We start from the raw sequence: 55,967 nt of genomic DNA, 5'->3' as shown, positions 1-55,967 counted from the left end.
GCGCTCGCGCTGTTCTACTTCAGCAAGGGCACGATCAAGCTGCACGGCAGCGAGACTGGCCGCGTGATCGAGCGTTTCACCTATGTGGAGCGTGCGGCCCACTGGACCAATGCCATCGCATTCGTGATCCTCGCCGTCTCGGGCGTGGTCATGGCGTTTGGCAAGTTCTTCCTGCTGCCCGTCATCGGCAGCACGCTGTTCGGATGGCTGACCTACGCGCTCAAGAACATGCACAACTTCGCCGGCCCGCTGTTTGCGGTGTCTTTGGTGGTGGTGTTTTTCACCTTCCTCAAGGACAACTGGCCGAGCAAGGAAGACTTCACCTGGATCATGAAGGCCGGTGGCCTGTTCGGCGGCGCCGAAGTGCCTTCGCACCGCTTCAACGCAGGTGAGAAGGTCGTGTTCTGGGGCGGCGTGTTCTTCCTGGGCCTGGTCGTTGTGGGCTCCGGCGTGTTCCTCGACAAGATCGTGCCGGCGGTGGAATACACCCGTGCCAACATGCAGGTGGCCAGCATGATCCATGGTGTGGCCACCATCCTCATGATGGCCATGTTCCTGGGACACATCTACATGGGCACCATCGGCATGCAAGGCGCGTACAAGGCCATGAAGACCGGCTATGTGGACGAGACCTGGGCCAAGGAACACCACGAACTCTGGTACGACGACATCAAGGCCGGCAAGATCCCCGCGCACCGCACGGCGGCAGCCGCTGCGGCCAGCGATGCGCCACGCGCTGCCTGACCGTCCCACCCTTTTCTGAGACAAGGAAATTTCATGAAACGCAGCCTTCTCTGCCTCTCGATGCTGTTGGCCACGTCCGTGTTCGCCAAGCTGCCTGCACCCGTGCTGACCGACGAAGCCAAAGCCAAGGCCGAGGAAGCCAAGGCGAAGACCGCCTGGGCCGCCAAGGTCGACAGCTACAAGCTGTGCCTGTCCATGGACCGCGCGGCGGGCAACTATTTCAAGACCGCTGCGGCCAGCGGCAAGTCTGCCAAGCCGGCGGCAGCGCTGCCGGCCTGCGCCGATCCGGGGCCCTTCACGTACGTGGCGGCCGCCGCTGCCGCCGTGGCCAAGCCGGTGGAAGCAGCGGGCGCCCATTCGCCCGCCGCCACGGCAGCCAACCCCCCCAGTGGCAAGGCGCCGGCTGCCGCCCCGACCGGCAAGTGACCGGTCAAGCCGCGGCTTGTCTGCGGTCTGTCTGCGTTTGAAAGGGCCGCACCTCCGGGTGCCGGCCCTTTGACATTGTTGTCATCGAATCTGTTGTAGCCTGCTCCATGCCTTTGCCCCACCTCACCCAGGCCCGTGCGCCACTGACCCGAGAAGTCGAGGTCATGAACCAGCATGGCGAGCGCGAGTCGATCTTCATACCGGCCGAGCGCGACCTCACCGTGTATGTGGACAAGCGCGAACTGGTGACCCTGATGACGCTGGGCGCACACCCCGAGTGGCTGGTGCTGGGCTACCTGCTCAACCAGCGCCTGATCGCCTCCAGTGACGAGATCGAGTCCATCACCGTGGATTGGGAGGTGGGCGCGGCCTCGGTCAAGACCCGTCACGGCATCGATCACATCGAAGAGCGCACCTCCAAACGCGTGGTCACCACCGGCTGCGGCCAGGGCAGCGTGTTCGGCAACCTCATGGACGAGATCGACAGCATCCAGCTGCCGGCCAACATGGTGCTGCGCCAGTCGCAGCTGTACGCCATCGTCAATGCGATCCGGTTGAAGGAGAGCACCTACAAGTCGGCCGGGTCGGTACATGCGTGTGCGCTGTTTCTGGGTGAAGAGTTGCAGTTGTTTGTGGAAGACGTGGGCCGCCACAACGCGGTGGACACGATTGCGGGGTGGATGGCATTGACCCCCACGCTCCCCACTGCGTTTGGTTCGCTGCCCCCCGAGGGGGCTGATCCGGCTTGGGGCGGCCCGGCGCCGGATCGCTCCGCTTCGGTCAAGGGCGACAAGATTTTCTACACCACCGGCCGCTTGACGAGCGAGATGGTCATCAAGTCCGCGCAGATGGGTGTGGCGGTGGTGGTGTCTCGCAGCGGCATCACGCAGATGGGCCTGGACGTGGCGCGGCGCGTGGGTTTGTGCGCCATTGGCCGGGCAACCAACAAACACTTCCTCTGTTACTCGCACCCCGAGCGGCTGGTGTTGGATGCCTTGCCGCCGGCCGCGCCCGCTGCGCGAGAGCGCGCCGCCAGCCCGACCTGACCACCCTCAAGCGGCGTGTGCCCGAGGCTTCGGGCATAAACTCGGCTCACCACTTTTGCCGAGAGATCCGCCATGAGCCGAGACGTCCACGTCATTGACCATCCCCTGGTGCAGCACAAGCTCACGCTCATGCGCCGCAAGGACACCAGCACCAAGAGCTTTCGCGAGCTGGTGCACGAACTCAGCGCGCTGCTGGCCTACGAGATCACGCGCGACATGCCGATGCAGGACATCGAGATCGAGACCCCGCTGGAGAAAATGACCTCGCGGGTCATCGACGGCAAGAAGGTCGTGCTGGCGTCCATCCTGCGCGCGGGCAACGGTTTCCTCGACGGCATGTTGCAGGTGATCCCGGGTGCGCGCGTGGGCCACATCGGTCTGTACCGCGACCCGGCCACGCTCAAGGCGGTGGAGTACTACTTCAAGATGCCGCAGGACATGCACGAGCGCGACGTGATCGTGCTCGACCCCATGCTGGCCACTGGCAACTCGGCTGTGGCGGCGGTGGACCGGCTGAAGAAAACCGGTCCACGTTCGATTCGCTTCGTCTGCCTGGTCACTTGCCCCGAAGGCATCAAGACCTTCCATGACGCGCACCCCGATGTGCCGATCTACACCCCGGCGGTGGACCGGGGTTTGAACGAACACGGTTACATCGTCCCGGGTCTCGGCGACGCGGGCGACCGAATTTTTGGTACGAAATAGAGCTCCCCCCGCGCCGAGCCTGCGGCGCGTCACCCCTCAGGGGCAACGCCTGCGGCCTGGCAAAGCCAGTTCCGCGGCGTTCTGAACCAATGCACTTCGCGCCGGTCCGACGTGTGGCTTTTGTTGATGCGATAAGGTGCTTCGAATGAGTACACCCCCCACCTCCCTGCCCATCCGTTTCTGGACCCTGGGCTGGTCTTCCCTGGTCCGCGACTGGCGCGCCGGTGAGTTGCGCCTGCTGATGCTGGCGGTCACGCTCGCGGTGGCGGCCTTGTCGGCGGTGGGGTTTTTTGCCGACCGCCTGCAGGGAGGCCTGTCGCGCGACGCGCGTGCGCTCATCGGGGGCGACGTGGTGATCAGCAGCGACAACACGCCACCGCCCGTGTTTGAACAACAGGCGCGTGAACTGGGGCTGACGGTGGCACAGACGCTGGGCTTTCCCACCATGGGCCGCGCCCGGGACGAGGAGGGCGGTGCCGCCCGGCTGGTCGCGCTCAAGGCCGTGGGTGAAGGCTACCCGTTGCGCGGCAGCCTGCGCGTGGCCGATTCGCCCACCGGGGCCGAGGCCCCCACGCGTGAAATCCCGGCGCCCGGCACGGCCTGGGTCGATGCCGCGTTGCTGGTCTCGCTCAACCTGCAGATGGGCCAGCCACTGCTGCTGGGCGACTCGACGCTCACCATCGCCCGCGTCATCGTGGTCGAGCCCGACCGGGGTGCTGGTTTCATGAGCTTTGCGCCGCGCGTGATGATCAACAACGCGGACTTGCCCGCCACCGGCCTGGTGCAGCCCGCCAGCCGCCTCAACTACCGCCTGGCCGTGGTGGGCGATGACGTGCGCGTGGCGCGCTTCAATCGGTGGGCGCAGGACGAGGTGGCCAAGCCCGGCGTGCGCGGCATCCGGCTGGAGTCGCTCGAACGCGGACGCCCCGAAATGCAGCAGACGCTGGAGCGTGCCGAGAAATTCCTCAACCTCGTGGCCTTGCTGGCCGCGCTGCTGTGCGCCGTGGCCGTGGCCATTGCAGCACGCGGCTTCGCCCAGCGCCACCTGGACGACTGCGCCATGCTGCGCGTGCTGGGGCTGTCGCAAGGCACCATGGCTCGCGCCTACACACTTGAATTTGCACTGGTGGGCCTGTTCGCCAGTGCGCTGGGCGTGGCCATCGGCTACGCGGTGCACCATGTCTTCGTGTTGCTGCTCGCCGGTTTGGTGGAGGCCAGCCTGCCGCCACCCGGCATCACGCCGGTGCTGCTTGGCCTGGGCATGGGCCTCACGCTCATGATGGCCTTTGGCCTGCCGCCCGTGTTGCAACTGGCCAAGGTGCCGCCGTTGCGCGTGATCCGCCGCGACGTGGGCCAGCTCAAGCCCGCCACGCTGGCCGTGCTGGGCGTGGGGCTGGTCGGCTTTGCCGCGCTGCTGCTGGCCGCCAGCCGGGACCTGTTGCTCGGTGGCATCGCGGTGGGGGGTTTTGCCGGTGCCGTGCTGCTGTTCGCCGCCGCCAGTTTTGCTGCCGTGCGCCTGCTGCGCGCCAGCGTCAACGAAGCCACCGCGCCGCGCGCCCTCGTCATGGCCACGCGCCAGCTCTCGGCGCGCCCGGCCTACGCGGTGGTGCAGATCAGTGCGCTCTCGGTCGGCTTGCTGGCGCTGGTGCTGCTGGTGCTGCTGCGCACCGACCTCATTGCGAGCTGGCGCAACGCCACCCCGCCCGACGCGCCCAACCGTTTCGTGATCAATGTGCAGCCCGAGCAGGGCCCGGAATTCCAGCAGGCGCTGCGCACCGCCGGCGTGAACCGCTTCGACTGGTACCCCATGATCCGGGGCCGCCTGGTGAGCATCAACGGCCTGGAGGTCAAGCCCGAGGACTACACCGACGACCGCGCGGCGCGCCTGGTGGACCGCGAGTTCAACCTCTCCAACACCGCCACGCTGCCCGACCACAACCCGGTGGTGCAGGGCCGCTGGACCGACAACGAGGCCGACGCCCTGAGCGTGGAAGAGGGCCTGGCCGAGACCCTGGGCCTCAAGCTGGGCGACCGCCTGGGTTTCGACATCGCGGGCCAGGTGACCGAGGGCCGCATCACCAGCCTGCGCAAGGTGGACTGGGGTTCCATGCGGGTCAACTTCTTTGTGGTGTTCCCGGTGGCCGACGTGCCCAACGTGCCGGTGAGCTTCATCAGCGCCTTTCGCGCGCCGTCGGGTGCGAGCGCGGCCGGCGCCAGTTTCGACAACACGCTGGTGCGCCAGTTTCCCAACATCACCAACGTCGACATGAGCCAGACGATCGCGCAGGTGCAGCGCGTGCTTGGGCAGGTCATCAGCGCGGTGGAATTTTTGTTCGCCTTCACGCTGGCCGCCGGTCTCGTGGTGCTGCTGGCTGCCATCACCGCCACGCGCGGCGAGCGCGAGCGGGAGTTCGCCATCCTGCGCGCGGTGGGCGCCAGCTCCGGCCTGCTGCGCCAGGTGCAGCGCATCGAACTGCTGGGCGTGGGTCTGCTGGCCGGCTTTCTGGCCTCGGCGGTGGCGGTGGTGGTGGGTTGGGCGCTGGCGCGCTACGTGTTCCAGTTCTCCTGGACGGCCTCACCCTGGGTGCCGCTGGGCGGCGCCGTGGCGGGCGCCTTGCTCGCACTGGTGGCGGGCTGGTGGGGACTGCGCAGCGTGCTGCGCACACCGGTGGTGGAAACCTTGCGCAAGGCAGCAACATGAGCACATCCCGTCAAGAACCCGCGCCGTTCGCCACCCCGTTTGAATGGATCGGCGGCGAAGAGAAGGTGCGTGCCCTGGTTGACCGCTTCTACGACCTCATGGACATCGAGCCGGGCTACAAGGAACTGCGCGCCGCCCACGGCAACACCCTGGCCGACGCGCGGCAGAAACTGTTCTGGTTCCTCTGTGGCTGGCTCGGCGGCCCGCAGCACTACACCGAACAGTTCGGCCATCCGCGCCTGCGCATGCGCCACATGCCGTTCGCCATTGGCGTGCAGGAGCGCGACCAGTGGCTGGCCTGCATGGACCAGGCGATGGGCGAGACGGGTGTGGATGCGGTGCTGCGCGAGCGGCTGAAGACGAGCTTTTTCCAGACCGCGGACTGGATGCGCAATTCGCCGGGGTAGGCGCACGCCGGAGCAGTGGCCAGCGGCGCAGAATGGGAACCAGCCCGCACAGCGTCCACACAGGGAGTGACCGCATGCCCATCACCCGACTCGACCCCGCGCAGCTGCGCCTGCGTGTAGACCCCGCCAGCCTGGAGCTGGCGCTGGACACCAGCGAACTGCAGGATCGGCCATTGCCCTGGATCGGCCAGCAGCGCGCTGCCCAGGCCGCCCGTTTCGGCTTGCAGATGGACCAGCCCGATTACCACCTCTTCGTGCTGGGCGAAGTGGGCAGTGGGCGCAGCACGCTGCTGCACCAGATGATGAAAGAGGAAGCGGCCCGGCGACCGGTGCCTCCCGACCTTTGTTATCTGCACAACTTCGAGTCGCCCGAACACCCGCTGGCGCTGCGCCTGCCCGCGGGTGAGGGGCGCCTGTTCCGCCAGCTGATGCTGGACCTGGCTGGTCGGCTGCAGACCGAGATTCCCAAACGCCTGGGTGCCGACGATGTCGAGGCCGAGTGCGAGCGGCTGAGCAGCCGCACCAAGGCGGACGAGGACGCAGCGTATGCGGCCCTGGTCGCGTTTGCCGACGAGCGCAATTTCGGGTTGCTGCGCGAACAAGGGCGGCTGGTGTTCACCCAGCGCGACGAACGAGGCGAGCCCTTGACTGCCACCAAGGCCCTGAACCTGAGCCGCGAGCAGCACGCGGTGATCAATGCGGCCGAGGACGAACTGCGCGTCGAGATCAACCGCTACCTGGAGCGCGCGCGCCAGTGGGAGCAGGAGACCAACGAGCGACTGCATGCGCTGCGCCGCCAGCTGCTCAAACCCCTGCTGGAGCAGCAGCTGCAGACCGTTCGGCAGCCCTTGCGCAAACAGATCAAGGACTGGACCAAGCTCGGCCATTACTTCGACCTGCTGCAGCAGCATGTGCTGGACAAATTGCCGCTGTTCCAGGTGGGTGACGAAATGGAGGAGGCCCGGCGCGAGGCGCTGGATGAGTTGCTGGCCCGGCTGCGCGTCAATGTGGTGGTTGACAACCACGGGCGTGAGAGCGCGCCGGTGATCCAGGACGACAACCCGTTGTTCCGCGAGCTGTTTGGCAGCGTCGAGTACCAGAGCGAGGACGATGTGCTGGTCACCGATTTCTCGCGCGTGCGGGCCGGCAGCCTGCTCAAGGCCCACGGCGGCTTTCTCATGCTGCACCTGAGCGACCTGCTCGCCGACGAGCGGGTGTGGGAAAAACTTCGCCGCTTCCTGCGCAGCGGTCGCTTGCAGATCGAGGAGCCGGGCATGGTCTATCCCTCGATCTCGGCCGTGTCGCTGCAGCCCGAGCCGGTCGATGTGGACGTGAAGATCGTTCTGATCGCCTCGGTCGAGGCCTACTACGAGTTGCAGGCGGCCGACCCCGAGTTCGCCCGGCGCTTTCGCTGCAAGGTCGACTTCGCCGAAAGCTTCGAGGCCGGTCCCGGCACCTACCGCGCCACCGCCATCTTTGTGGGACACGGCTGCGCCCGCCTGGGCCTGCCGCATTTTTCGGCCGAAGCGGTGGCCGCCATGATCGAACAGAGCCACCGCGAAGCCGAGGACCAGCACCGCCAGAGTGCCTTGTTCGGGCGCAGCGAGGCCTTGCTCGTGGAGGCCGCGGCGCTGGCGCGGGCCCGCTCGGCCGGGCGGGTCGATGCCCAGGACGTGGCGGCCGCGTTGCAGGCCCGTGTGGAGCGCCACAACTACCCCGAGCAGCGCATGCAGGAGGCGATCAGTGACGGCGAACGCCTGCTGCTGGTGGACGGCGAGCGGATCGGGCAGGTCAATGGCCTGACCGTGGTCGATCTGGGTGACTACCAGTTTGGTTTCCCGGCCCGTGTCACCGCTTCCACCCACGCTGGCGACGAGGGCCTGCTCAACATCGAGCGCGAGGTCGAGATGTCGGGGCCCATCCACGACAAGGGCGTGCTGATCCTGCACAGCTATCTCTGCGCCCTGTTTGCTCATCTGGCGCCACTGGCCCTGAACGCGGCCGTGGTGTTCGAGCAGGAGTACAGCGGCATCGAAGGCGACTCCGCCTCGTGCGCCGAGTTCTGCGCCTTGCTCTCGGCGCTCTCGGGCCTGCCGGTGCGCCAGGGCATCGCGGTCACCGGAGCACTCAACCAGCACGGCGAGATGTTGCCGGTGGGAGGCATCAACGAGAAGATCGAGGGCTATTTTCTGAGCTGCCAGCGCCTGGGCCTCAACGGGCAGCAGGGCGTGTTGATTCCCGAGCGCAACCGGCGCCACCTGATGCTGGCGCCGGCCGTTGTGGACGCGGTGCGGCAGGGGTTGTTCCAGGTGCACACCGCCAGCCATGCTGCCGACGGCATGCAGTTGCTCAGTGGTCTGCCGTTCGGTGTGCGGAGTGCGGGTGGTGACTACCCGGCAGACACGGTGCTGGGCCGGGCGCAGCGGGTGCTGCGGGACTACCGGCATGCCTGCGACGCGGCGCAGGGTGAGCACGCCAAATCCCACCGGTGGCCTCGCGGTCCACAGAAAACCGGTTCGACCCGGCGCTGACGCCTGGACGTTCAAGCGAACCGGATGTCAGCCCGACCTGAGCAACACCACCAGTGCCCCGGCGCCGCCCTCTGCCGGTCTCGCCTGCACAAACGCCATCACCTCGTTCTTCTGCACCAGCCAGCGCAGCACGCGGTTCTTGAGCACCGGCGTGCGACCGGGTGAGCCCAGGCCCTTGCCGTGCACCACGCGCACACAACGCAGGCCGTGCTGGTGGGACTCGCGGATGAAGCGACCCAGGGCTTCCCGGGCTTCGTCGGTGCGCAGCCCATGCAGGTCGATCTGGCGCTGGATGCTCCAGCTGCCTTCGCGCAGCTTGCGCATCACGTCCGGCCCCAGGCCCGGACTGCGGTAGCTCAGCATCTCGTCGGTGTGCAGCAAGGTCTCGATGTCGAAATCGTCGGACAGCGCCTCGCGCATCACCGAGGCTTCGTCCAGCTGGCGCTGCACGGGCAAAGGCTCCACCGGCACCGGGCGCAGCTCGATGCGGCCCGGATCCACGATGGGCTGCACGGGCCCCACGGCGAGCGCAAACAGTCGGCGCTCGCGCTCGCGCTGCAGTTCGGCCTGGCGCGCGGCTTCGCGCTGGATGGCCTCGGCCGCCGCACGCTCGGCCATGGCGCGTTTGAGCGCTTTCAGGTCGGCCAGCGTGTTGACTTTCATGGCGTCGATTGTGACGGAGCTGTCTCGCCGGCCGCTGGCGACCCGGCATCAACCCTGCGGTGTCAGATGAGGCCCCGTTCGGCCATCGAAGTCGCGCGTTCGCGCGTGACGATGAAGTGGTCGAGCACACGCACGTCGACCAGCGCCAGCGCACCGCGCAGTGCGCCCGTGAGGTCGACGTCTGCGCGCGATGGTTCGGCGACACCGCTGGGGTGGTTGTGCGCCAGCACCACGGCCGAGGCGTGGTGGTGCAGGGCGCGCAGCACGATCTCGCGTGGGTACACGCTGGCTTGCGTGAGGGTGCCGCGAAACAGCTCCTCGAGGGCGATCAGGCGGTTCTGGCTGTCGAGGAACAACACGGCAAACACCTCGTGCGGCCGCGCACCCAGCTGCAGTTGCAGGTATTCGCGCACCGCCTGCGGGCTCTCGAACAGCGTTTTCTGCTGCAGTTCCTGCGCCAGCGCGCGGCGCGCCAGTTCGAGCACGGCCACCACCTCGGCACGTTTGGCCGGCCCCAGGCCCTTGACGGACTTGAGCGCGTCGGCCCCGGTGTGCAGCAGGCCGCCGATGCCGCCGAAGCGGTCGAGCAGCTCCTGCGCGAGCTGCAGCACGTGTTTGCCGGCAATACCGGTGCGCAGCAGCAGGGCAAGCAGTTCGCCATCGCTGAGCGCGCCGGGGCCGCGCGCGAGCAGCTTTTCGCGCGGGCGTGAGTCGCTGGGCAGGCTCTTGAGCCCGGGTGTGGCAAGGCCATCCATGGTTTTTCCTCCCTGTTGGCGCCTGGTTTTTACAATAGCGGCTCTGTCGGCCCGGTGCCGCCGTTTTCGCACACTTCGTTCAGGGATACCCCCCACGCCATGCCCCACGTCCAAGAAGCTTCCTTTCTCACCCTGCACTACCGCATGTCCGGTCCGCAGGGCCAGGTGATCATCGACACCTTTGCCGGCAAGCCGGCCACGCTGAGCCTGGGCATGGGCGAGCTCTCGCCCGCCATCGAGCAGCGGCTGATGGGGCTGGAAGAGGGCGCGCACACCGTGATCGAGCTGGCCGCAGGCGAGGCCTTTGGCGATCGCCAGCCCGAGATGGTGCAGTGGGTGGCGCGCAAGCTGCTGAGCGAGCTGGGCGACCCCCACGAACAGTATGTGGCGGGCGACGTGGTGCAGTTCCCCACACCCGACGGGCTGGGCAGCTACGCGGGTTCGGCCGTGGAGGTGCGCGAAGACGGCGCGGTGTTGTTCGACTTCAACCACCCCCTCGCCGGCCAGCCGGTGCGGTTTGAAGTGCAACTGATCGGGGTGCTGTGATGCCGATGTCGCAAGAAATTGTTCTGGCAGAGCCGCGCGGCTTCTGCGCCGGTGTGGACCGTGCCATCGAAATCGTGGAGCGTGCGCTCACCAAATTTGGCCGACCCATCTATGTGCGCCACGAAATCGTGCACAACACCTATGTGGTCAACGACCTGAAGGCCAAGGGCGCGATCTTCATCGAGGAACTGTCCGATGTGCCCGCCGGTGCCACGCTGGTGTTCTCGGCCCACGGTGTGAGCAAGGCGATTCAGGACGAAGCCAAACAGCGTGGGTTCCACATTTTTGACGCCACCTGCCCGCTGGTGACCAAGGTGCATGTGGAGGTGGCCAAGCTGCACCGCGAGGGCTTCGAGTTCATCATGATCGGCCACAAGGGCCACCCTGAGGTTGAGGGCACCATGGGCCAGCTGGAGAGTGGCATCCACCTGGTGGAAGACGTGGCGGATGTGTCACGCGTGTCGCCCGCGCAGACCGCCAAGCTCGCCGTGGTGACGCAGACCACCCTGTCGGTGGACGACGCGGCCGAGATCCTCAACGCCGTGAAGGCGCGCTTTCCGCAGGTGCGCGAGCCCAAGCAGCAAGACATCTGCTACGCCACGCAGAACCGGCAGGACGCGGTGAAGCTGCTGAGCCCGCAGGTCGACATCGTGATCGTGGTGGGCAGCCCCACCAGCTCCAACAGCAACCGCCTGCGCGAAGTCGCCATCAAGCTTGGCACGGCCAGCTACATGGTGGACAACGCCGACGAGCTGCAGGCCGAGTGGTTCGAAGGCAAGCGACGCGTGGGCCTGACGGCCGGTGCTTCCGCGCCCGAAATCCTGGTGCGCCAGGTGATCGAGCGCATCAAGGCGCTGGGGGCCATCTCGGTGCGCACCATGGACGGCCTGACGGAGACCATCAAGTTCCCGCTGCCCAAGGGCCTGAAGATCGACGGCGAGGACGCCGCGCCGCTGCAGCACCTGCGCTGAGTCGCCGGGGCTTCGCTTGCCCAAACCTACAATCGCCGCATGCTAGACATTGTTCAACTGAGAAAAGACCTCCCCGGGGTCGTGGCGCGGCTTGAAACCCGCAAGAGTCCCCAGCCGTTTCTGGATGTGGCTGCCTACCAGGCCCTGGAGAACGAGCGCAAGACGCTGCAGACCCGCACCGAGGAGTTGCAGAGCCAGCGAAACACACTCTCCAAACAGATCGGTCAGCTCAAGGCCAAGGGCGAGAGTGCCGACGCTGTGATGGCGCAAGTGGGTTCGCTCAAGGCCGAGCTGGAGGCCTCCGCCACCCGCCTGGACGTGATTCAGGCCGAGCTGCACAGCCTGCTGCAGGCCGTGCCCAACCTGCCTCACGAGAGCGTGCCGGTGGGCAGCGACGAACACGGCAATGTGGAACTGCGCCGCTGGGGCACTCCGCGCGTGTTCGACTTCAACGTGCGCGACCACGTGGACGTGGGCGAGAAGCTCGGACTCGATTTCGAGACCGGCACCAAACTGGCCGGCTCGCGCTTCACCTTCATGCGCGGTCCCATCGCACGCCTGCACCGCGCACTCGCGCAGTTCATGCTGGATGTGCAGACCCAGGAGCACGGCTACACCGAGTGCTACACGCCCTACATCGTCAATGCCGACACCCTGCGTGGTACCGGTCAGTTGCCCAAGTTCGAAGCCGATCTGTTCGCCGTGAAGAAGGGTGGCCAGGAAGGCGAGGCGGTGCCCGACACGCAGGCGCTCTACCTCATCCCCACCAGTGAAGTGACGCTGACCAACGTGGTGCGCGACACCGTGGTGGCCGAGGCCGAGCTGCCCATCAAGCTCACCGCGCACACGCCGTGTTTCCGGTCAGAGGCCGGCAGCGCCGGGCGCGACACGCGCGGCATGATCCGCCAGCACCAGTTCGACAAGGTCGAGATGGTGCAGATCGTGCACCCCGACAAGAGCTACGAAGCGCTGGAGGCCATGACCGGCCACGCCGAGGCTGTGCTGCAGAAGCTGGGTCTGCCGTACCGCGTGCTCGCGCTGTGCACCGGCGACATGGGCTTTGGCGCCACCCGCACGCACGACCTGGAGGTGTGGGTGCCCGCGCAAGGCACTTATCGCGAGATCAGCTCGGTCTCCAACTGCGAAGCCTTCCAGGCGCGTCGCCTGCAGGCACGCTTCAAGAATGCGCAAGGCAAGAACGAACTCGTGCACACGCTCAACGGCTCGGGCCTGGCCGTGGGCCGCGCTCTGGTGGCGGTGCTGGAGAACTTCCAGAACGCCGATGGCAGCGTGACTGTGCCCGAAGCGCTGCGTTCGTACATGGGTGGGCTGGAGCGCTTGACACCGGCCTGATGCTCAAGCTGCGCCCAGCAAAAAGCCCCGCAGAGCGGGGCTTTTTCATGTCTGGCGGTGGGGTAGGCGGGACCGAACCACTCCCAGTGAGATGCTGGGGTCGACCAGATTCCGAGCAGGCCATATCAATTGATCCGCGTTCACCGAGCGATCGGCGCATTCTGGATGGACATCGCCTCTCGGGAAAACAGTCCTCTGTCCACCATGGACATGGCGTGTTCCACGGCCTTCTGGTGGACTCGCGCACTCAGGGCGAGTTGACCAATGCAATTGCCGTTCATCACACCGGCCAGGCCATGCAGGGTTGACCAAATGTAGAGAGCGTCCAGGTCAACCGCTTCCCGCTTCGCTCGCACGCCATGCACGCGGTGCAGCACCCGGCGCAGGATATCGAAAGTGTGGGTGGCGTCCCGCGCAAGGTCGGGATGTTCGGCTGCCTGGGGCCAGGGCGTGCTGAACATGAGCCGGTATTCCAAGGGATTGGCCTGGGCAAAGCTCATGTACTGCCGGCCCAAAGCTTCGAGGTCCTGACGCGGTTCTTCGTGCGTCCCGCGCGCATCGAGAAAGGCTGCAAAGCGTTCGAAGCAACGCCGCATCACCTCGGCCAGCAGGTGGTCCCGGCTGGGATAGTGGCGGTAAGGCGCCTGGTGTGACACCCCAAGGCGCCGCGCCACATCACGCAGGCTCAGGTTTTCGACGCCATGGGCTGCGATCACCTCGCGTGCAGCCTCGACACAGGCGTCGCGCAGATCTTGCGGTGGGGTGGGAGCGTCCTTCTTGCGGGGCATTCGGGTGGGTGTGCGCGCATGGATTGATTCCTGCGAAGGCTAACACGCAGCTCAGCGCGGACGACTGGCCGCACGTTCTGGAGATTGGTGTGCCGTCATGCCTTTCATCACCTGTGTGATCACGCGCACCTGACCCCAGCGCGGCAACATCGCCAGCGTCCAGCCCAAGAGCTTGGATAGCCAACCAGGGCGCACCGTGGTCTTGTGGCCCAGGGCCGCCAGTGTTTCCCGGGCGACGATGTCAGGGTCCAACGCTCGGGGCATGTGCAGGTTGGCACGTCGCGCAAAGCCTGTCGCAACCGGTCCTGGCGCACTGGCAATCACGTCGATGCCCAGGGGCGCGAACTCCACGCGCAAGCCCTCGGCCAGTGTTTGCACGTAGGCCTTGGTCGCAGCGTAGTGGGCCGCGCGTGGCACGCCATGGAAAGCCAGCAACGAACTCATCAGGACCACGCCGCCGCCGCCGCGCTGCCGAAAGCGTTGACCAAAATGCCAGCACAGGGCGAGTACGGCAGCGCAGTTGACATCAAGCATGTTCAGCTCCGTATCCAGCGGTGCATCCAGCAGTTCGCCCGAAGTGCCGAACCCCGCCGCAGCCACCAGCATGCTGATGTCCAGGCTTCGAGTCGCCATTTCCAGCGAAGCAATCGATCCAGCGCGTGCCAGGTTGACCTCAAACACCAGACATCTGGTTCCGTGGGTGCACCTCAATTCCTCAGCCAGTTCGAGCAACTGCGGACCCCGGCGCGCCACGAGCACCAGCGAGTGCCCACGCGCTGCCAGCAACCTTGCGAACGCGCGGCCGATACCGTCGGAGGCGCCCGTCACCATCGCCCAGGTGGGCTCCTTCGCCGTCTCGTGATTTGCCGGCCGCGAATATCCGTCGGGTGTGTCTGAAGCAAGGAGTGAGGAAGGCGGGCGCATGAGCACCTCCATGAGCATTGGTTGAAGGAACTGGGAGAAAAGCTGTCGTGTTGACAGTGTCAGCAGTATTGTTGATACTTGTAGACAGTGTCAACAAAACGCGGAAAACATGGGTCATCAATCTGCAGTTCTGCCTTGGAGTTCACTTGAAAAACCAACTCGAACCCATCCGGATCGATCGCCGCAAAGCCTTGTTGGGGCTGAGCACATTGCCTTTGCTGGCTCTGAGCGGATGTGCTGCGTTTGACTACCGGGAGTCGGATGCGCCGCAGGCCATGGCGGCCGTGCCACGGTTGGAGCCACCTCCGCGTCTGGCGCTTGTCCTTGGAAGTGGTGGGCCACGTGGCTATGCGCACATTGGCGTGATGCGGGTTCTGGAGGAGGCGGGCGTTGTACCCGACCTCGTGGTGGGCAGCAGCGTGGGTGCGGTGCTCGGAGCCTTCTGGGCCAGCGGCCTGTCCGCGGCGCGCATCGATGAGCTGTCGTTGCAGGGCGGACCACTGACCCTTTTCGACCCATCGCCTTTCGCTGATCGCGGCTGGGTGCATGGACAGAAGCTGCAGGACTACGTCAACCGTGGCATCGGCCAGCGAGCGATGGAAAACCTGCCTCGCCGCCTCGTGGTGGTGGCAACCGAGCGAGAGACCAAGGCTGCACGGTACTTCATGCGGGGCAACACCGGTGTGGCGGTGCGCGCATCCAGTGCCATGCCCGGGATCATTTCGCCGGTGGGTATCGGTGGCGTGGAGTACGAAGACGGTGACGAGTCGCTGCCTGTAGCGGTGTCGGCAGCGCGCGCAGCCGGCGCCCACTTCGTCATCGCGGTGGATGTCTCGCCCGGCGCCGGGGCCACACCCCCGGACGCCAGCGATGCGTTACGTCAGCGCGATCTGCGCAGGCGTGCCCGGATCGAACCCGAAGTGGCCAAGGCCGACTTCCTCATCCATCCGCCTGTGGGTTACTGGGCACGCCCCGCGCGCAGTTATTTCCTGGAGTCCCGCCAGATCGGGGAGTCAGCCGCCCGGGCGCTCATGCCGGCGCTGGAGCAAAGTCTGAGCGCCCAAGGCCTGCGGTCCTGAACGGTCGCCCGTGCATCCGATGTGCGTTCTTCAGTCCGTCTCTGGTTGAGCGCCGGCATGACGGCTTGCAAGCTACTGCTGGTTGGCGCAGTTGGCGTAGAACGTGGTGGTGGCCGGCCAGTCTGAGAACACGCCGATCACGCCAACGTCCTTTGCGAGCACGTCGAGCACACGAAGCATGTCCCCCTCGGTTTTGATGGCCGAGTCAAACGTCTGGTAGTAGAAGCCGTTGTTGCCGTCCGCCAGCAGGCCGGAACGCTCCAAGGTCCAGGTGATGATGTCCAGGCCGGCCGAGCGGGCGTTGCGCGCGTATTGCGAAGGAACGATCTGGCCCGATGCGTCGGCGCTCAGCAACGCAAAGATCGGAGGTGCCACGATGTTGATGCCCTGGTTTTTGTAGTTCACCAACTCGGCCTGACTCGGCAGGTCTGCCACTGTATTCGCGTCGTCGAGGTAAACCGCTTGACGACCAAATGCCGGCTCGTTGCGCACCCAGTACAGCACGTCTCGCTGATCGAACGATTGCGCCCACACACGGTTGGGCTGAACGCCCGCGCGCTTGTACTCGTCGATCATCTTCTGCGCATAGGCCTCTTGCGTGAACCCCTCGAAAGGCATGGTCACGCTGGCACTCTTGAGTTCGGGCGTCATCTTGACGCCCAGCTGCTTGAACAGCTCAATGCTTTCCTGGTGCGTCATCAGCGTGCCGCTGGTGGGCCCCGAGTACAGGTCGGTACGCCAGTTGGCAGTCCCCCCCATGAACTCATTGACCGTGCGTGCACGCGGGTTGAACGCGTCCATCTTGCCGCGCAGCGTTTTGAACTCGGCCAACGTGATGTCGCTCGTGCGGCATTCAGCCGTGGCTGGTGACACAAGGGTACCGCTTGCATCGAGTTTGGCGGGCACAAACGGTTGCGTGCATTTGCTGGCCAGCGGTGTGGCGAGAATGTTGGTCGTGGTGTGCAGGTCGTTTTGTGCGTGACGGCAGACAAGCTCCTTGTCTTTGGTGAAGGTCACGTCGCATTCCACAATGCCGGCGCCCATGCGGGCAGCTGCCACATACGACTCCATCGTGTGTTCGGGAAACTGCATCGCGGCACCGCGGTGGCCGATGGAGAAGTCACGCGGGGTGAACTGGCCCCTTTGGGCGCACTGCTGCAATTGCTCTTTCAGTGGGCTCTCGGACATGTCGTCCACCAGAAAGAAAGGGCGCTGGCCCAGTTGCACATGGTTGACACGCTCAACCTCGTGGATGGACTTTTCGAGCCGGGGTGAAGCGGCAACGATGGTGCTGGAGAGGCTCAGCAGCAAGCAACCGAAAATGAAAGTTCGCATGGTTACCCTTGGGTGGTTGAGGGACGGTGAGCGTTTCTGCAGGCGAAACGCTCAGACCATGCTATGCAGCCTTTGTGGCAGGTTCGTGGCAGAAGTGTGGGGTTCAGCGCAGGCGCAGGCGCAGAAGTGCCCTTGAGGGGGTGCTGTGATGATGCGCCGGATGTGTGATCGCAGCTACGCCGATCAGTCGCGGCAAACCCCTTGCGTTCCTCAGCAATTGGCGGACGTGGCGTCTGCACCCGAAGAAGCGCTGCAGCATGATGCAGTGGCCCCGACCTGCGACGATGGCGAACCCATCACCTCGCTGGCAGCCATCAATCCGGCTCTGACGAACTGATTTTCCGGGATGGTCTCGTAGATGCGCCCGTCTAACTCGAGTGTCCGGCAATCCGACTCACCACACACAGAGCAACAGCGGCTCATCCCGACAGCTGCACCCAGCCATTCCTCGATCGATCTTCCTCCAATCCATACGCGGTTGGATTCCGAGGTGTTGTCCTTGAACGCCGCTTCGTCGATTTCCCGCGTTTCGAGCACAGGTTCGATTCCCAGCGGTCGCAGTGCGTCAGCGAGTTTTGTGACCGCCGCTTCAAGCTCCAGACCGGTACTTTCGCAACGGGCGCAAGTCGCGCCGCCCTTGACGAGGCGCTTCCACACAATCGGCATCTGTTTCACCACACGCTCCTTGAAACCCTGGTCGCCTTCCAGCGCCGCAAGCATTGCCTCGGCAGGAGTACCCGGGGCTTGCCCCGGTTTCCGCCACTCACTCCCTGAACTTTTTTGTTCAGCATAGGTGTTGGATTCCCTCTGGGATTGATTGAGCGCAATTCAGAAGGTATTGCTGTGAGACTCAGCGGCGCTAACCAAGGCGGCCTTCCATACCATCATGCTTGTTGGATTGGTGTTCTTGCTGATCTGGGCTGTGCGCTTTAGTCCAGCCGACCTCCTCGACGTTGGTGGCCAGGAAGACATGATCGAAGACACGGCCATGACCATGGCGCGAGAGCGTGGACTTTTGACGGCCTGACGCCATCGGGCTTCGCACCGTCCGCCACACCAGCGGTGCCTGGGGTCTCGGTTCCAGGCCGTACCGATCAACCGCTGACCTGCGGTACGGTTCGGTAAGTCAAGACAGGACTGCGTCAGGGTCCTCCAAGGTCAGCGCTGGCCATCGTGCACCGACACCTTTTCTTTGGTGAGACCGCCCAGGCGCGAGTGGATGCGTCCGCCTGTCCCCATGACGAGGGCAAACAGGATTTCGTCAGGACGCGGCGCGTCCTGGATGCCGATCTCCATGCTGTTGTAGTGGCTGCGCACATAGGCCGCGTGTATGTAGTGCAGGGGCACCATCAACCGGTACCCGGTGGCAGCGACCGCCTTGGAGGCGGGAACGATGGCTTTGGGCTCGCCCAGCACCGCACGCATGGCCCAGCCACCGGCCTCGTGCCAGACGGCGGCGTGTTCGAGCTCGCCGTTCACCCCCACGATGGCGGCCTTGCTGTAGACCTCCACCTGTTCACGCCCCAGGGTGGACACCAACTCTTCGGCCAGCAGCGTGCCCAGCCCCCGAAGCTCTGCCATGAAAGGCAGCAGGTCGGGCTCGTAGCGACCTGCGTAGGGATTGCGGATGACCGCGCACGCCGCCGCCAGCTTCAGGGGCACGGCTGGCGGCGGCCCGCCTTCGTGGAGGATGGTTTCGATGGTCAGGCTGCGTTTGCGGATTTCGATCAGGGACATGGTGTGCGGTTGGTTGGGAGAAGGCCGCCAACGCGGGCGGGACGGTTCATTGTTTCGGGATCTTGGCGTCGGCAACCACTTGCGTCCAGCGCTGGGTTTCGTTCGCCACCATCGTCTTCATCTCCTCGGGCGTGCTGCCCCGGGCTTCGCCGCCCATCTCTTCCAGGCGGGCTTTCACGGACGGCAGCAGCAACGCCTTGTTGATCTCGGCGTTGAGGCGATCCAGCACCGGCTTGGGCAACCCTGCGGGTGCCAGCACGCCGGCCCACGAGCGAACGTCGTATCCCGCCACGCCCTGCTCTGCGGCGGAGGGTACGTCGGGCAGGCCAGGCCAACGCTGGGGGCCGGTGGCCGCCAGGGCGCGCAACTTGCCACCCTTGATGTTGGACAACACCGCTGTCGGAGGGGCGATGATGAAAGGCACATCCCCGGAGAGAAGCGCTGTCAGCGATGCCGAGTCGCCACGGTAAGGCACGTGCAGCATCTGCACACCGGCCATCTTGGCCAGCAACTCGCCCGCCAGGTGGTGCGTGGAGCCGATGCCCGCCGTGCCGTACGCAACAGAGCCGGGTGCCGCACGCGCGGCGGTCAGCACATCGGAGAAGCTCTTGTATTTGGACTCGGCGGTCGTCACCACCAGGAACGGGAAGAAGGTGATGGTGGAGACGGCGTCGAAGTCCTGCACGGTTCGATAGGGCAGCGTGTTGTAGAGCGCGCCCGCGACCGCGTGGCCGCCCGTGGCCAGCAGCAGCGTGTAGCCGTCGGGCTTGGCACGCGCGACACTGCCGGCGGCCAGCGTTCCACCGGCGCCGCTTTGCGCCTCCACCACGATCGGCTGGCCCAGTGTCTTGCCGATTTCGATGCCGATGACACGGGCGATGTTGTCGGCGTTGCCACCCGGGGCAAAGCCCTGGAGCATCTTGATGGGGCGGTCTGGGTACGTTTCGGCCAGGGCCGAAAACCAGGGTGTGACGGCCAGAGCGGCGCCGGCCTGCATCAAATGTCTGCGTTGCATGGAATGTCTCCTTTGCGGGGTGGATGAAGCGGCGGCCACGGTGCGTGCCGTGGCGTTGTTCCGCGGGTTTGAAATCGGGTCAGGGTTGCAGCACGATCTTTCCGGTGACTTGCCCGGCGTCCAGCAGGACGTGGGCCTGCCGCGCATTGCTCAGCGACAGCGTGGTGGGGGTGGGCGCTTTCACGTGGCCGGCGGCCATCAGGTCGATGGCGCCCTGCATGAGCGCGCGTCGACGCTGGGTGTCTTCGTCGAAGGTGTGCATCGAGAAACAGCGCACCGCCAGGCTGCGCCCGAGCAGGCTGCGCAAGGTGGCAAACACGTCCTGTGCGGGTGGGCCGGAGACGATGTTGTAAGAGACGGCCGTGCCCAGCGGCGCCAGGCTGTGCAGGCAGTCGATCAGGGTCTGTCCGCCGATCGGGTCCAGCGCCAGGTCCACCCCCGCGCCACCGGTGAGGTCCTTGACGCGCTGCGGCAGGTCCGGCCCGGCCGGATCGAGCACCGCGTCGAAACCATGGGCCAGGGCATAGGCGCGCTTGTCGGCTGTGCGCGCCGTGCCCAGGGTGTGCATGCGGTGGTGCCTTGCCAGCTGCGCCAGCATGGTGGCCACGCCGCCGGAGGCTCCGGTGATGAGCACGCTGCGCGCATCGGCCCGGCCACCGTTGAGCCCGAGCAGCAGCGCCTGGGCCAGTTGAAGATTGGGCAGGCTCACGGCGTCGCAGAACGCGATGGCGTCGGGCAGCCGGTACGGTGAGGCTTCGGGGACGACGATGGCCTGAACGTAACAACCGCCGCGCTGTGGCAGGTCGCGCGCACTGACCAGCACGCGGTCACCGACTGCCCACTGCGTGACACCCAGACCCACCTGGTCCACCACACCGGCCAGTTCGGCACCGGGAATGGCGGGCAAGGGGGGCATCCATTTGTAGGTGCCCGTGCGGATCAAGGCGTCGGGGCGACCGACACCGATCGCCCGCGCGCGCACCCGCACCGAACCGGCGTCGGCCTGGGGCTCCGGCAGCTCGACCAGCTGCAGCGCATCGGGACCACCCGGCCTGTGAACCTGAACCGCCTGCACGGGGCCTGGCCTCGTTCAGGCTTGCGCCGCGATGGGATTGACCAGCGTGCCGATGCGCTCGATCTCCACTTCGCAGACGTCACCGGGCTTCATGAACAGCGGCGGCTTGCGGCTCCAGCCCACGCCCGCAGGCGTGCCGGTTGCGATCACGTCACCGGGAACGAGGGTGAAGATGGTGGAGGCGTAGCTGATCAGCTTGGCGATGGGGAAGATCATGTGGCCGGTGTGGCTGGACTGCACCACCGTGCCGTTGAGCCGCACTTCGAGCTTGAGCTCGGCGTTGGGTTCGATCTCGTCGGCGGTGACCATCCACGGGCCGAAGCCACCGGTGGACTCGAAGTTCTTGCCCGAGGCGATCTGCTTGGCGTGGAACTGCCACTCGCGCACGCTGCCGTCGTTGTAGCAGGCGTAGCCAGCCACGTGCTCGAAGGCCTTGGCCTCCGGAATGTCGCGCCCTTCCTTGCCGATGATGACGGCCAGCTCACCCTCCCAGTCCAGCGACTCCGACACGCGCGGGCACACGATGGCCTGTCCGTGGGCGACCTGCGATCGCCACACGCGCAGGAAGATGGGCGGCTCTTCGGAGAGCTCGCGCTGCATGCCGGCGGCCAGCACTTCCTTGTGGTGGTCCATGTAGTTGCGCACCGCGCAGACGATCTTTTCCGGACGCGGAATGACCGGCAGGTAAGTGATCGAAGCCAGCGAACCGTCCACCGGTTGGCCCGCGGCGTCTTGGGCTGCCTGCTGCCAGCGGCCCGCGCCCAGGTAATCGGCCAGCGTGGGGCACTGCGGGAAGGCCCGGCTGAGGTTCACGACGTTATCGCCCACGGCGGCGCCGTAGCTCTCTTGTCCGTTGTGAAGGTATGAAAGCAGTCGCATGAAGTCTCCTGACGATGGGGTGAGGTGGAAGTTTTGGGGGATCAGGCGCGCGGCGCTGGCTGCGCAAAGCGCGCCTGCCACTCGGCGATCGGCATGAAGGTCGGGTCGGCACGGCAGATGGCCTCGGTCTCGCGCATCAGTTCGTCGTCGCTCTTGTCGAGATCCAGCGGATCGCCGTGGGGCTGGGCCACGTAGTACGGTGTGTCGATGTAGACCTCCACCGTGTTGCCTTCGGGGTCCGAGAAATAGATCGACAGCGCGTTGCCGTGATTGAGCCCGCGCATCCTGGTCGCTCCGGAAGCCAGCGCGCTCTGGCGGATCTCGCGCATCGACTGGATGCTGGGGACCACGAACGAGATCTGCATCACGGTGCTGAAGGTGGCCTCCTTCGGCCGACCACCAGCGATCACGAGCTGGTGGTGCTGGTCGGGGCTGGCGCTGAGAAAGATCAGGTCCACCGGAAAGGTTTTGCCCTGGCCGCGATCCGTCTGCGTCAATCCGAAAACCCGGGTGTAGAAGTTCGCCAGCAGGTCGGGGTCGGTGGCGTAGATGCCGAAGTGAGAAGGCGTGGGTCGGGTCACGGAAAGCATGGGCAGCCCTTCTGGAAGGTGGCGGAAACAGGGGTGTCAGTTGACGGCGGAGCGCATGCGCTGCAACGCCGCTTCCACGTTGCGCTGCGTGCCTTGCGTGTGCTCGGCCAGCAGGGCGCAGGCGGTGTCTGCGTCGCGCTTGAGCACCGCTTCCAGCAGGCGCTTGTGTTCGCGGTTCTTGCTGCGCGAGCTCACACGGTGGCGCGCGGAAAAGCGGCGGTAGCGTTCGGCCTGATCGAACAGGCTCGCGCTCAAGGCCAGTTGCCGCTGCGACGGGCAGCCCGCCAGCAGGCTCATGTGAAAGTCCCGGTGCACCTGGCTCCAGGTCTCATCGAGCACCTGGGGGCCTTCGCCGAGCTGGGCCTCGGCGCGCTCCAGCCGGTGGGCGGCCGCCACCACGGTGGCTTCCCACGCATCGTCGCCGTGTTCGATGGCCAGGCGCAACGCCGGCACTTCCACCGTCAGCCGCATGTGGGTCAGGTCGGCCAAGTCTTCTGATGAGATCGGTGCCACGCGAAAGCCGCGCCGGTCGTCCGCCCTGACCAGTCCCTCCTGGCTCAGACGGTTCAAGGCCTCTCGAAGCGGACTGCTCGAATAGCCATAGGCCTCCTGCAGCTCGTCCACCTTGAGCTTGGCGCCGGGGGCGTGGGCACCGCCGATGACATCGCGCCGCAGGCGCAGGAACGCCTGCTCCGACAGCGTCTGGCCGGTGTGGGTGGTAAGTTCATGATGGATTGTATTTTGCACAAAGTGAATTTTGTGCATAAAACATCTTTTATGCAAGATGTTTCTTTGGCGGCAGACGTATTGACTCTCGTGCCGGATCGGACGGATCGGATTGGTGCGGGCCGGCGTCCATTAGTGACCGTTCGATACGGTTACTTCAAAAACCACACGAGCCGTGCCGCCAGCAAAGCGTCATTACCTCCCGTGCCACGTCGGCGCAGGAGGCTCCTCGATGAAACGCCCATCGCTCAGCTCCGCCAAGTCCCACCCTCGCTCGAAGCCCAAACCAAAGCCCAGAATCCAGAAGCTGCCTGCCCACCTCGACGTCTCCCAAGTCCGTCGCTGCACCCCCAAACCCGCCGTTGCGACACAGCTCGTTGATCGGCAAGCCGGCCTCGGCCTGCTTGAGGAAGCAGATGATTGGTTCTTCGGTGAATCTGCTCTCCTGCATGTCCGTCCTTCTCCTGGTGGTTGACGGACTTCACCAGCTTCAACTTGGTACGGCCGGAGGGGCCAGGTCACTCTCACCGTCGAGAGGAGAGAGATGAACTCCCCAAGGCCTGGAGAAACTCCCCTGGCGGCAATGCAGAGAGTGGGCAGAGAATTTGAGGCATCCCGAACCTGCGGGAACACTGGGGTTCGGCCAACAAAAAAGCCCCTGGGTAACAGGGGCTTCTGGACTTGCTGGCGGAGAGGGTGGGATTCGAACCCACGGTACCTTGCGGTACGCCTGATTTCGAGTCAGGTACATTCGACCACTCTGCCACCTCTCCGGTGTTGGTCTTCGTCGAGAACCGGCGAGTATAGCAGGCGATCAGAGCCCGGTCGTTTGCGTGCGTGGCGCGCAAGGCCGGTGAGACAATGCGCCTACCGCCGCACTCAACCCACCCATGCTCGTCGACACCCAACCCGCGACCTACCAACACGTGCCGGCATCGCCCGAAGTGCGTGACCATTGGGTGAACTCCCAACTCATCGGGGTGTTGATGGACAACATGGGTCCGTCGCTGGTGGCGGCCACGCTCTCGCTGCCGGTGCTCGTTTACATGATGGCGGGTGAGGTCAGCACGGTTGGGTTGCTGGTCTGGACCGGTTTGATGCTGGCCATGCTGGTCTACCGCTACCGATTGATCGGTATTTACCGTTTGCGCTATGACAGCCTGGAAGGGCCACAGCGCATCACCTTCATCAACCGCTACCACTGGACCTGGGCCGCCGTGGCTTTGCTGTGGGGCGGGCCTGTTTTGCTGAGTTACCAGCAGGCGCCTGTGGCCACGCAGTTCGTCTGCGCTCTGGTTGTGCTGGGCCAGGGCTTGCTCACACTCACCGCCTTCAGTTCCTACCTGCCGGTGTACCGCACCTACGCCAACGCCCTGATGCTCTCGGTGTTCCTGAGTCTGGTCGGCGTCACGGTATTTTCAGCCCAGCCGGCTGGCTCGATGCAGACCGGACTGGTGTTGATGGCGCTGCTGGTGGCCTTCTGGGGGTTGCTCTTCATGACGGGCACGCGCATGCATCAGGTGCACCACGCCAGTTTTGAGTTGCAGTTTTCCAATCAGGAACTGATCGACTCGCTCACATTGCAGACCCGTGCCTCGTTGCGCGCGGTGGCCACCAAGAACCGCTTTCTGGCGTCAGCCGCGCACGACCTTCGCCAGCCTGTGCATGCGCTCAGCCTCTATGCCGATTGGCTGGCCACCGAGCCCGAGATGGCGCGCGACATTGCGCCGCGAATACTGCAGTCCACCCGCGCCATCAACGAGTTGTTTGATTCGTTGTTTGACCTCACGCGCATCGACGCTGGCAACTACAAGGTGCGGTTGCAGCACGTGGACGTGGAGAAGCTGTTTGCCGATCTGTCGCTGCAGTTCGAGCCGGTGGCGGTGGGGAAATCGTTGCGCCTGCGTTCCCACACGCGTCCCACCACGCTGTGGTCGGACCCAGTCGTGCTGCGTCGCATTCTTGGCAACCTCGTGTCCAACGCGCTTCGGCATACCCACCAGGGCGGCGTTTTGCTGGCCCTGCGTCATCGCGAGGACATGCTGGTGTTTGAAGTGTGGGACACAGGTGTCGGCATTGCGCGCGAGCATCAGCAGGCAATTTTTCAGGAGTTCTTTCGCGTGTCGCAACACCAGGGCACCGAGGACAGCCTGGGTCTGGGTTTGACGATCGTGTCCAAGCTGGCGTCGCTGATGGGCTACCAGCTGGCCCTGACTTCTGAGGCGAACCGGGGCAGTGTGTTCAGGGTGATGTTGCCTGCCTTCACCCAGCAGGAGGCTGCTGGCCTGCCCGAGCCCACGGTGGTGCGCAGCGCGGCCTGACACAGGCCGCTGCACCTGCGGGGTCAGAGGTCCAGCAAGCCTGCGGTGCGGGCGAGGTGGCTGGCCTGCGAGCGGCTCTTGACGTTGAGCCGGCGGAACAGACGCCACAGGTGCACTTTGACCGTGTGTTCACTGATCTGGAGTTGTTCCGCGATGTCGCGGTTGCTCAGGCCACGGTCAAGCATGACCAGCAGTTGTTTCTGGCGCTTGGAAAGCTTGTCCGGAATGGTGGGAGCGTTTTCGTCTTCGACTTCGTCGGTCAGGAATTCGCGCAGCACCTTGGCGATCTGCGCTGCACCGGCAGATTTCTCCACGTAGGCGTCGGCACCGGCCTCGCGGGCGAGGTCTTCGTAGTCGGATGACGGCGAGGCCGACAGCACGATCAACGACGTGTCGGGCAGCATTTGGCGGACTTCGCGCACGCCAGACACACCGTTGGTGTCGGGCAGTTTGAGATCGAGACAAACCAGCTCCGGCTCACCGTGTTCGGCAATGGCCTTGCTCACGGAGGCCAGCCTTTCGAGTTCAATCACCTGGGTCGAGGCCCGAAGGCGGCGAAGCAGCATGACGACGGCTTCGCGCATGAGCGGGTGGTCGTCAATAACAAAAATACTCATATCGGGCTGTGCTGGTAATAATTGGTTTCAACCAAAGAGCATATCGACAAGTTGAACCTTTGGCGATAGTCGCCTCCGGCGAAAACAGTCCGTGGATGGGACTTGTTGCACGATATGTGTCACCCGGTTTGGGCTGGCATCGGATACCCCACATGGTACGCCCATGGGAGCGGGGATGTTATCCAAAAGAAGGCGCCCTTTCGTAACATCGGTTTGTCGGGGCATTGCTGCATCCAGATCACGCGGGATCAATTGGCGTGCTCGCTGAAAGACTGCAATGCAGCAGACACCGCTGCGGCGTCGCCCCGGGACGCCAACTGGCTGGCCATGCTTTCCAACGCCGCGTTGCCTTCGCGCTGCAGGCGCGTCATGGCTTGAGCTGCATCGCGTGGACCGATGAAGCCGGTGCTTTGCAGCAGAAGCTCGCCTTGGGCGTCGAGCAACTTGAAATAGAACAGTCCGTCTTGTTCGCGGTATTGCTTGAAGCTGGGGGACGAGCTCTTGCTGCCTTTGGTGGCCACGGGAGTTGCAGCCACCTGGAGCGGGCGCAGACCGACGGCGTGTCGCAGTCGCGATGTGAAAGGGGTGGCAATGGCGCGAGCCTTTTCAGCGCCCGCTTTCAAAGTCTTTTCAATTCGCTCGGGTTCCTGGATCAATTCGTCATAGACCAAACGAAGTGGTGCGATCTCCTGGTCCAGGCGTTCGAACAGGGCCTGCTTGGCTTCGCCCCAGGCGATGCCGTCTGCATAGGCCTTCGCCAGCGCAGCGGTTTCGTCGGTCGAGGCAAAAGCCTGGTACAGCTGGAACACGGCAGAGCCCTCGGTGGTCTTGGGTTCACCGGGAGTGCGCGAGTCGGTCACGATGCCCATGATCAGCTTCTTCAATTGCTCGCGCGGCACGAACAACGGGATGGTGTTGTCGTAGCTCTTGCTCATCTTGCGGCCGTCAAGCCCGGGCAGGGTGGCCACGTGCTCTTCGATGGCGGCCTCGGGCAGCGTGAAGTGGTCGCCGTAGAGATGGTTGAAGCTGGCCGCGATGTCGCGCGCCATCTCGATGTGCTGGATCTGGTCACGCCCCACCGGCACCTGGTGTGCATTGAACATGAGGATGTCGGCCGCCATCAGCACCGGGTACATGAAGAGGCCGGCGGTCACGCCAGCGTCCGGGTCCTCGTTGGCGGCATTGTTCTTGTCGACCGATGCTTTGTAGGCGTGTGCGCGATTGAGCACGCCTTTGCCGGTGACGCAGGTGAGGAACCAGGTGAGTTCGGGAATCTCGGGGATGTCGGACTGGCGGTAGAAGGTGACTTTCTCGGGGTCGAGCCCGCAGGCCAGCCAGGTGGCGGCAATCTCCAGCGTGGAGCGCTGCACGCGCGCGGGCTCGCCCACTTTGATGAGTGCGTGGTAGTCGGCAAGGAAGTAGAAGCTCTCGACCTGGGCCAGGCGGCTGGCGCGCACGGTGGGGCGGATGGCGCCGACGTAGTTGCCCAGGTGGGGCGTGCCCGAGGTGGTGATGCCCGTGAGGACGCGTTGTGTTTTCATGGTGCGTTTAGAGGATCAGCATGCGAAGGGGTGTGAGCAGCACTTCGATGGCTGCACCCGTGAGCATCATCAGGGGGCGCAGCCAGAGGTTGCCCACGACGCCGGTGATGACCAATGCCATCACGATGAAGAAGCCCCAGGGCTCAACGCGCGAGACCAGCACGGCCTGGCGCATGGGCAGCAGGCCCACCAGAATGCGCCCGCCATCCAGCGGTGGAAGGGGAAACAGGTTGAACGCGAACATGACCAGGTTCACCAGCACGCCCGCGCGGCACATCTGCAGGAAGAACTGTTCCTGCACACCCAGCGCCGCCAGCACATAGAGCAGAACGGTCCAGGCGATGGCCTGGAACAGGTTGGCCCCGGGCCCGGCCAGCGCGACCCACACCATGTCGCGCTTGGGGTTGCGCAGGCGCCCGAAGTTCACCGGCACAGGCTTGGCGTACCCGAACAGAAACGCTCCAGCAGTGGCGAAATACAGGATCAGCGGCATGGCGATGGTGCCAACCGGATCGATGTGCTTGGCCGGGTTGAGCGTGATGCGTCCCATGAGCTCGGCGGTGCGGTCGCCGAAGTGCCGCGCCGCATAGCCGTGTGCCGCCTCGTGCAGCGTGATGGCGAACAGCACCGGGATGGCGTAGAGGGCGACGGTTTGAACGATCTGGGCGAAATCCATGGCGGTGCGCTCGGGGCAAACGCGTATTGTCCCAGACTGGGCGAGTACCCCGCCGGGCGGGCTCAGAGGCCGAGTGGACCGAGGGCGCCCTGGCCTGAGCGAATCACCTCGGGATCTTCGCCACTGCCCATGGGCGTGAGGTCTATCACCGTGGTGGGTTCCAGTGCGCAGGCCCCCGCATCGATCACGCCGGCCAGTTCGTGCTGCAGACGCTCGCGGATCTCCTGGGCGTCGTTCAGCGGGCTGGTCTGGCCGGGCAGGATCAGCGTGGTGGAGAGCAGCGGCGCGCCGTGCAGGCCAAGCAACTCCAGCAGCGTCTTGTGCTCGGGCACGCGCAGGCCGATGGTCTTGCGCGAGGGATGGCTCAGGCGACGCGGCACCTCCTTGCTGGCCTCCAGGATGAAGGTGTAGGGCCCCGGTGTGGCGAGTTTCAAGAGCCGGTACTGGCGGTTGTCAACCCGCGCGTAGCTGGCGAGTTCACTCAGGTCGCGACAGATCAGCGTGAGGTGGTGCTTGTCGTCCACCTGGCGGATGCGGCGCAGGCGGTCGGCAGCGGTCTTGTCGTCGAGGTGGCAGACCAGCGCGTAGCTTGAATCGGTGGGCACGGCCAGCACACCGCCGCGCTCCAGCAGCTGCACCGCCTGCTTGAGCAGGCGCGGCTGAGGATTCTCGGGATGGACTTCGAAGAACTGGGACATGGCGCGATTGTGTTCCGGCTCAGGCCTCGGGTTGCTCCACCGGCAGGCGCCGGTCGCGCGCGGTGAGCCAGCTGGCGGTGGCGCCGCACAGGACGATCATCGCGATGCCGATCAGCTCCAGGCGGCCCGGCACATGGCCGAACACGAGCCAGCCGCAGAACATGGCAAAGCCGATCTGGCCGTAGAGGTAGGGCGTGAGCGTGGACGCCTGCGTGCGTTGGAACGCCAGGATCAGCAGGAAATGGCCGACCGTGCCCATCAGGCCAATCAGGCACAGGAGCGCGAAGGTGGCCGCGTCGGGCACGGCCTGCCACACCACGGGGAGCACGAGGCTGGAGAGCAGTGCCCCGACCCAGCCGGTGTAGAAGTGCATGGTCATGGGGTCTTCGGTGCGCGCCATCTTGCTGGTGAGGATCTGGAACCAGGCGTAGGTGAACACCATCACCAGGGGCAGCAGGCTGGCCCAGCCGATCACGTCACCGCCGGGTTGCACCACCAGCAGCGCGCCGGCGAAGCCGCCGCACACCAGCAGCCAACGCAGCGGCGCGACGCGCTCGCGCAGGAACAGCGCTGCCAGCAAGGTGACCACCAGCGGCGTGATCATGACGATGGCGGTGAATTCGCCCACCGGCATGTACTGCAGGGCCACGAACGAAATGGCGCTCACCGCCAGCAGCAGGGTGCCGCGCAGCACCTGGAAGCGGGGGTGGGCGGTTTGCACCAGGCTGCGCCCGCGCAGCGGCAGCATGACGGCGCTCACCAGCACCGCGTGGAAAACGTAGCGAAACCACACCGCCAGCAGCACCGGTACAAAGGCGCCGACGTATTTGACGGTGGTGTCCAGCACGGCAAAACACGCCGTGGCCAGGACCAGAAAGCCGATGCCGAGCGCGGCCTGCGCGGGCGGGTAACGCGTTGGCTGCGCCATCACTGCAGGATGCGCGACTGCAGCAGTTCCCATACCGGCGTGACACTGCCCGGCAGGTCTGGCAGCTTGCCCAGATCGGTGTGGCTTTCCTCGGGGCTGTGGAAGTCGCTGCCGCGCGAGGCGGCGAGGCCGAATTCCTCACAGTAGCCCGCGTACTTCACGTAGTCGGACTGGTTGTGCGCGCCGGTCATCACCTCCACCGCCTGGCCACCGTGGTTCTTGAATTCGGTGAACAGCGCGAATTCTTCATTGGGCGTGAGCTTGTAGCGGCCCGGGTGGGCGATCACCGCCACGCCGCCGGACTGCGTGATCCAGCCCACCGCGTCGGCCAGTTTGGCCCAGCGGTGCGGCACGAAGCCGGGCTTGCCTTCGGTGATGTATTTGCGAAAGACGTCGTTGGTGTCCTTGCTCACGCCGATTTCCACCAGGTAGCGGGCGAAGTGCGAGCGCGAGATCAGTTCGGGGTTGCCCACGTATTTCAAGGCGCCCTCGTAGACACCTTTGATCCCCACGCGCGCGAGATCGTCGCTCATGTCGCGCGCCCGCTGTTCGCGCCCGCCCCGCGTGGCCAGCAAGCCGGCCAGCAGAGCGGGGTGCGTGTGGTCCATGCCCAGGCCGACGATGTGCACCGTGATGCCCAGGAAGGTCACCGAGATCTCGACGCCGGTGAGGTAGCTCATGCCCACTGCACGCGCAGCCGCCATGGCGCGGTCCTGGCCACCGAGTTCGTCGTGGTCGGTCAAGGCCCACAACTCCACGCCGTTGGCCTGTGCGCGCTGCGCCAGTGCCTCGGGCGTGAGAGTGCCGTCGGAGACGACGGAGTGGCAGTGCAGGTCGGCGTTGGTCAAGGTGTTCACAAGGTCATTTTAGGTTTTACCCACTCACCCTGTGTTGCGCAGGCCGGCCGCAATGCCGTTGATGGAGATGTGGATGCCGCGGCGCACCTTTTCGTCGGTGTTGGCCTGGTTCTCGTCCGCCCTGTAGCGCCGCACCAGTTCCACCTGCAGGTGGTGTAGCGGGTCGATGTAGGGGAAGCGGTGGCGCATGGAGCGTTGCAGCGCGGCGTTGTTCACCAGGCGCTGCTTTTCACCTGTGATGAGGGCCAGCGCATCAGCTGTGCGGTGCCATTCGGCCTCGATGGCGGTGAATACCTGCTTGCGCAGGCGCTTGTCGGGCACCAGTTCGGAGTAGAGGGACGCGAGTGCCAGATCGCTCTTGGCGAGCACCATGTCCATGTTGGAGAGCAGGGTGCTGAAGAAGGGCCACTGCTTCACCATCTTCTGCAGCAATGCTTTTTGCGCAGCCAGGCCCTTGGGGCCGTCGCGATGCAAAAAGGAGTGCACGGCCGAACCGAACCCGTACCAGCCCGGCAGTGTGAGGCGGCACTGGCCCCAGCTGAAGCCCCAGGGGATCGCGCGCAGGTCTTCGATCTTTTGCGTGGCCTTGCGCGAGGCTGGGCGCGAGCCGATGTTGAGCTCGGCGATCTCGCGAATCGGTGTGGATGCGAAAAAATACTCGGCAAAACGCGGGGTGTCGTACACCAGCGCGCGGTAGGCCGCCATGCTCTGGCGCGAGAGCTCGTCGGCTGCGGCCAGGAAGGCTGCTGGCGCGTTGCGCGTGGGCTTGAGCAGCGTGGCTTCCAGCGTGGCGGCCACCAGCGTCTCCAGGTTGCGCCGGCCGATCTCGGGGTTGGCGTATTTGGAGCCGATCACCTCGCCTTGTTCGGTCAGCCGGATCTGGCCACGCACCGTGCCGGGGGGTTGTGCCAGGATGGCCTGGAAACTTGGGCCGCCACCCCTTCCGACGGTTCCGCCCCGGCCATGAAACATCCGCAACTGGATGGGTTTGTCCCGGCCCTGATTGAGCGCGTCGAACAACTCGACCAACGCAATCTCCGCCCGGTACAGCTCCCAGTTGCTGGTGAAGATGCCGCCGTCCTTGTTGCTGTCGGAGTAGCCGAGCATGATGTCCTGCTCGCAGTAACCGTCGACCGCACCGCGCTCGACCATGGCGCGCACTCCGGGCAGTGCCAGGTACTCGCGCATGATGGGCGCAGCGTTGCGCAGGTCTTCGATGGTCTCGAACAGTGGCACCACGATCAGGTCGCACAAGGCATCGTCCATCAGCGTGCCGCGCATCAGCCCGGCCTCTTTCTGCAGCAGCAGCACCTCAAGCAGGTCGCTCACGGTTTCGGTGTGGCTGATGATGGCGTGGCGAATGGCTTGCGCTCCGAAGCGCTCTCGTCCACTGCGGGCCGTGTCGAAGATTGCCAGCTCGCCCAGCGTGTGGGCCGAGTAAGTGACGCTAGGCACGCGCAAGGGTCGCGCGTCGTTGAGCTGGCGCAGCAGCACAGCCCGCTTGCCGGCCTCGTCGAGCTGCGAATAGCTCGATTCGATGCGCGCGGCAGCGAGCAGCTCGGCCACCACCTCCTCGTGCTTGTCGGAGCTCTGTCGCAAATCGATGGTGGCCAGGTGGAAGCCGAACACCTGCACCGATCGCATCAGCGGCTGAAGGCGCGCGCGCGCCAGCGCAGCGCCGTGGTGCGACTTGAGCGAGGACTCGATCGTGCGCAGGTCGTCCAGCAGCTCGGAGGCGCCGGTGTAGGCGTCTTGTGGCGCGACGGCGTGGCGTGCTGCTTCGCCGCCGGTGAGGTGGTGCAGCGTGGCGGCGAGGCGTGCGTACATGCCGGTGAGTGCTCGGCGGTAGGGTTCGTCCTGGCGGTGGGCGTTGGTGTCGGGGGAGCGCTCGGCCAGGGCCTGCATGGCCGGGCTCACGCTGGTCAGCATGGCCGACACCGAGAGCTCGGCGCCGAGGTAGTGCAACTGCGTGAGGTGGTGGCGCAGCACCATGTCGGCCTGGCTGTGCAGCGCAAGTTCGAGTGTTTGCGCGGTCACGTTGGGATTGCCGTCGCGGTCGCCTCCGATCCACTGACCCATGCGCAGGAAGGGCGCGATCACGGCACTCTCTCCGCTGTGGCCCAGGCCTTCTTCCAGCTCGCGGTACAGGCGCGGGATCTGCGTGAGGAACGTGGCCTCGTAGTAGCTCAGCGCGTTTTCGATCTCGTCGGCCACGGTGAGCTTGGTGAAACGCAGCAGCCGCGTCTGCCAGAGCTGGGTGACGCGGGCGCGGATCTGCGCTTCGATGTCGGCGCGCTCGCGTGGCAGGCGTTCCTGTTCGTCGCGCTCGCCCAGCAGGCGTGCGATGGCGCGCTCGGCGTCCAGGATGCTCTTGCGCTGCACTTCGGTGGGGTGGGCCGTGAGCACCGGCGAGATGTGGCTGAGCGCCAGCGTGTCGACGATGGCACCCGGTGCGATGCCCGCCTTGTGCAGGCGCTGCATCGTGCGCGCCAGACTGCCTTCTTGCAGGTCTCCAGCGCGCTCGTGCACAGCGCGGCGGCGGATGTGGTGGCGATCTTCGGCCAGGTTGGCCAGGTGGCTGAAATACGTGAAGGCTCGGATCACACTCACCGTCTGCTCACCGCTCAGGCCCTTGAGCAGCTTCTTCAGGGCCTTGTCGGCCGACTGGTCGGCATGGCGGCGAAAGGCCACCGAGAGCTGGCGGATCTGCTCGATCAGCTCAAAGGCCGCCTGGCCTTCCTGTTCGCGGATCACGTCGCCCAGGATGCGGCCGAGCAGGCGGATGTCGTCGATCAGGGGCTGGTCCTTGTCGGCGCGGCTGGAGGGACGGGTGCGGGTGGGCGCGATCGTTCGGCTCATGGTGTGGGGGTGAGGAATGGCCTGCCGACAGGGCCGGGCTTTCTGGGGAAAACCCGGTGGGAAGGCCATGCTAGCATCCCAAAACACCCTGCCCGGTTACGAACCGGGTACCAAATTTCGCGGGTTGTGCCGTGCTCAGATTCTTCCATCCGCCCATGCCCACTTCCACCTCCCTGGCCATCACCATCGCCACCCGCGAGAGCCGCCTGGCGCTGTGGCAGGCCGAACACGTCAAGGCCTTGCTCGAAGGGCTCGGACACCGGGTGACGCTGCTGGGCATGACCACGCTGGGCGACCAGATCCTGGACCGCAGCTTGTCCAAGGTGGGGGGCAAAGGTCTGTTCGTCAAGGAGCTCGAAGTCGCGCTGGAAGAGGGCCGCGCCGACATTGCGGTGCACTCGCTCAAAGATGTGCCGATGCAACTGCCCGACGGCTTTGCGCTGGCCTGCGTGATGGAGCGCGAAGACCCGCGCGATGCCTGGGTGTCGCCGCACTGCGCCGGCCTGGCCGATCTGCCTGCGGATGCGGTGGTGGGTACCTCCAGCCTGCGCCGCCTGGTGTTGTTGCGCGAATCGCTGGACCGTCTGGGCCGCACCGATGTGCGCATCGAACCCCTTCGCGGCAACCTCGACACGCGACTGCGCAAGCTCGACGAAGGCCAGTACCACGCCATCGTGCTGGCCGCGGCTGGCCTCAAGCGGCTCGGCCTGGGCCAGCGCATCCGCCTCATTTTTGAGCCGGCCGACTCCTTGCCCGCCGCCGGCCAGGGCGCACTCGGCATCGAGGTGCGCGCCGACCGACAAGACCTGATCGACGCGCTGGCGCCGCTGGCGCACACCGCCAGCTGGCAGCGCGTGGCGGCCGAGCGCACCGTCTCCCGCGCCATGGGCGGCAGCTGCTCCATGCCGCTGGCGGCCTACGCCGACTGGCAGGCAGACGGTACTTTGAAGCTCGACGCCGCCTGGGGCGATCCACTGGGCCAGCAGGCCGTGGTGCGGGTGAGCGCCCAGGCGCGCGTGCAAACGTTGGTCGAGGCCGAGGCGCTGGGCCAGCGCGTGGCCACCGACTTGCGCGCCGCCGGCGCCACGCCGCCGCCGGTGGAGGTCTGAGGCCTTGGGTGAGACCTCCGCCCAGCGGCCCGCACCCGGCCGCGCGGCGCGGCTGATCGTCACCCGTCCTGCGGGCGAGGCCGCCCACTGGGTGCAAGCGCTGCGTGCTCAAGGCTGGCCAGCACAGGCCTTGCCCTTGATCGATATTGGCGAGCCGTCGTCGTTCGAGGCCAGGCAGGCGTTGCAGGCCTGGCGCGCGAACTGGTCGCAGGTCGATGCACTCTTGTTCGTGAGCGGCGCGGCCGTGAGCCATTTCTTTGCCGAGGGTGCGGTTGCACGTCCGCCTGGGCCGTTCACCACACGCTTCTGGGCTCCGGGGCCCGGCACCGCGCGCCAGCTCGCGCAAGCGCTCGGCGCCCTGGGCATCGCGCCCGAGCGCATCGACTCGCCGCCAGCCGATGCCGCGCAGTTCGACTCCGAGCACCTGTGGCCCGTGGTCGCCCCGCAAGTGGTGGCGGGAAGCCGGATCCTGATCGTGCGGGGCTCGTCCACCGAAGCGCCTGCAGCCGAAGGCGCGGTGCCCGGGCATGGGCGCGACTGGTTGATCCGCCAGTGCGAAGCCGCGGGCGCCCGGGTCGAAGGCTGCGTGGCCTACGAAAGACGCCCGCCGGAATTCGGCGACGCTGATCGTGCACTCGTGGCGCAGGCGACCCTGGCGGGCAGTGTGTGGCTGTTCAGCAGTTCCGAGGCGGTGGCTGCCCTGTGCGCGGCGCAGCCCTTGGCCCGCTGGACCAAGGTCACCGCACTGGTGACGCATCCACGCATCGCCCAGGCGGCGCGCGAGGCGGGCTTCGGGCGTGTGATCGAATCACGACCGAGCCTGCCCGACGTGTTGCGCGCCCTAGAATCAGAGTGCATCGCACCATGAGCACCAACCAACCCGCCCACCCCTCCAACGACCCTGCGGCGACCGCCGTGGCGCCGGGCCCTGCAGCGCTGCTGCCTACTGCGCCGGTGCGTCGCCCTGGTGCCTGGCTGGCGTGGCTGGCCGTGCTGCTGGCTGCGCTGGCCCTCGTCCTGGCCGGTCTGCTGTGGCAGAAGCTCAGCTTCACCCAGCAAGAGCTTGCCCGCCGCGCGCAAGACAGCACCGACCAGGCGGCTGAAGCCCGCACCATGGCCGCGCAGTCCGAGGCGCTGGCGCAGGAGCTGCAGGCGCGCCTGGCTGTGGCGGAGGTGCGCTTGTCCGAAGTGAGCCTGCAGCGCAGCCAGCTCGAAGAACTCATGTTGGCGCTCTCGCGCTCGCGCGACGACAACCTCGTGCAAGACCTGGAGTCGGCGGTGAAGCTGGCGCAGCAGCAGGCCCAGCTCACCGGCAGCGCCCAGCCCATCGTCTCTGCGCTGCAGGCGGCCGACCAGCGCATCGCCCGAGCCGCCCAACCACGGCTCAACCCGGTACAGCGCGCCATTGCCCGCGACATCGAGCGCATCCAGGCCGCTCCGCTGGCCGACATTCCCGCGCTGGCTTTGCGGCTGGACGAGTTGGCCCGGCAGGTGGACGAGTGGCCCGTGCTCAACCAGGTGGGCTTGCAAAAGGCCGCGCCCGCGGTTCGCAAGGTCGCACCAGAGCCCGTGCAACCGGTGACAAAGAGCCCTGCCGAGCCGACCCCCGCAGCCCAGGAGCCGGCGCTGGAAAGCGAAGCGGTTGCCGAAACGGGAGGTTTCAGCCGGGGCTGGGCGCGTGTGTCCGCCTGGTGGAGCGCCCTGTGGCAGCGCACCTGGACCGAGGTCACGCGCAGCGGCCGCGAGCTGGTGCGCGTGAGCCGCATCGACCGGCCCGAGGCGGCGCTGCTCGCGCCCGAGCAGGCGTTCTTTCTGCGTGAAAACATCAAACTGAAACTGCTCAACGCCCGTCTGGGCCTGCTGGCACGGCACATGGCCGCCAGCCAGGCCGATGTGATTGCGGTCGAGGCGTCCATCGCGCGCTACTTCGACACCAGTGCTCCCCGGGTGGCCAGCGCGCAGACCTTGCTGGGTCGCCTGCGCCGCGATCTGGTCGACAGCGAACTGCCGCGTCCGGATGCGACGCTGGCCGCCCTGGCCGCCGCAGCGGGAGGCCGCTGATGCATCGCCGTCAACGGGGCGCGATGCGCAGCGTCTTCTGGTTGCTGGGGCTGGCCGGCGTGGCGGTGGCGCTGGCCTTGCTGGTGGGGCACAACGCAAGCACGGTCACGCTGTTCTGGCCCCCTTACCGGTTTGATGTCTCGTTCAATTTCGTCCTGTTTTGCCTGATCGCTGGCTTTGTCCTGCTGCACGCCGCCTTGTTGGCCGTCGGTCTGGTTCGAGATCTGCCCGAACGGGCTCAGCGCTGGCGCAACCAGCAAGTCGAACGCTCGGTGGTGGGCTCGGTGATGGACGCACTGGCGCACCAGCTGGCGGGCCGCTTCGTGCGCGCGCAGTCGGCGGCGCAGCACGCACTCGAACAGCTCAAAGCCGTGTCGCCGGGTCAGTGGCCGCGCCGTGACCAGTTGCAGGTGCTGGCGCACTTGCTGGTCGCCGAAAGCGCGCAGTCGTTGCAAAACCGCGAGCGGCGCGACGAAAACCTGCAGGCTGCGCTTGATCCCGCCCTGGCCAAGGGTGCACCCGATGCGTCCGAGGGCGCCCTCTTGCGCGCGGTGCGCTGGGCGGTGGAAGACCGCGATGTGGAGGCCGCCCGCAGCCGGCTGGCCGAATTGCCGCAGGGCGCGGGCCGACGTATTCAGGCGCTGCGGTTGAAGCTGCGCGTGGCCCGCCTTGGCGGCGCCACGGCAGAGGCGCTGGAGACCGCGCGCCTGCTGGCCAAACACAAGGCGTTTTCACCCGAAGCCTCGCGCAGCATCGTGCGCGGGCTGGTGCTGGACGCCCTGCGCGAAGCACATGACATGGCCCAGCTGGAGGCCGTGTGGAACGGGCTGGACACCAGTGAGCGCGACATGCCCGAGCTCGCACTGGCCGCTGCGCAGCGCGGAAACCTGTTGGTGCTCCAGCGCGGTGACGGTGACAGTGACGGTGATGAAGCCCGCGCGGTGGCCGCGCGCCTGCGCTCGTGGCTGGAGCCGCTGTGGCACGGATTCGACGCCCTGACACCCACGCAGCAGCGCCAACTGGTGGTGGCTTTTGAGCCCGGCCTGTCGCAACTCGACAGCGCCTGGCTCGCACGCCTGGAGCAGCAGCAGCGCCTGTCGCCCAACAACGCTTTCCTGCAATACCTCGCCGGGCAGGCCTGTATGCAGCGCCAGCTCTGGGGCAAGGCCAGCCAGTTGCTAACGCAGGCCAGCCATGGCCTGAGCGACGCCGCGCTGATGCGCCGCACCTGGCGTTCATTGGCTCGACTGGCCGAAGAGCGCGGTGACGAGGCGGCGGCGCAGACGGCGTGGAAACGGGCCGCGCTGCTGGACTGAACAACCTTTGCTCACCCCCAAAAGAAAAGCGCCCGAAGGCGCTTTTCTTTTGGGGGTGTACCCCGTCAGGCGCAGGCGCCTGACGGAAGGTTCCGATCAGCGAGCCTCGAAGGGCAGCTGCATGTCCCGGAGATCCTTGCGGGTCTCGACCAGCACCAACGGACCATCGTCCAGCACCACCGCTGGCTTGGGCTCGCGCGGCACGTGCACCGGCTTGGGCTCGGCCGCGATCGCGGCTTGCACCTGGGCCACCTTGTCGGCGTTGGAGTTGACCCACTCCAGACCGCTGGCTTGGGCGACCTGTTGCATCTCGTCCATGGGCAGCGAGAAGCCGGCCACTTTGGGCAGACCGCGGGCGACCGGCGCTGCGGCCACCACGGGTGCAGCGGGCTTGGGTGCTGGTGCTCGCGGGGCTGGTGCCGGGGCGACCACAGGGGCTGCGGCCACTGGTTCCATCACGGGTGCTGCCGGCTGCATCTGCGGTGCTGCGATCGGTGCTGCCACCGGTGCGGGCGCGGCCACAGGAGTCTCGTCCACCACCGGTGCGGGCGCTGCCTCCACGGGCAGGCTGAAGTAGCTGCGCGTGGGGGCTTCGTCCACCGACTCGTGTGCGGGTACCGGGGTCGAGGCTGCCGCAAAGGCCACTTCGTTCGCGGGCATCTCGGCAGCGGGTGCTGCCTGACCTTCGCCGCCTTCAGGAGCGCCTTCGCGTGGGCCGCGCTCGCGGCGGTCACGGCCATAACGGTCACGGCTGCGGCGCTCGCGCGGGGCGCGCGGCGCGCCCTCGCTGCCGTCGGCCATCTCGCCTTCGCGGGGCGCGTCGGTGTTGTCGCCAGCTTCCAGCGCAGCCGTTGCAGCATCACCCTGGGCGATCGGGGCTTGGCCCTCAGCGCCTTCTGCCGGACGGCGGCGGCTCTCGCCACCGCGCCCACCACGACCACGGCGCTGGTTGTCACCGCCTTCGTTCGTTTCGCCTGGTGCAGCGACCGGCGTTCCGTTCACCAGTTCAGCGGGCGCTGCGCCGTCCACTGGTGCGGCGTCGCGGCGGTTGTCGCGGCGACCATCGCCCCGGCGACCCTCACCCCGTTGTTCACCGCGACCCTCACCGCGACCTTCAGCGCGGGGCTCACCACGCGCTTCGTTGCGGCCTTCGCCGCGCGGCTCACCGCGGCCTTCGCCCCGGCGACCCTCGCCCCGACCTTCAGAGCGGCCTTCCGGGCGTCCTTCCACACGGCCTTCGGCGCGCGGTTCACGGCCTTCCACCGGGCGGCCTTCGCGACCACCCTCACGGCCACCGCGGCCGCCTTCGCGGCCACCTTCTCGTTGCCCACGGCCTTCGGCGCCGCCACGTCCACCACGGTTGCGGCCGTCACGGCCACCTTCGCGACCGCCTTCACGCGGGCCACGGCCATCGGCGCGCTCTTCGCGAGTGCCGGGCTTGGCGGCCGGCGCGGCCACCACGGGCTTGGGCGCAGAGGCAGGGGCTTCACTGCCACCGAACAGGCTCTTGAGCCAGCCGAAGAAGCCCTTTTCAGCCGGAGCCGCCACGGGAGCGGCCACAGGGGCTATGGCAGCTTTGGCTGCCACGGGAGCAGCCACCTGCTGGGCCACCACCTCGGGGCGGGGTGCGGCCACAGGCGCAGGACCATCGGGCAACACCCCTTTGATCACCGGCTCTTGTTTGTTGGTGCGTTCCTGGCTGCGGCGGGTGAAGCCGGTGGCTTCGTCCGGCTCGTCGGCCAGTTTGTAGCTGGCATCCAGGTTGTCCAGGCGCGGGTCGTCGTGCTTCAGGCGCTCGAGCTTGTAGTTGGGCGTGTCCAGCGATTTGTTGGGCACCAGCAGCACGTTGATGCGCTGCTTGAGTTCGATCTTGGTGATCTCGGTGCGCTTCTCGTTGAGCAGGAAGCTGGCCACTTCGACCGGAACCTGCACCAGCACGGCGGCCGTGCTGTCTTTCAGCGACTCTTCCTGGATGATGCGCAGGATCTGAAGCGCCGACGATTCGGTGTCGCGGATGTGGCCAGAGCCACCGCAGCGCGGGCAGGGGATGGATGAACCTTCGTTCAGCGCGGGCTTGAGGCGCTGGCGGCTCATCTCCAGCAGGCCGAACTTGCTGATGGCGCCGAACTGCACGCGGGCGCGGTCCTGGCGCAGCGCGTCGCGCAGGCGGTTTTCCACGTCGCGGCGGTTCTTCGACTCGTCCATGTCGATGAAGTCGATCACGATCAGGCCGCCGAGGTCGCGCAGGCGCGCCTGGCGCGCCACTTCGTCAGCGGCTTCCAGGTTGGTGCGGGTTGCGGTCTCTTCGATGTCGCCGCCCTTGATGGAGCGGGCCGAGTTCACGTCCACCGCCACCAGCGCCTCGGTCTGGTCGATCACGATGGCGCCACCGCTGGGCAGCTGCACGGTGCGGCTGTAGGCGGTTTCGATCTGGTGTTCGATCTGGAAGCGCGAGAACAGCGGCGCGTCGTCGCGGTAGCGCTTCACGCGATGGCCGTGTTCGGGCATCACGTGGCTCATGAACTGGTGCGCTTGTTCAAAGATGTCGTCGGTGTCGATCAGGATCTCACCGATGTCGCCATTGAAGTAGTCGCGGATCGCGCGGATCACCAGGCTCGATTCCTGGTAGATCAGGTAGGCACCCTTGCCACCTTTGGCAGCGCCGTCGATGGCGTTCCACAGCTTGAGCAGGTAGTTCAGGTCCCACTGCAGCTCGGGCGCGTCGCGACCGATGCCGGCCGTGCGCGCGATGATGCTCATGCCGTTGGGGTATTCGAGCTGGTCCAGCGCCTGCTTGAGTTCCTGGCGGTCTTCGCCTTCGATGCGGCGGCTCACGCCGCCACCACGCGGGTTGTTGGGCATGAGCACCACATAGCGGCCGGCCAGGCTCACGAAGGTGGTGAGGGCCGCGCCCTTGTTGCCGCGTTCTTCCTTCTCGACCTGGACCAGCAGTTCCTGGCCTTCTCGGATCACGTCGTTGATGCGGGCCTGGTTGACCGGCACACCCGCGGCGAAGTACTGGCGCGAGATTTCCTTGAACGGCAGAAAGCCGTGGCGGTCCTCGCCGTAGTCCACGAAGCAAGCTTCCAGCGAAGGCTCGACGCGCGTGACAACGGCCTTGTAGATGTTGCCCTTGCGCTGTTCGCGCCCTTCGATTTCGATTTCGTAATCGAGCAGTTTTTGCCCGTCCACAATGGCCAGCCGGCGCTCTTCGGCCTGCGTGGCGTTGATCAGCATGCGTTTCATGATGCGATTTCCTTCGTTCAAACACACAAGGACGCCCGGGCTTGAGAGCCACAGGCGTCAACTCGCCGTGAACCAGCGGAAAAAGCGAACGGGGGAGGAATTGCCGGAGAGCCGTTGACCCGCAGTTCGGGGGAGGCGTTCAACACAGGCGGGCACCGAGGTGCCGCGTCGAACCGCCAGGTCAGGGCGTAGGCGCGTGGAGTTGGGTGAGCAGGGAAGGCTGGATGGCTGTCAATGACATGAATCTGGCCGGGTTATCTCTGTGTTCACTTTGTCCTCAACCAGCCCCACGTGGGAAGGCTGGTTGATTGGGGTATTCCGTAATCGGGTTCGCTGTTTTCATCAACCGGTTCGCCCGCGGCGTCGACCGCACCCTGACCGCACCAGAATTCCACGGGGAATGACTGCGGGTGCGATGGGAGGTGCCGGGTGCTGCGGGTGGCAACCATCTCACGTCGGTCCCCCGCTTTGTCGGGCCGGGAGGTCTGCGCCTTCAGTGCTTGCCGTAAACTCAAGGCAAATCAATCACTTACAGCACGTGACGAGAGTGACGCATTATAGACAGCCAACCGTCACCGTGGTGTCCTATTTCCCCCGGTTTCCCCTCGATTTCCCTTGCCTCACCCCCCAATCCCCCCAGCAGCAGCCGTGCGGCACCTCACGGTGGACGATGAGTCGGCCGGGCAGCGACTCGACAACTTCCTGATCCGCGAGCTCAAGGGCGTCCCCAAGACCCACATTTACCGGATCATCCGTTCGGGTGAAGTGCGCCGCAACAAAGGTCGGGTGAGCGCGGATGACCGCGTTCAATCGGGTGATGTGTTGCGTATTCCGCCGATTCGCCTGTCCCAGCAGGCTGAAGAAAAGCAACTCAATCCTGCGCCTGCGCGCCAATTCCCGGTGGTCTTCGAGGACGAGGCATTTCTCGCCATCGACAAACCCGCTGGCGTGGCAGTGCACGGTGGCAGTGGCGTGAGTTTTGGCGTGATCGAACAAATGCGGCAAGCGCGACCGGATGCCAAACTGCTCGAATTGGTGCATCGCCTCGACCGTGAAACCAGCGGCCTGTTGCTCATTGCCAAAAGGAAAAGTGCGCTCAAGGCCTTGCAGGATCAATTCCGTGAACGGGAAACCGGCAAGACCTATCTGGCCCTCGTCAAAGGGACTTGGCCGGCGCGGCTGAAGGTGCTGGATCAACCCTTGCACAAATACCTGCTGGCCGATGGCGAGCGGCGCGTCAGGGTGACGACCAAAGAAGACCCGGATGGCATGCACTCGGTGACCTTGGTGAAAGTGGCGGCTCGTGTGGCGGCGCCGACTGCATTGGCGGCACTGTTGCCCGATGGCCTGAGCCTGCTGGAAGTGACCATCAAGACCGGCCGCACCCACCAGATCCGGGTTCACCTGTCCCACGCCGGTTATCCGATTGCAGGCGACGACAAATACGGAGATTTTGAACTCAACCGTCAATTGGCGCGTGCAGGATTGAAGCGCATGTTTCTGCATGCGTGGCGCCTGCGATTGAGTCATCCGGTCACAGGTAATCCCTTGGAATTACATGCCGAGTTGCCTGACGAACTGCAGTCTTGGTCCGGCGGCAGATTGGCAAAAGAAGATTAGAATGCACCACTGCATCGGCAGCGTGTAATCGTGCATTCCAATCGAATACAACTTCTTTATAAGGACCCATCCAATGGCCAGCTATTCCGAACTCATGGCGCAAGCCCAAACCCTGATGGCACAGGCCGAGCAAGCGCGCAAAGACGAGCTCGCTTCCGTCATTGCCGATATCAAGGCCAAGATGAAGCAATTCGGCATCTCGGTGGCGGATCTGGGTGGCGCGGCCGGGGCCAAGAAGCCCGGCAAGTCCAAATCGGCATCTGCACCTAAGTACCGCGGCCCCAACGGTGAGCTCTGGGCGGGTGGCCCTGGCCGCAAACCCGAGTGGGTGCGCGCTGTGCTGGCGTCCGGCAAGAGTGTTGACGACTACCTGATCTGAGCCCGTCCAGACCCTTTTCAAAACCCGCTTCGGCGGGTTTTGTTATTTCCGGGCTTTGTCTGGGGCAGTCTCGCGGCTCGTTATCCTTGCGCGATGACCAAGATCCTTCTCGTGTGCATGGGCAACATCTGCCGCTCCCCGATGGCCGCCAGCGTGATGCACGCCGAGGTGGAGCGCAGGCAGCTGTCCGATCGGGTGTCGCTGGACTCGGCCGGCACCTACGGCGCACACCGGGGTGAAAAGGCCGATCGTCGCGCCATCACCCTGGCGCAGGCCCGCGGGTACAGCCAGATCGCCAAGGAGCGCTCGCGCAAGGTGAAGGACGCGGACTTCGAGCAGTTCGATCTCATCCTGGCCATGGACCGCGACAACCTGGCCAACCTGCGGCACGTGTGTCCGCCACAGCACCAGCACAAGTTGCACTTGTTTCTGGAGTACGCGGGCGTGCCGGGCTCGCTGGAGGTGCCCGACCCGTACTACGGCAACGCGGAGGGCTTCGAGGTTGTGCTGCGCTTGTGCGAAGAGGGCGCCGACGGGGTGCTCAACCGCCTTTTTGCCAGATGATCTTCTTGCCCGAGGCTTCCCAGCTTTCGTAGTGCCTGGCGTACAGGTCTTCGATGCGGTTGCGCTTGACCTTGAAGGTGGGCGTGATGATGTCGTTGTCCACGGTCCATGCGGTGGTGACCACCACGATGCACTGCAGCTGCTCGTGTGGATCGAGCGTGGCGTTGATGGACTTGAGGTGGGCGGTCAGTGACGCTTCGAGTTCGCTGCGCGCGCCGGCATCGGCCACCTTGGCGACTGCATCCGAGTTGAGCATCACGATGCCCAGCGGCTGGCCGAGGTTGGCGCCAGTGACCACGCAGGCCTCCACGGCTTCGTGCATCACCAGCTTGTCCTCGATGGGTGCGGGCGCCACGTACTTGCCCTTGCCGGTCTTGAACAGATCCTTCACGCGCCCGGTGATGCGCAGCAGGCCCTGTTTGTCGATCGAGCCTTTGTCGCCAGTCTTGAGCCAGCCGTCGTCGGTGAAGGCCTCGCGGCTCTTCTCGGGCTCCTTGTAGTAGCCCAGCATCATGGCGGAGTTGCGCATCTGCACTTCGCCGGTTTCGGGATCGAGGCGGTGTTGCACGCCCTCGTAGGCGGGTCCCACCGTGCCCTGCTGGTTCTTGCCCGGCTCGGTGAGATGGGAGAGCGCGAGGTTCTCCGTCATGCCGTAGCCTTCGTTGATGTTGAGCCCCAGCTTGCTGTACCACTGCAGCAGCGCGATGGGCATGGGTGCGGCGCCACCGGCGGCGAACTTGCACTGGTCCAGGCCCAGGGCCTTCACCACCTTCTTGCGCACGATGCCGCCGAGGATGGGAATGCCGAGCAGGCGGTTGAGTTTGGCGGGCGGCATCTTGTGGTGGATGCCCTGCTGGAACTTGACCCACAGGCGCGGCACCGAGAAAAAGATGGTGGGGCGTGCGCGCTGCAGGTCGGCGGCGAAGGTGTCGAGCGAATCGGCGAAGAACACATGCATGCCCGTGCGCAGCCAGCCGTGCTCGACCAGCATGCGCTCGACCACGTGGGCCAGTGGCAGGTACGACAGCATGCGGTCGTTGCCTGACATGGGGATGCGCTTGAGACCCGAGTCAAGCGCCCAGGCGAAGTTGGCGAAGGTGTGCATCACGCCCTTGGGCATGCCGGTGGTGCCCGAGGTGTAGATGAGGGTGGCGAGTTCCTCGCCATCGCGCAGCGGCTCGCCTGCCATGGGCTTGTTGCGCTTGCAGATCGCGTCCCAGCCGTCGCAGTTTTTCACCACGTCGGGGGGCGAGAGTGCGTAACTCATGCAGGGCAGGTCGGTCGGAACGCCGGGTTTCATGCCTTCCCAGCCGTCGAGTTTGCCCACGAAGATGGCCTTGGCTTCGCTGTGAGTCAGGATCTGGCGGATGGTCTCGGGCGCCAGCGTGGGGTACAGCGGCACCGACACGTAGCCCGCCATCCAGATGGCCAGGTCGCTCATCATCCACCAGGCGCAATTCTTCGAGAGGATCGCCACCTTGGAGCCCGGCTCCCAGCCGTGCGACTGCAGGTGCGTGGCCATGCGGCGAACCTCGTCAGCCACTTGTGCCCAGGTGAAATCCAGCACGACCCCGTTGCCCATGGGTTGCGTGAGAGCCACGCGGGTGGGAGCGGTCTGTTCCCAGTGGTACAGGCGTTGAAGGGCCAGCAACTCAGGCGCAATTCGGCTCATGTGGTTTGTCTCCTTTGTTTGTGTTGCGCATGAATCTACCAAGGCTGCCGCCTTGTGTTTAGAGAGTTTCACCTGCAAGTGAATGCGCGTCTCAAGCGGCGAAGTGCACCGACAGGCTCGGCAGTGGTGAAGTGAAGCGAGCCGACCAATGCTCGCCGGGCGCAACAGGCCAGGCATCTGTCCAGGTGCCGGTGGTGATCACGTCGCCGGCCTGCAGGTCCGGTGCACCTGGGCAGGCGCGCAAGGTCTGAGTGAAGTGCTGGAGTGCTCTCAGCGGGCTGTCCAGCACGTTCGAGCCCTGGCCTTCTTCGACGGCCCGCGCGTGCTTCAGCAAGCTCACCCGCGCCTGGGCCAGCAGGGTGTCGAGCGTTGCGGCGCTGCGGGCCAGTTCGCGCACCGGCGTGCGGCGGCCCACCAGCAGGCGCGCGTGCAGCGCGCCATCGGCCACGGTGTCGGGCGGCACAAACTTCCAGTCGGGCAGGTGCGACTGCACCACCTCGAAGCCCGGCGCCACCCAGTCGATGGCCGCAAAAAGATCATCGAGCGTGGCGTCGGGTGCGGGCGTGGCCTTCAGGCCAAACACCACCTCGGGCTCCAGCCGCGGCTGGCAGGTGTGGGCCAGCGACACGCTGCCCTCGCCCTCGCACAGGGTGAGCGTGCTGTCCCACACGCTGCCCCAGATGGGTGCGAACACGTTGTAGCGTGGCCAGATCGAGCGGTTGGTGAAACCGACCTTGTAGCCGCGCGGTTGTTCGCCGCGCGCGATGCGCAAGCGCCGCACCGCCAGCGCCTGCGCGTAGGCGTCGTCGAGCGAGAGACCGGAGGGTGCCGGCCAGAGGAGGCCTTGGTCGAGGTGGTCAAGCAGGGTGTTTGGGGTCATGGCGCCATCATATTCACGCGCTTGTTTGAACCCGTCCGAACAGGCGGTGCACCTGCGCGCGTATCCACTGGTGGGCCGGGTCCTTGGCGGTGCTGGCGTGCCAGACCAGGCGCACGTCGTAGCTGGGCGCGGCCGTGCGCGGCAGTTCCCACACGCGCATGTCCAGGCGCTGGCCCACGTTGGCCGCGTACATCTGCGGCACGATGGTGAGCAGGTCGGTGTTGAGCGCCAGCTCGGGCAGCGCGCCAAAGTGGCGCGCGCGGATCACCACGCGGTCGCTGAGCTTGGCGCGCACCAGCATCTGCTCCACGCTGCCGTGAAAGGTGGCGGTGGGTGCCGCCACGACCAGTGACGACTCCGCCAGCTGTCGCGCACTCAGTGTGCGCCCGGCCTTGCCGCTGGCGGGGCGCCAGCGCGGCGAGGTCATGGCCACGTAGTGCTCGCGAAACAGCAGCTCGGCGCGCACGCCACGGTTGCGCGGTTGCAGGATGCCGATGGCGAAATCGATCTCGCGCGATTCCAGCGCCGCGGGCACGTCATCGGCGGCCACCGAGATGTTGGTCAGGTGGGCCTGCGGCGCCTGCTGGCGCAAGGCCGCGGCCAGGGGCGGCAGAAACATCATCTCGCCCAGATCGGACAGCGAGAGTCGCCAGCGCATGTCGCTTCGCGCGGGGTCGAACTCGTCGCGCACCGTGACCGCGGTCTCCAGCAACTGCAGCTGCGTCTGCACCTCGGGCGCCAGGCGCTCGCACAGGCGCGTGGGTTGCAGGCCGCCCGGCGAGCGCACGAACAGATCGTCCTGAAAGTAGTCGCGCAGCCGGGCCAGCGCGTTGCTGGTGGCGGGCTGCGAGAGCGCAAGCGCCTTGCCGGCGGCCGTCACCGAACCGGTGCGGTGGATCGCGGCGAGCACGCGCAGGAGGTTGAGATCGAGTTGCCGAAAGTTCATCTGATGGCCTCTAAGGGTTGTCCCGAATTATCCATCTCGTGAATGCACCACATCAGATCAATCCATTGGCCAGATGAGGCGGCAGGTCCTAGATTGCGGGTCACAACACCAGGAGACACGCGGTTGGAACGTTCATTTCACAGCGAGATTGAAGCGCTGAAACTCGGCCAGGGCGAGACCTTCCAGGGTGAGGGCATCCTCGCCGTGACCAAGGCGCTGCTGCAGTCGGGCGTGACCTACGTGGGCGGTTACCAGGGCTCGCCGATCTCGCACCTGCTCGACGTGATGGTGCAGGCCAAGCCCTACATGGACGAGCTCGGTGTGCACGTGGAAGCCTGCACCAACGAGAGCTCGGCAGCCGCCATGCTGGCCGCGTCCATCATGTACCCGGTGCGGGGCGCGGTGACCTGGAAGTCGGTGGTGGGCACCAACGTGGCGTCGGACGCCTTGTCGAACCTGGCCTCGCCCGGCGTGATGGGCGGCGCGGTGATCGTGGTGGGCGAAGACTACGGCGAAGGTGCGAGCGTGATCCAGGAACGCACGCACGCGTTCGCCATGAAGTCGGCGCTGTGGCTCATGGACCCGCGGCCCAACCTGCCCACCATCGTGCGCATGACGGAGAAAGCCTTCGAGCTGTCCGAAGCTTCGAACACGCCGGTGATGATCGAGCTGCGCATCCGCGCCTGCCATGTGCAGGGCAGTTTTGTGGCCAGCGACAACATCGCGCCCGCCATCTCCAGCCGGCACCTGCAGCAGGAAGCCGCCAGCTTCAACTACGACCGCCTCTCGCACCCGCCCGCGACCTTCCGCCACGAGAAGCTGAAGTACGAAGTGCGCATGCCCGCAGCGCGCAAGTTCATCGAAGAGGCCGGACTGAACGAACACTTCGATGGTCGACACGCCGAAGTCGGGCTGATCGTGCAGGGCGGTCTGTACAACACCACCATCCGCGCGCTGCAGCAAGCCGGCCTGGCCAATGCCACCGGCGACACCGACATTCCCATGCTGGTGCTCAACGTGGTGTACCCGTTGGTGCCGGGGCAGATCGCGGCATTCTGCGCCGGCAAGCGCGCGGTGCTGGTGATCGAAGAAGGCCAGCCCGAGTTCATCGAACAGGACATCGCCACGTTGCTGCGCCGCGCCGACCTGCAGACCCGCCTGCACGGCAAGGACCTGCTGCCCATGGGCGGCGAGTACACGGCCGAAATCCTGCTCAAAGGCCTCACCGCTTTCGCGTCCGAGCACCTGCCCGCGCTGGACACGTCGGTGGCTCGGCAGTTCAGCGCCGACCTGGTCGAAACCCGCTCCCGCGCCCTCGCCGACCTCGGTGGCGGCGTGCCCGCCCGCCCGCCCAACTTCTGCACCGGCTGCCCCGAGCGCCCTGTGTTTGCCGCGCTCAAGCTGGTCGAGCGCGAGGTGGGCAAGTTGCACATCTCCACCGACATTGGTTGTCATTCCTTTGCAACCTTCGAGCCGTTTTCCTTCGGCAACTCCATCCTCGGCTATGGCATGAGCATGGCGTCCAGCGCAGCGGTGAAGAACTTCTCGGCCAAACGACCCATTGCCATCATGGGCGACGGCGGTTTCTGGCACAACGGCCTGCTCTCGGGCGTGAGCTCGACCCTGCTCAACCAGGGCGACGGTGTGCTGGTGATCATGAAGAACGGCTACACCTCGGCCACCGGCACGCAAGAGACCATGTCCACGCCCGCGTCGGACGCGCGCTTGCTGGCCGAGGGGGCGAGCGCCACCGTCAACGAACTCACCATCGAGAACACGCTCAAGGGCATGGGCGTGAAGTGGATCAAGACCGTGCACAACTACCGCGTGTCGCAGGTGCGCGATCTGCTCAAGGACGCGGTCAACTCGCCGTTCTTGGGTCTGAAGGTCGTGATCGCCGAAGGCGAATGCCAGCTGGAGCGCCAGCGCCGCCTCAAACCCATCCGCGCACGCCGCCTGAAAGAAGGCCGGCGCAGCGTGCGCACGCGTTACGGCGTGGACGAAGACACCTGCACCGGCGACCACTCCTGCATCCGCCTCTCGGGCTGTCCCACGCTCACCGTCAAGGAATCGGCGGACCCGCTGCGGCGTGAGCCCGTGGCCCACGTCACCAACGGCTGCGTGGGCTGCGGCCTGTGCGGCGAGGTGGCCGATGCCGCCGTGCTGTGCCCGTCGTTCCACAAGGTCGAGATCGTCACGCACCCGAGCTGGTGGGACCGCACCACCGACCGCCTCAACCGCTTTTTCATCGGCCTGCTGCAGCCGGCCTGATCTATGAACGCTTCCACAAACTCTTACGGCATTCTGGTCGCGGCCCTCGGCGGTGAGGGCGGCGGCGTGCTGGCCGACTGGCTGGTGCAGTGCGCGCTGCGCCACGGCCTGCCGGTGCAGGCCACCTCGGTGCCCGGCGTGGCGCAACGCACAGGGGCCACCAGTTACTACATCGAGCTGCTGCGCGAGCCGCAGCCCGGACAAGCGCTACCCGTGTTCGGCCTGACGCCGGTGCCGGGTTGTGTGGACGTGGTGGTGGCCAGCGAACTGCTGGAGGCCGCGCGCATGGTCGAGCGGGGTTTTGTGACCTCTCGCACCACCTTGTTGTCGTCCACCCACCGCGCCTACACCACGCTGGAGAAGATGCACATGGCCGATGGCCGCCAGGACCCGCAGCGCCTGCTGGGTGCGGCGCGTGCCATGGCTCGGCACACCGTGTTGTTCGACATGGAGGCCACCACCGTTCAGGCCGGTACCGTGGTGTCGGCCGTGATGTTCGGCGCGCTGGCCGGTGCCGGTGTGCTGCCCTGGCCGCGCAGCGTGTGCGAAGACGTGATCCGTGCATCGGGCAAGGGCGTGCAAGCCAGCCTGGACGGGTTTGCCGCCGCGTTCGACGAAGCGCGCCAGCCGTCGAAGCCCGAACCCTCGGTGTCGCGCGACGCACTGCAGGTGCTGGCCGACGCCGACCTGCCGCCCGCCCTGCAAGGCGACTGGACAGCGCGCCTGCAGGCCTGGCCAGCCCCGGTGCAACTGCTCGCCGCACACGGCGCCTTGCGCTGCCGCGACTACCAGAACGAGGCCTACGCCGACGCCTTTTTCAACCATGTGCAGGGCCTGGTGGCCGCGTCCACACCCGCATCGGACGCAGCGCTGAACGAGGCGGTGCGCCACCTCGCGCTCTGGATGGGTTTTGAAGACGTGATCCGCGTGGCCGATCTCAAGACGCGGCGCAGCCGCTACGCGCGCGTGGCCAGCGAGGCGCAGGCGCGCCCTGGCGACATCGTGCGCGTGACCGAGCACTTCAAGCCCGGCATCGACGAGGTGGCTGCGGTGTTGCCGCGCGCACTCGGCGAGCGCCTGGTCGCGCTGGCAACAAAGCGCGGCTGGATGGGCAAGGCCCATGTGGGCCTGCACATCCGCTCCACCAGCCTGTGGGGCTTTTTGATGCTGCGCGGCCTGGCGTGGCTGCGCCCGCTGCGCCCACGTTCGCTGCGCTACGCCCAGGAGCACGAAACGCTGGCCGTCTGGCTGGGCGCCATGCGCCAGGTGTTGCCGCAGGCGCCCGCGCTTGCGTTGGTGCTCAGCGGGCTGCCGCAGGTGCTCAAAGGGTATGGCGACACACAGGCCCGCGGCCGACTCAACTACGCGCGGCTGTGGTCCGAACACGTGGTGCCGGCGCTCACTGGTGCGGTGGACGCCGACACCGCTGCGAACCGGCTGCGCGCTGCGCTCCAGGCCACGCTGGCCGACCCCGAAGGAAAACTCAACACGGCGCACCGGCCACAGGCCGCTGCCCAACCCATCTTCTGGGCCGCCCGGCCCACGAAGGACGCACCAACGACCACGGGCGCCTGAAGCCCGGACAGCGTCTTGATCTCTCGACATCCGCCACAACAGGAGACACACCATGAAGACCCGATCCCACGCCACCCTTCGCGCCGTTGCCGCCGCCACCCTGCTGCTTGCCGCGCTGGGCGCGCAAGCGCAAGACAAGCCGGTCGAGATGAAGTTCGCCCACTGGCTGCCGGCCATGCACCCGCTGGCCAAGCTGGGCTTCGAGCCGTGGGCCAAGTCGGTGGAGGCGGCGTCCAAGGGTTCGATCAAGGTGGCGCTGTTCCCCGCGCAGCAACTGGGCAAGGCTGCCGACCACTACGACATGGCGCGCGACGGCATCGCCGAGATGACCTGGGTCAACCCCGGTTACCAAGCCGGTCGTTTCCCGCTGGTGGCGGCCGGTGAACTGCCGTTCCTGATTGCCAAACCCGGCCCCGGTTCGGCCGCGCTGGACGCCTGGTACCGCAAGCACGCCGCCACCGAAATGAAGGACGTGAAGTTTTGCTTCGCACACGTGCACGTGGGCACCTTCCACGCCAAGAAGCCGATCACCGAACCCGGTCAGCTCAAGGGCATGAAGATCCGCTCGGCCAACGGCACGGTGGCTCAGACCATGACGCTGCTGGGCGCGACCAACGTGCAGGTGTCCGCGCCCGAGTCGCGCGATGCGCTCGACAAGGGCCTGGCCGATGCCATCACGTTCCCGTGGAACTCCATCATTTCCTTCGGCATTGACAAGGCGGTGAAGTACCACAGCGACATGCGCCTGTACACGTCCGACTTCGTGTGGGTGATGAACAAGCCCTGGTACGACAAGCTCGCCGCGGGCCAGAAGAAGGTGATCGACGACCACTGCAACAACGAGTGGGCGGGCAAGGTCGGCGCGGCCTGGGGCGACGAGGAAGACGCGGGCCAGGGCAAGCTGGAGAAGACGGCCGGCCACACCATCGTGCCGATCACACCGGCCCAGCTCGACGTCTGGAAGAAAGCGGTGGAGCCGGTCTACACCCAGTGGGTCAAGTCCGCCGATGGCGTGGGCGTGCAGGGTCAGGCCGCGCTGGACGACCTGCGCAAGGAACTGGCGGCGCGCAAGGCCTCCAACTGATGAAACGCGTGTTCTCGGCCATCGAGACGATGGCCGCACTCTCGCTGCTGCTGATCGCGGTGCTGACCGCGGGCAACGTGCTGCTGCGCTACGCCTTCAGCATGCAGATCCCCGACTGGTTCGACGGATCCCAGATGCTGCAGGGCATCGCGATGTTCTGGGGCATCGCGCTGGCCACCTACTACGGCACGCACATCTGTGTGGACCTGCTGTGGGAGAGCCTCAAGCCTGCCGGCCAACGCTGTGTGGACATGATCGCCACCGCCGTGACCACGGCCTTCCTGATGCCCATGGCCTGGATGGTCTGGGTCAAGGTGGGCGGCACTGGAAGCCAGGGCACCATGGACCTGCGGCTGCCGCTGCAATGGTTTTATGCCGTGGCGGCTGTGGGTGCCAGCGTGGCGGCGCTGCTGGCGCTGGTGCGGCTGGTGCATTTGTGGCAAGGCCGTGCGGCCAGCGCCGACGAAGGCAGCGACGAACTCAACGGAGCCGCTCATGGATCGTGATCTGGTGGCCCTCCTGGGCTTCGTGGCCATGTTCGGCCTCATGGCGCTGCGCGTGCCCATCGGTGTGGCCATGGGCATCGCCGGTGTGGGCGGTTTTGCCGCGCTCACCGGGCTGCAGCCCGGGCTCAACCTGCTGGCCAACGTGCCGCTGTCGGTGCTCACCGATTACAACCTCAGCGTCATCCCGATGTTCATCCTGATGGGGGCGTTTGCCTCGCAGTCGGGCATGAGCACCGAGCTGTTTGCGGCGGGTCGGGCCTGGCTCGGACACCGCCGTGGCGGTCTGGCGCTGGCGTCCATTGCGGCCTGCGGTGGCTTCTCGGCCATCAACGGCTCGTCGGTGGCCACGGCCGCCACCATGACGCAGGTGGCCTTGCCCGAGATGCGCCGCGCTGGCTACAGCCCGGGCTTCTCGGCCGGGCTGATCGCTGCGGGCGGCACCCTGGGCATCATGATCCCGCCCTCGGTGATCATGGTGCTCTACGGCATCATGACCGAGACCGACATCACCAAGCTGTTCGCCGCCGGCATCATTCCTGGATTCATGGCCATCGGCTTTTACTGCGTGGTGGTGGCGGTCGTGGCGCGTCTGCGGCCCGATGCCATGCCCCGCGGTGAGCGCCACAGCTGGGCCGAACGCTTTGCCTCGCTGCGCGCGTTGTGGGCGGTGGTGGTGCTGTTTGTGTTTGTGCTGGGCGGCATCTACGGCGGACTGTTCACCGTGCAGGAGGCTGCGGGTGTGGGCGCCATGGGCACGCTGGCCATCGGCATGCTGCGCCGTCGGCTGGGCTGGACGCAGATCAAGGCCGCGCTCATCGGTTCGCTGCGCGTGTCGTCGGCCATCATGCTGATCGTGGTGGGGGCGTACCTGTTTGGCTACTTCCTCACCATCACGCAGTTCACGCAGAACGCGGTGGAGTTCCTGGTGCACCTGCCGGTGGGGCCGTATGGTGTGCTCGCACTGATCATGGTGGGCTACCTGATCCTGGGCGCGGTGATGGACGAGCTGGCCATGATCCTGCTGACCGTGCCCATCGTGTTCCCAGCCATGATGCAGCTGGGCTTTGATCCGGTGTGGTTCGGCGTGATCGTGGTGATGGCGGTGACCTTCGGCATGATCTGCCCGCCCGTGGGCATGAACGTGTTCGTCATCAACTCGATTGCGCGCGACGTGCCGCTGGGTTCGATCTACAAGGGCACCATGCCCTTCATCGGCGTGGACGTGCTGCGTCTGTTGATCCTGTGCGCCTTCCCGTCCATCTCGCTCTGGTTGCCTGGCTTCGTGCAATAGCCTTGTGACCCGCAGCCGGTATGCTGCGGGTCATGACCTTTCACACGCTTGAAACCCTCGAACTCATCAGCGGGGGCAGCCCCTCAGCCGCGCCCGTGGCCAGCGTCGTCGTGTTGCACGGCCTGGGGGCCGACGGCAACGACTTCGTGCCGATCGTGCAGGAGCTTGATCTGGACGCCATCGGCCCGGTGCGCTTTGTGTTCCCCAGCGCACCGGTGCGCCCGGTGACCCTCAACGGCGGCTACGAGATGCGCGCCTGGTACGACATCCATCCGCCCGTTGGCCAGTCGCGGCGAGAAGACGAGGCCGGTCTGCGCGAGTCGTGCGCGCTGGTGCAGGGTCTGCTGGACCGCGAGGCCGCGCGTGGTGTGCCACCCTCACGCACCGTGCTCATGGGGTTTTCGCAAGGGTGTGCCATGACACTCATGGCTGGCCTGCGCGCGCCGCAGCGCCTCGCCGGTCTGGTGGGCCTGTCGGGCTACCTGCCGCTGGCTGCCCGTACCTTGGCCGAGCGATCCGAGGCCAACCGCGATGTGCCCATCTTCCTGGCGCACGGCACGCACGACCCGGTGGTGGTGGTCGAGCGCGGCGCCGAGTCGCGCGACGCGCTGCAAGCGCTGGGCCATGCGGTGGACTGGCACACCTACCCGATGGAGCATTCGGTGTGCGCGCAGGAGGTGGCCGACCTCAATGCCTGGCTGGTGCGCCTGCTGGCGAACTGAATGCTCGGCGCCGCCGGATTCTTCACACGCCGCTGGCGTGCCGAGGTGCCACAGCGCGTGCTGTTCTGGCGCGACCTGGTGGTGGTCGGCACGCTCATCAACCTGCTGGCCACAGGCCTGGCGCTGGCCTTGGTGGCATCGGGCGCCAACATCGCGCTGGCCGCTGGCGTGCACTTTTTGCCCCTGCCCTACAACCTGTTCCTGGTGGCGGCGGTGTGGCGACTGCCGGCCAGCGCGGCTCTGCGGTGGGTGTCGCTGGCGTGGCTGGCGCTCGTCACGCTGGTGTGAGCGCTGGCGCCGCGTCAAGCGTCCTGAAGTCCGGAAATGGGGGGCCAGGCGGTGCCTTATGGGCGCTTGACGCCACGGCGCGACCTCCAGAATCGAGACCCGTCAGTGCGGTGAACGTGTCGATCGAATGGGCGACTCCGCAGTCTTGAACTGGTCCAGTGGGGCATCCGCCAAACTGGCCGTACTCAAGTCTGACAAGTTGTTACCGATATGGATTCACATCCCCCGGGATGCCACCCTCAACCTGTCTTTACTGGAGTTGCCATGAAACTGAATCGCGCCCTGATGCTGGCCACGCTGGCCTTCTCTGCCTCCTTTGCCCACGCCAACGACCCCAAGGCCACCATCGCCGACCTGGATTCGCGCCTGACCAAGATCGGTGCACCGCGCGTGGAAGGCACCGACACCGTGGCCGGCAAGACCGTGCCCGCCCTGTTCTTTGGCGAGCGCAAGATCAACAACAACTTCGACGTGGTCGACGGCATCCGCAAGAGCCACCAGGCCACCGCCACCGTGTTCGTGAGGGAAGGCGACGAGTTCGTTCGCGTCAGCACCAACGTGCTCACGCCCGAAGGCAAGCGCGGCGTGGGCACCCAGCTCGCCCGCAATGCCGCCTACGACTCGGTGAGCAAAGGCCAGCAGTTCTGCGGCCCCATCGATGTCCTGGGCACCGCCTTTGACGCCTGCTACAACCCCATCAAGGACGCTGGCGGCAAGATCATCGGCGCCAGCTACATCGGTCACAAGAAGTGATGGCGGTGGCGCGATGAAAAAACTTCTCAATCCTTCTGGCTGGCTCCACCGACTCTCGGTGGGTCAGCAGCTCTTCGGCGCGTTTGCGTCCATTCTGGTGTTGACGGCGGTTCTCGGCGCCACTGCTCTGGTGGGTCTGAAGAGCGTGGATGGTGAAGCCATCGCGCTGTCCCAGAAGTGGCTCAAGGGCG

52 protein-coding genes, 1 tRNA gene and 1 pseudogene (2 of these 54 running past the window's edge) are annotated in these 55,967 nt (G+C 66.0%); 29 read left to right on the top strand and 25 right to left on the bottom strand.

Annotated features, from left to right (window positions below; translation table 11 throughout):
* The 7 genes from F9Z44_RS16200 to F9Z44_RS16170 form a co-directional block, all read left to right on the top strand.
* Positions 1 to 744 carry the 3' portion of a formate dehydrogenase subunit gamma gene (locus F9Z44_RS16200; protein ID WP_159607763.1) on the top strand. The gene continues 477 nt to the left of window position 1, outside the view, so the window shows 744 of its 1,221 coding nt (coding positions 478-1,221); its start codon lies off the left edge, out of view; the stop codon is at positions 742 to 744.
* A gap of 33 nt (positions 745 to 777) precedes the next feature.
* Positions 778 to 1,170 carry a hypothetical protein gene (locus F9Z44_RS16195; RefSeq protein ID WP_159607762.1) on the top strand — a complete coding sequence of 131 codons (393 nt, stop codon included), beginning with the start codon at positions 778 to 780 and terminating at the stop codon, positions 1,168 to 1,170.
* 107 nt (positions 1,171 to 1,277) lie between these two features.
* The gene (locus tag F9Z44_RS16190) at positions 1,278 to 2,216 is read left to right on the top strand and encodes a formate dehydrogenase accessory sulfurtransferase FdhD (RefSeq protein ID WP_159607761.1); all 939 of its coding nucleotides are present in this window, start codon (positions 1,278 to 1,280) and stop codon (positions 2,214 to 2,216) included.
* A gap of 72 nt (positions 2,217 to 2,288) precedes the next feature.
* Positions 2,289 to 2,921, top strand: a complete 633-nt coding sequence (gene upp / locus F9Z44_RS16185) for a uracil phosphoribosyltransferase (protein WP_069045579.1) — start codon at positions 2,289 to 2,291, stop codon at positions 2,919 to 2,921.
* 145 nt (positions 2,922 to 3,066) lie between these two features.
* Complete coding sequence (locus F9Z44_RS16180) at positions 3,067 to 5,622, top strand: ABC transporter permease (protein WP_159607760.1); 2,556 nt, start codon at positions 3,067 to 3,069, stop codon at positions 5,620 to 5,622.
* Positions 5,619 to 6,029, top strand: a complete 411-nt coding sequence (locus F9Z44_RS16175; protein ID WP_159607759.1) for a group II truncated hemoglobin — start codon at positions 5,619 to 5,621, stop codon at positions 6,027 to 6,029. Before F9Z44_RS16180 ends, F9Z44_RS16175 begins: the two co-directional genes overlap by 4 nt.
* Before the next feature lie 74 nt (positions 6,030 to 6,103).
* Positions 6,104 to 8,560, top strand: a complete 2,457-nt coding sequence (locus F9Z44_RS16170) for a Lon protease family protein (protein WP_159607758.1) — start codon at positions 6,104 to 6,106, stop codon at positions 8,558 to 8,560.
* A gap of 27 nt (positions 8,561 to 8,587) precedes the next feature.
* Here F9Z44_RS16170 and F9Z44_RS16165 read toward each other — a convergent pair whose 3' ends face one another.
* On the bottom strand, positions 8,588 to 9,223 hold the full coding sequence (locus tag F9Z44_RS16165; protein ID WP_159607757.1) for a Smr/MutS family protein: 636 nt from the start codon (positions 9,221 to 9,223) through the stop codon (positions 8,588 to 8,590).
* Between the two features lie 62 nt (positions 9,224 to 9,285).
* Positions 9,286 to 9,978, bottom strand: a complete 693-nt coding sequence (gene radC, locus F9Z44_RS16160; protein ID WP_159607756.1) for a RadC family protein — start codon at positions 9,976 to 9,978, stop codon at positions 9,286 to 9,288.
* 99 nt (positions 9,979 to 10,077) lie between these two features.
* On the opposite strand from radC, the gene F9Z44_RS16155 reads away from it, so the two are divergent.
* Genes F9Z44_RS16155 through serS form a run of 3 tightly spaced genes read left to right on the top strand, consistent with a single transcriptional unit; the run spans position 10,078 to position 12,848 of the window.
* Positions 10,078 to 10,524 (top strand): FKBP-type peptidyl-prolyl cis-trans isomerase, encoded by a 447-nt coding sequence (locus F9Z44_RS16155; RefSeq protein ID WP_159607755.1) that lies wholly within the window; start codon positions 10,078 to 10,080, stop codon positions 10,522 to 10,524.
* Positions 10,524 to 11,495, top strand: coding sequence for a 4-hydroxy-3-methylbut-2-enyl diphosphate reductase (ispH, locus tag F9Z44_RS16150; protein ID WP_201449978.1), 972 nt, complete (start codon positions 10,524 to 10,526; stop codon positions 11,493 to 11,495). The genes F9Z44_RS16155 and ispH overlap by 1 nt, the downstream gene beginning before the upstream one ends.
* Before the next feature lie 39 nt (positions 11,496 to 11,534).
* The gene (gene serS / locus F9Z44_RS16145) at positions 11,535 to 12,848 is read left to right on the top strand and encodes a serine--tRNA ligase (protein ID WP_159607753.1); all 1,314 of its coding nucleotides are present in this window, start codon (positions 11,535 to 11,537) and stop codon (positions 12,846 to 12,848) included.
* A gap of 140 nt (positions 12,849 to 12,988) precedes the next feature.
* On the opposite strand, the gene F9Z44_RS16140 is transcribed toward serS, so the two are convergent.
* Complete coding sequence (locus F9Z44_RS16140) at positions 12,989 to 13,636, bottom strand: TetR/AcrR family transcriptional regulator (RefSeq protein ID WP_159607752.1); 648 nt, start codon at positions 13,634 to 13,636, stop codon at positions 12,989 to 12,991.
* Between the two features lie 51 nt (positions 13,637 to 13,687).
* Entirely contained in the window at positions 13,688 to 14,467 is a 780-nt protein-coding gene (locus tag F9Z44_RS16135) for an SDR family NAD(P)-dependent oxidoreductase (RefSeq protein ID WP_201449977.1), read from the bottom strand.
* Positions 14,468 to 14,706: 239 nt separating this feature from the next.
* Here F9Z44_RS16135 and F9Z44_RS16130 point away from each other — a divergent pair, with 239 nt between their 5' ends.
* Positions 14,707 to 15,639: a patatin-like phospholipase family protein gene (locus F9Z44_RS16130; RefSeq protein ID WP_159607750.1), complete on the top strand. Its 933-nt coding sequence runs from the start codon at positions 14,707 to 14,709 to the stop codon at positions 15,637 to 15,639.
* Between the two features lie 72 nt (positions 15,640 to 15,711).
* Here the strand turns inward: F9Z44_RS16130 and F9Z44_RS16125 are convergent, their stop codons facing one another.
* Complete coding sequence (locus F9Z44_RS16125; protein WP_159607749.1) at positions 15,712 to 16,974, bottom strand: glycerophosphodiester phosphodiesterase family protein; 1,263 nt, start codon at positions 16,972 to 16,974, stop codon at positions 15,712 to 15,714.
* A 210-nt stretch (positions 16,975 to 17,184) separates the two neighbouring features.
* Positions 17,185 to 17,694, bottom strand: a complete 510-nt coding sequence (locus F9Z44_RS16120; protein ID WP_236574162.1) for a DUF2703 domain-containing protein — start codon at positions 17,692 to 17,694, stop codon at positions 17,185 to 17,187.
* A gap of 166 nt (positions 17,695 to 17,860) precedes the next feature.
* Between F9Z44_RS16120 and F9Z44_RS16115 the strand changes: the two genes are divergently transcribed.
* Positions 17,861 to 18,001, top strand: a complete 141-nt coding sequence (locus tag F9Z44_RS16115; RefSeq protein ID WP_159607748.1) for a hypothetical protein — start codon at positions 17,861 to 17,863, stop codon at positions 17,999 to 18,001.
* Between the two features lie 131 nt (positions 18,002 to 18,132).
* On the opposite strand, the gene F9Z44_RS16110 is transcribed toward F9Z44_RS16115, so the two are convergent.
* From F9Z44_RS16110 to F9Z44_RS16080, 8 genes and pseudogenes are all read right to left on the bottom strand, one after another.
* Positions 18,133 to 18,711 carry an amino acid synthesis family protein gene (locus F9Z44_RS16110; RefSeq protein WP_159607747.1) on the bottom strand — a complete coding sequence of 193 codons (579 nt, stop codon included), beginning with the start codon at positions 18,709 to 18,711 and terminating at the stop codon, positions 18,133 to 18,135.
* Between the two features lie 46 nt (positions 18,712 to 18,757).
* Positions 18,758 to 19,726 (bottom strand): Bug family tripartite tricarboxylate transporter substrate binding protein, encoded by a 969-nt coding sequence (locus tag F9Z44_RS16105; protein WP_159607746.1) that lies wholly within the window; start codon positions 19,724 to 19,726, stop codon positions 18,758 to 18,760.
* A 79-nt stretch (positions 19,727 to 19,805) separates the two neighbouring features.
* Positions 19,806 to 20,801: a zinc-dependent alcohol dehydrogenase family protein gene (locus tag F9Z44_RS16100; RefSeq protein WP_159607745.1), complete on the bottom strand. Its 996-nt coding sequence runs from the start codon at positions 20,799 to 20,801 to the stop codon at positions 19,806 to 19,808.
* Between the two features lie 15 nt (positions 20,802 to 20,816).
* Positions 20,817 to 21,680: a fumarylacetoacetate hydrolase family protein gene (locus F9Z44_RS16095; RefSeq protein WP_159607744.1), complete on the bottom strand. Its 864-nt coding sequence runs from the start codon at positions 21,678 to 21,680 to the stop codon at positions 20,817 to 20,819.
* 41 nt (positions 21,681 to 21,721) lie between these two features.
* Positions 21,722 to 22,270, bottom strand: a complete 549-nt coding sequence (locus F9Z44_RS16090; protein ID WP_159607743.1) for a VOC family protein — start codon at positions 22,268 to 22,270, stop codon at positions 21,722 to 21,724.
* Between the two features lie 36 nt (positions 22,271 to 22,306).
* Entirely contained in the window at positions 22,307 to 23,017 is a 711-nt protein-coding gene (locus F9Z44_RS16085; protein ID WP_328793955.1) for an FCD domain-containing protein, read from the bottom strand.
* 319 nt (positions 23,018 to 23,336) lie between these two features.
* Positions 23,337 to 23,447 (bottom strand): annotated as a pseudogene (locus tag F9Z44_RS23000) (IS3 family transposase); the annotation flags it as partial.
* A 234-nt stretch (positions 23,448 to 23,681) separates the two neighbouring features.
* Positions 23,682 to 23,769, bottom strand: a tRNA-Ser gene (locus F9Z44_RS16080).
* A 117-nt stretch (positions 23,770 to 23,886) separates the two neighbouring features.
* Here F9Z44_RS16080 and F9Z44_RS16075 point away from each other — a divergent pair.
* Complete coding sequence (locus tag F9Z44_RS16075; protein WP_159607741.1) at positions 23,887 to 25,317, top strand: sensor histidine kinase; 1,431 nt, start codon at positions 23,887 to 23,889, stop codon at positions 25,315 to 25,317.
* A gap of 23 nt (positions 25,318 to 25,340) precedes the next feature.
* Here F9Z44_RS16075 and F9Z44_RS16070 read toward each other — a convergent pair whose 3' ends face one another.
* From F9Z44_RS16070 to ppc, 7 genes are all read right to left on the bottom strand, one after another.
* The gene (locus tag F9Z44_RS16070) at positions 25,341 to 25,934 is read right to left on the bottom strand and encodes a LuxR C-terminal-related transcriptional regulator (protein WP_082585758.1); all 594 of its coding nucleotides are present in this window, start codon (positions 25,932 to 25,934) and stop codon (positions 25,341 to 25,343) included.
* A gap of 248 nt (positions 25,935 to 26,182) precedes the next feature.
* Positions 26,183 to 27,475, bottom strand: coding sequence for a tryptophan--tRNA ligase (locus F9Z44_RS16065; RefSeq protein WP_159607740.1), 1,293 nt, complete (start codon positions 27,473 to 27,475; stop codon positions 26,183 to 26,185).
* Positions 27,476 to 27,482: 7 nt separating this feature from the next.
* Positions 27,483 to 28,151, bottom strand: coding sequence for a site-2 protease family protein (locus F9Z44_RS16060; RefSeq protein WP_159607739.1), 669 nt, complete (start codon positions 28,149 to 28,151; stop codon positions 27,483 to 27,485).
* Positions 28,152 to 28,213: 62 nt separating this feature from the next.
* Entirely contained in the window at positions 28,214 to 28,849 is a 636-nt protein-coding gene (locus tag F9Z44_RS16055; RefSeq protein ID WP_159607738.1) for an L-threonylcarbamoyladenylate synthase, read from the bottom strand.
* Between the two features lie 19 nt (positions 28,850 to 28,868).
* Positions 28,869 to 29,777, bottom strand: a complete 909-nt coding sequence (locus F9Z44_RS16050) for a DMT family transporter (RefSeq protein WP_159607737.1) — start codon at positions 29,775 to 29,777, stop codon at positions 28,869 to 28,871.
* A complete protein-coding gene (locus F9Z44_RS16045; protein WP_159607736.1) occupies positions 29,777 to 30,634 on the bottom strand; it encodes a 3',5'-nucleoside bisphosphate phosphatase in 858 nt (285 codons plus the stop codon). The genes F9Z44_RS16050 and F9Z44_RS16045 overlap by 1 nt, the downstream gene beginning before the upstream one ends.
* 24 nt (positions 30,635 to 30,658) lie before the next feature.
* A complete protein-coding gene (ppc, locus tag F9Z44_RS16040) occupies positions 30,659 to 33,493 on the bottom strand; it encodes a phosphoenolpyruvate carboxylase (protein WP_159607735.1) in 2,835 nt (944 codons plus the stop codon).
* 155 nt (positions 33,494 to 33,648) lie between these two features.
* On the opposite strand from ppc, the gene hemC reads away from it, so the two are divergent.
* Genes hemC through F9Z44_RS16020 form a run of 4 tightly spaced genes read left to right on the top strand, consistent with a single transcriptional unit; the run spans position 33,649 to position 37,979 of the window.
* Complete coding sequence (gene hemC / locus F9Z44_RS16035; RefSeq protein WP_159607734.1) at positions 33,649 to 34,602, top strand: hydroxymethylbilane synthase; 954 nt, start codon at positions 33,649 to 33,651, stop codon at positions 34,600 to 34,602.
* A 4-nt stretch (positions 34,603 to 34,606) separates the two neighbouring features.
* Positions 34,607 to 35,470, top strand: a complete 864-nt coding sequence (locus F9Z44_RS16030; RefSeq protein WP_159607733.1) for a uroporphyrinogen-III synthase — start codon at positions 34,607 to 34,609, stop codon at positions 35,468 to 35,470.
* Positions 35,467 to 36,663 (top strand): uroporphyrinogen-III C-methyltransferase, encoded by a 1,197-nt coding sequence (locus tag F9Z44_RS16025; protein ID WP_159607732.1) that lies wholly within the window; start codon positions 35,467 to 35,469, stop codon positions 36,661 to 36,663. The genes F9Z44_RS16030 and F9Z44_RS16025 overlap by 4 nt, the downstream gene beginning before the upstream one ends.
* Positions 36,663 to 37,979 (top strand): heme biosynthesis protein HemY, encoded by a 1,317-nt coding sequence (locus tag F9Z44_RS16020; RefSeq protein ID WP_442907206.1) that lies wholly within the window; start codon positions 36,663 to 36,665, stop codon positions 37,977 to 37,979. Before F9Z44_RS16025 ends, F9Z44_RS16020 begins: the two co-directional genes overlap by 1 nt.
* 96 nt (positions 37,980 to 38,075) lie before the next feature.
* Here the strand turns inward: F9Z44_RS16020 and F9Z44_RS16015 are convergent, their stop codons facing one another.
* Positions 38,076 to 41,225: an Rne/Rng family ribonuclease gene (locus tag F9Z44_RS16015; RefSeq protein WP_159607731.1), complete on the bottom strand. Its 3,150-nt coding sequence runs from the start codon at positions 41,223 to 41,225 to the stop codon at positions 38,076 to 38,078.
* 615 nt (positions 41,226 to 41,840) lie between these two features.
* Here F9Z44_RS16015 and F9Z44_RS16010 point away from each other — a divergent pair.
* The 3 genes from F9Z44_RS16010 to F9Z44_RS16000 all read left to right on the top strand — a co-directional run bounded on the left by F9Z44_RS16010 (position 41,841) and on the right by F9Z44_RS16000 (position 43,788).
* Positions 41,841 to 42,845, top strand: coding sequence for an RluA family pseudouridine synthase (locus tag F9Z44_RS16010; protein ID WP_159607730.1), 1,005 nt, complete (start codon positions 41,841 to 41,843; stop codon positions 42,843 to 42,845).
* A 73-nt stretch (positions 42,846 to 42,918) separates the two neighbouring features.
* On the top strand, positions 42,919 to 43,224 hold the full coding sequence (locus F9Z44_RS16005) for an H-NS histone family protein (protein ID WP_159607729.1): 306 nt from the start codon (positions 42,919 to 42,921) through the stop codon (positions 43,222 to 43,224).
* 93 nt (positions 43,225 to 43,317) lie between these two features.
* On the top strand, positions 43,318 to 43,788 hold the full coding sequence (locus tag F9Z44_RS16000; protein ID WP_159607728.1) for a low molecular weight protein-tyrosine-phosphatase: 471 nt from the start codon (positions 43,318 to 43,320) through the stop codon (positions 43,786 to 43,788).
* Here F9Z44_RS16000 and F9Z44_RS15995 read toward each other — a convergent pair.
* The 3 genes from F9Z44_RS15995 to F9Z44_RS15985 all read right to left on the bottom strand — a co-directional run bounded on the left by F9Z44_RS15995 (position 43,766) and on the right by F9Z44_RS15985 (position 47,286).
* Positions 43,766 to 45,460, bottom strand: coding sequence for an AMP-binding protein (locus F9Z44_RS15995; protein ID WP_159607727.1), 1,695 nt, complete (start codon positions 45,458 to 45,460; stop codon positions 43,766 to 43,768). The genes F9Z44_RS16000 and F9Z44_RS15995 overlap by 23 nt on opposite strands.
* Before the next feature lie 91 nt (positions 45,461 to 45,551).
* Positions 45,552 to 46,340, bottom strand: coding sequence for a 2-keto-4-pentenoate hydratase (locus F9Z44_RS15990; RefSeq protein WP_159607726.1), 789 nt, complete (start codon positions 46,338 to 46,340; stop codon positions 45,552 to 45,554).
* Between the two features lie 13 nt (positions 46,341 to 46,353).
* Positions 46,354 to 47,286, bottom strand: coding sequence for a LysR family transcriptional regulator (locus F9Z44_RS15985; protein WP_159607725.1), 933 nt, complete (start codon positions 47,284 to 47,286; stop codon positions 46,354 to 46,356).
* A 123-nt stretch (positions 47,287 to 47,409) separates the two neighbouring features.
* Between F9Z44_RS15985 and F9Z44_RS15980 the strand changes: the two genes are divergently transcribed.
* From F9Z44_RS15980 to F9Z44_RS23175, 9 genes are all read left to right on the top strand, one after another.
* Positions 47,410 to 49,557 (top strand): thiamine pyrophosphate-dependent enzyme, encoded by a 2,148-nt coding sequence (locus tag F9Z44_RS15980; protein ID WP_159607724.1) that lies wholly within the window; start codon positions 47,410 to 47,412, stop codon positions 49,555 to 49,557.
* Positions 49,558 to 49,560: 3 nt separating this feature from the next.
* Positions 49,561 to 51,132 carry an indolepyruvate oxidoreductase subunit beta family protein gene (locus F9Z44_RS15975; RefSeq protein WP_159607723.1) on the top strand — a complete coding sequence of 524 codons (1,572 nt, stop codon included), beginning with the start codon at positions 49,561 to 49,563 and terminating at the stop codon, positions 51,130 to 51,132.
* Positions 51,133 to 51,184: 52 nt separating this feature from the next.
* Positions 51,185 to 52,216 (top strand): TRAP transporter substrate-binding protein, encoded by a 1,032-nt coding sequence (locus tag F9Z44_RS15970; protein ID WP_159607722.1) that lies wholly within the window; start codon positions 51,185 to 51,187, stop codon positions 52,214 to 52,216.
* Positions 52,216 to 52,722, top strand: coding sequence for a TRAP transporter small permease (locus F9Z44_RS15965; protein ID WP_159607721.1), 507 nt, complete (start codon positions 52,216 to 52,218; stop codon positions 52,720 to 52,722). The genes F9Z44_RS15970 and F9Z44_RS15965 overlap by 1 nt, the downstream gene beginning before the upstream one ends.
* Positions 52,712 to 54,013, top strand: coding sequence for a TRAP transporter large permease (locus F9Z44_RS15960; RefSeq protein ID WP_159607720.1), 1,302 nt, complete (start codon positions 52,712 to 52,714; stop codon positions 54,011 to 54,013). The genes F9Z44_RS15965 and F9Z44_RS15960 overlap by 11 nt, the downstream gene beginning before the upstream one ends.
* Before the next feature lie 32 nt (positions 54,014 to 54,045).
* A complete protein-coding gene (locus F9Z44_RS15955) occupies positions 54,046 to 54,735 on the top strand; it encodes an alpha/beta hydrolase (protein WP_159607719.1) in 690 nt (229 codons plus the stop codon).
* Positions 54,736 to 55,023 (top strand): hypothetical protein, encoded by a 288-nt coding sequence (locus F9Z44_RS15950; RefSeq protein WP_159607718.1) that lies wholly within the window; start codon positions 54,736 to 54,738, stop codon positions 55,021 to 55,023.
* Between the two features lie 264 nt (positions 55,024 to 55,287).
* The gene (locus F9Z44_RS15945) at positions 55,288 to 55,776 is read left to right on the top strand and encodes a Cache 3/Cache 2 fusion domain-containing protein (RefSeq protein WP_159607717.1); all 489 of its coding nucleotides are present in this window, start codon (positions 55,288 to 55,290) and stop codon (positions 55,774 to 55,776) included.
* A 13-nt stretch (positions 55,777 to 55,789) separates the two neighbouring features.
* Positions 55,790 to 55,967 carry the 5' portion of a methyl-accepting chemotaxis protein gene (locus F9Z44_RS23175; protein WP_159607716.1) on the top strand. The gene runs 1,412 nt beyond the window's last position, so only the first 178 of its 1,590 coding nucleotides appear in the window; its start codon is at positions 55,790 to 55,792; its stop codon lies beyond the right edge, outside the window.

Origin of the sequence: Hydrogenophaga sp. PBL-H3 (genome assembly GCF_010104355.1) — a bacterium.
Lineage (GTDB): Bacteria > Pseudomonadota > Gammaproteobacteria > Burkholderiales > Burkholderiaceae_C > Hydrogenophaga.
This window is presented reverse-complemented; position numbering and strand designations above follow the sequence as displayed.

Bases quoted from the DNA above. Each gene is read 5' to 3' on its own strand.
- F9Z44_RS16195 (WP_159607762.1), top strand. From the start codon at position 778: ATGAAACGCAGCCTTCTCTGCCTCTCGATGCTGTTGGCCACGTCCGTG.
- F9Z44_RS16190 (WP_159607761.1), top strand. From the start codon at position 1,278: ATGCCTTTGCCCCACCTCACCCAGGCCCGTGCGCCACTGACCCGAGAA.
- upp (WP_069045579.1), top strand. From the start codon at position 2,289: ATGAGCCGAGACGTCCACGTCATTGACCATCCCCTGGTGCAGCACAAG.
- F9Z44_RS16180 (WP_159607760.1), top strand. From the start codon at position 3,067: ATGAGTACACCCCCCACCTCCCTGCCCATCCGTTTCTGGACCCTGGGC.
- F9Z44_RS16175 (WP_159607759.1), top strand. From the start codon at position 5,619: ATGAGCACATCCCGTCAAGAACCCGCGCCGTTCGCCACCCCGTTTGAA.
- F9Z44_RS16170 (WP_159607758.1), top strand. From the start codon at position 6,104: ATGCCCATCACCCGACTCGACCCCGCGCAGCTGCGCCTGCGTGTAGAC.
- F9Z44_RS16165 (WP_159607757.1), bottom strand. From the start codon at position 9,223: ATGAAAGTCAACACGCTGGCCGACCTGAAAGCGCTCAAACGCGCCATG.
- radC (WP_159607756.1), bottom strand. From the start codon at position 9,978: ATGGATGGCCTTGCCACACCCGGGCTCAAGAGCCTGCCCAGCGACTCA.
- F9Z44_RS16155 (WP_159607755.1), top strand. From the start codon at position 10,078: ATGCCCCACGTCCAAGAAGCTTCCTTTCTCACCCTGCACTACCGCATG.
- ispH (WP_201449978.1), top strand. From the start codon at position 10,524: ATGCCGATGTCGCAAGAAATTGTTCTGGCAGAGCCGCGCGGCTTCTGC.
- serS (WP_159607753.1), top strand. From the start codon at position 11,535: ATGCTAGACATTGTTCAACTGAGAAAAGACCTCCCCGGGGTCGTGGCG.
- F9Z44_RS16140 (WP_159607752.1), bottom strand. From the start codon at position 13,636: ATGCCCCGCAAGAAGGACGCTCCCACCCCACCGCAAGATCTGCGCGAC.
- F9Z44_RS16135 (WP_201449977.1), bottom strand. From the start codon at position 14,467: ATGGTGACGGGCGCCTCCGACGGTATCGGCCGCGCGTTCGCAAGGTTG.
- F9Z44_RS16125 (WP_159607749.1), bottom strand. From the start codon at position 16,974: ATGCGAACTTTCATTTTCGGTTGCTTGCTGCTGAGCCTCTCCAGCACC.
- F9Z44_RS16120 (WP_236574162.1), bottom strand. From the start codon at position 17,694: ATGCTTGCGGCGCTGGAAGGCGACCAGGGTTTCAAGGAGCGTGTGGTG.
- F9Z44_RS16115 (WP_159607748.1), top strand. From the start codon at position 17,861: ATGCTTGTTGGATTGGTGTTCTTGCTGATCTGGGCTGTGCGCTTTAGT.
- F9Z44_RS16110 (WP_159607747.1), bottom strand. From the start codon at position 18,711: ATGTCCCTGATCGAAATCCGCAAACGCAGCCTGACCATCGAAACCATC.
- F9Z44_RS16105 (WP_159607746.1), bottom strand. From the start codon at position 19,726: ATGCAACGCAGACATTTGATGCAGGCCGGCGCCGCTCTGGCCGTCACA.
- F9Z44_RS16095 (WP_159607744.1), bottom strand. From the start codon at position 21,680: ATGCGACTGCTTTCATACCTTCACAACGGACAAGAGAGCTACGGCGCC.
- F9Z44_RS16090 (WP_159607743.1), bottom strand. From the start codon at position 22,270: ATGCTTTCCGTGACCCGACCCACGCCTTCTCACTTCGGCATCTACGCC.
- F9Z44_RS16075 (WP_159607741.1), top strand. From the start codon at position 23,887: ATGCTCGTCGACACCCAACCCGCGACCTACCAACACGTGCCGGCATCG.
- F9Z44_RS16070 (WP_082585758.1), bottom strand. From the start codon at position 25,934: ATGAGTATTTTTGTTATTGACGACCACCCGCTCATGCGCGAAGCCGTC.
- F9Z44_RS16065 (WP_159607740.1), bottom strand. From the start codon at position 27,475: ATGAAAACACAACGCGTCCTCACGGGCATCACCACCTCGGGCACGCCC.
- F9Z44_RS16060 (WP_159607739.1), bottom strand. From the start codon at position 28,151: ATGGATTTCGCCCAGATCGTTCAAACCGTCGCCCTCTACGCCATCCCG.
- F9Z44_RS16055 (WP_159607738.1), bottom strand. From the start codon at position 28,849: ATGTCCCAGTTCTTCGAAGTCCATCCCGAGAATCCTCAGCCGCGCCTG.
- F9Z44_RS16050 (WP_159607737.1), bottom strand. From the start codon at position 29,777: ATGGCGCAGCCAACGCGTTACCCGCCCGCGCAGGCCGCGCTCGGCATC.
- ppc (WP_159607735.1), bottom strand. From the start codon at position 33,493: ATGAGCCGAACGATCGCGCCCACCCGCACCCGTCCCTCCAGCCGCGCC.
- hemC (WP_159607734.1), top strand. From the start codon at position 33,649: ATGCCCACTTCCACCTCCCTGGCCATCACCATCGCCACCCGCGAGAGC.
- F9Z44_RS16025 (WP_159607732.1), top strand. From the start codon at position 35,467: ATGAGCACCAACCAACCCGCCCACCCCTCCAACGACCCTGCGGCGACC.
- F9Z44_RS16020 (WP_442907206.1), top strand. From the start codon at position 36,663: ATGCATCGCCGTCAACGGGGCGCGATGCGCAGCGTCTTCTGGTTGCTG.
- F9Z44_RS16015 (WP_159607731.1), bottom strand. From the start codon at position 41,225: ATGAAACGCATGCTGATCAACGCCACGCAGGCCGAAGAGCGCCGGCTG.
- F9Z44_RS16005 (WP_159607729.1), top strand. From the start codon at position 42,919: ATGGCCAGCTATTCCGAACTCATGGCGCAAGCCCAAACCCTGATGGCA.
- F9Z44_RS16000 (WP_159607728.1), top strand. From the start codon at position 43,318: ATGACCAAGATCCTTCTCGTGTGCATGGGCAACATCTGCCGCTCCCCG.
- F9Z44_RS15995 (WP_159607727.1), bottom strand. From the start codon at position 45,460: ATGAGCCGAATTGCGCCTGAGTTGCTGGCCCTTCAACGCCTGTACCAC.
- F9Z44_RS15990 (WP_159607726.1), bottom strand. From the start codon at position 46,340: ATGACCCCAAACACCCTGCTTGACCACCTCGACCAAGGCCTCCTCTGG.
- F9Z44_RS15985 (WP_159607725.1), bottom strand. From the start codon at position 47,286: ATGAACTTTCGGCAACTCGATCTCAACCTCCTGCGCGTGCTCGCCGCG.
- F9Z44_RS15975 (WP_159607723.1), top strand. From the start codon at position 49,561: ATGAACGCTTCCACAAACTCTTACGGCATTCTGGTCGCGGCCCTCGGC.
- F9Z44_RS15970 (WP_159607722.1), top strand. From the start codon at position 51,185: ATGAAGACCCGATCCCACGCCACCCTTCGCGCCGTTGCCGCCGCCACC.
- F9Z44_RS15965 (WP_159607721.1), top strand. From the start codon at position 52,216: ATGAAACGCGTGTTCTCGGCCATCGAGACGATGGCCGCACTCTCGCTG.
- F9Z44_RS15960 (WP_159607720.1), top strand. From the start codon at position 52,712: ATGGATCGTGATCTGGTGGCCCTCCTGGGCTTCGTGGCCATGTTCGGC.
- F9Z44_RS15955 (WP_159607719.1), top strand. From the start codon at position 54,046: ATGACCTTTCACACGCTTGAAACCCTCGAACTCATCAGCGGGGGCAGC.
- F9Z44_RS15950 (WP_159607718.1), top strand. From the start codon at position 54,736: ATGCTCGGCGCCGCCGGATTCTTCACACGCCGCTGGCGTGCCGAGGTG.
- F9Z44_RS15945 (WP_159607717.1), top strand. From the start codon at position 55,288: ATGAAACTGAATCGCGCCCTGATGCTGGCCACGCTGGCCTTCTCTGCC.